This window comes from Gluconobacter sp. P1C6_b, from assembly GCF_018811945.1.
Lineage (GTDB): Bacteria > Pseudomonadota > Alphaproteobacteria > Acetobacterales > Acetobacteraceae > Gluconobacter.
Window position 1 is genome coordinate 1 of the sequence record NZ_JACRVU010000015.1, and the last position, 57,671, is coordinate 57,671.

The following is a 57,671-nucleotide window of genomic DNA, read 5'->3' on the forward strand; positions in this document are numbered from 1 at the left end:
GTCTGTTCGTCCGAACTGTCGGTATCACCCGGGCCACCATGAGGATCGGCCTTGCCAATATCGTCTATAATATGCGCCGCTTCCTTTTCCTCGAAAGATTGAACGCGAGCGCGTAGTCCTCCCACTGGCGATGGACCGTGATCTGCTCAAAACGCAGAGCGAAAGTCACCCCGGAAACCCTCAATCAAAGCGCTAAAAAACTAAAATCATCAGACAAGCGCATCAACAAACAGTTCTTCGATCCCTCCAGCTGCTCTATGTCGTTGCTTCGCGAGCCCGGAAAAACCTGCACCTGATTTCCGAGCGGGGCAGAACGAAGCGTTGGGGTGATGCGTATCTACCGACTGAAGTGCTCTCGGCCTTCAGCTTCGCCTATGACGCTACAGCTTGAGCCTTCCGACAGGCAGACCCTAGCCCCAACCGGCGCTACGGCTGCGCTGCCATTCCAGCGCCGGCGCTGGAGTTACAGACCGCCAACCCCATAGCGCCGTGAACGCAACGCATTCTGCCCCGCTTCCTTCGAGCTGACACGGGTAGGGGAGAACGCAAGCGGGTTCGTCAGTCCAAACCGGTTATGCACGCCTGACCCAACGACAGCTTGAGGCCCTAGTCTCCTAAAATTTGCCTTTCCGTAGTGTCCCGCAACCTCCGCGTTCGCGCGCCAATTCCCGCCGGATGAATGAATGGTGGTTCAGCCGAATCCTCACCCAAGAAGACATAATCCTGGTCCGGCGCAGTCCGCTTGATGAGATTCGAACTTCGACAGGGTAAAATGCATGTACAAGTCCGCTATCCGTCTTTGTTCGGCAGAGCGTCGGATGATTAATGTCGGCTTTCGGGAAACGCTCTCAACCGCCTGTATGTCCGACATATAGGCGTAAGCAGCAGGTCCGCTTCCGCCTACATTTCGGTCATAAACAGGGGCGTTTAAGTTTTTGGAAAGCAGACATGATCGATCAAGTGCGTACGAGTGTTTTGTAGTCAGATTCTGTAATGCCCATTGCCATGTAGGCGCGCTTGGTCTGGGCTTCCCTGATCGTATCCAGCGACAGTCCGTTTGCGAGCATGTCCTCAATTAGGTCGATATGCAGAGCTGCCAGAAGAGCGTGGGCGTTATAAAGGGCCGCACCCTCCGGCGGCGAGCCCGTCCCTTCCTCGATGAACCTCGCGGTCACCCCAAGCATCCAGCGATAATGCGGCGATTGCAGAATGCCCGGACCGAATTCGAGCGCCCGGATCAGGTGGCGGTTGTCGAGCTTGAACGTCAAGATCAGGTCAAGAAACGCTGCAAGACGCTGTTGCGGTAAGGTATCTTGCCGGAAAGGAGCCGCACCACTCTCCACGCTTGCCCGTAGAGCTTCGATCTTTGTGGCCCAGAGAGCGTCGAGCAATCCCGCGCGACTACCGAACGCGCGGAACAGTGTTCCCTTCCCGACACTGCATGCCGCCGCAATGGCATCCATGGTCACACGTTCAGGCCCATCAGCCTGTGCAAAGAGGATATCGGCGGCCTCAAGCATGCGGATCGTGGCGGTTGGCGGCCGTCCGCGACGAACTACTTGATTTTCGGACTTGTGGTCCGATATATAATGTAAATCTGGACTCATGGTCCGGAAATCATATCAAGGAAGCACCATGTCACCAACATCCGAACTGCCAGACTGGCTCGAAAATGCACTGGACGCACTTCGCGCAGGTGATATCGCGGGCTGGATGGCGATCTACGCAGCCGACGCATGCCATGAATTTCCGTTCGCGCCCGAGGGCGCCCCGCGTAAGCTGATCGGACGGGACGCCATTGCGGCCTATATGGCCCATCTGCCATCTATAATCCGGTTCGGCGCGCTGAGCGACATTCGCGTCCGTAGCGCTGGCAACGAACTGATTGTTGAGGCAACGGGCCATCATGAACGCGTTGTCGACGATAGCACAAAGAGCTTGTCCTACGTCTGGTTCATCGAAAGGCGTGACGCGAAGGTCACTCGGATACGCGACTATATGAACCCGCTTCAGCTTGCAGCGATTGTCTCAGACTGAATGACACAAGCTGGCATGGCGTCCCCAGAAGACTAACTGTCGGAACGGACGGCTTGAATGGGGCTGCTCTCGCCTACATCTCGGACAATCCGAAATACAAACAACTGATCTTAAAGCGGATGACGCTGCCCAATCTTGCCTGGGTCATTTTTATTTTCTCAGGCGAGTATCCATGCACGACGGGTTCAGTTCGATCCGAACTAACGTTTCCTCTCTGAAGACTTGATGAAACGCGTGGTGAGCAACAGAGCGCCATGGAATAACGCAAGCAATCCAAATGTTTCGGCGTAAGCCTCCGATGCGACATGGGATGGAGCGATTGTCGCAAGCCGCCACCCGAGGAATGTGGCGCACGCTGTGATCAATGTCGGTCCCCCAATCCTTTGCATGATGTTCAGCGCAGTCGTTGCCATCGGAATATCTGGGCGTGCGATCGAAGCATATCCCACGCTCATCGCCGGAATACCGACAGCGCCCCCACCTCCGCCACGCAGCAACAATGCTAAGGCGAGCAGGACGACGCTCAGACCGTTATAGGCGAGCAACGCTAAAATCAGTGTGCCAACAAAGGACAAAAGAGCCCCGCAACCGGTCAGATCGCGCGCGTCAAACCGGTCACTCAGACGGCCAATGAGCGGATAGACGCACATCATCCCCAGACCCAGGGGTGCCATGAACAGGCCCGTCCGCTCGGGCGAGACACCGCAGGCGTGAATCAGCCATACGGGTAGAAGCATCTGACCAGCGAACGACACCCCGTTCGTCAGAAACATGATGATCGCCGACACCGAAAAGGCAGGCGCACGCAGCAGGCGCAGGTCGATCAGCGCGTCATCGCCCTTGCGTCGCGCGGATCTGACATACAGGACGAACAGCACGAGGGACGCGCCTAAAGTCGCCTGTCCATAAAGCCGGGCGACATGATCCATGCCGTAAAGAAACGAGACGAGCGCGGGAGCGAGAAATCCTAGCCCTGTCAGGTCAAGTGGACGGGGGCGCTCGTCATGCCGATCGTGAGGGAGAAACAGAACGGCAAGAGCAAAAGCCGCAAGCCCGACCGGCACATTGAGAAGAAAGATCCATCGCCAGGACGCGATGGAGAGAATTGCACCGGCGACGACGGGTCCAAGAAGCGGCGCGAGCAGAACAGGTGCCGTCATTGCGCTCGCGACCCTCGGCATCTGTCGGCCCGCCACACGAGCTACCGTCATCTGCGCCATAGGGGCGAGCAGTCCGCCCGCCATGCCTTGCAGTAGCCGGAATACGATCAGGGACGGTGCAGACCACGCTAGTGCGCACAGGCCTGATGTCAGCGTGAAGGCACCGAAGCACCATAAATAGACTGCTCGCCCCCCGAGGCGACTTACAAGCCATCCATTCAGCGGCAACGTCAGGGCGAGTGCCAGCAGATAGCCGCTGACCACCCACTGTATGTGTGAAAACGGCGCGTGCAGGGTCGCGACAAGATCGGGGAGCGACACATTGACGATCGTGGCGTCCAGTTGCGCCATGAAAGATCCGACCGCCGCGACGCTCACGATTTTCCAGGTGCCCGGAGGCAGTTGATCCGAACCCTGGGATGGCAACGATGTTCTGGTGTTCATGAACGATCTCGCCGGGAACCGTGAGACGCGCAGACATCCACCATGCGCTTACGCGTCCAGTGCGATTGCGTCGCTTGTCGTCACGCGGCCAAGGCGGGGGAAAATCTCCTCGCAGGCAAAGCGCTGCATCTCTTCGGTGAATGTGGACATGACATCCGTGGCGAGCACGACGTTATATCCATGCTCATGAGCCGCCCTGGCGGTAGATTCCACGCCCAGATTGGTCGCGATTCCGCCCAGCACAATGGTCGAGATACCGCGTCGTCTTAACTGAAGATCGAGATCCGTGCCGTAGAAGGCACCCCATTGCCGCTTCGTGACACACAGATCGGTCGGTTCGGCAAGCCCGTCGACCAGTTCAGCCCAGTCTGGTGCGAAGCCGCCAGGCGGTGAAAAGGAGCGATCGACGACCGCATGAACGGCATCCGCGAAATCTGGAGAAAATGCTACATTTACCAGAATGACCGGAGCGCCAGCAGCCCGGAAACGCGCCGTGAGTTCTTTCGATCGCTCAACAATCAAAGCACCCGGTGTCGGAGCCAGGGGAAGCCCCGTAATGCCCTTCTGGAGATCGATCAGGACGAGAGCCGTCTTGGTGGCTTGAAGCGAAATCATGGAGAAACATCCCTGTCGGCGTTAGAACCGCCATCCCGAACCATTGTCCGGAACACGCGGAAACGTTAGTAAGTTGAGTAGGTACTCAAGGAGGAGCATTATTTGAGGATGGACTCAAATTCGTCAAGAGGTAAACGGACGTCCCTTCAGCCGATGCGCGCGGCTGGGCGTCAGCGCGTCGAGGAGTTACTGGAGGCCGCGTCTGACCTCATGGCGGAACGAGGGTATGAGGCGACAACCATGGCGGAGATCGCCGCGCGCGCCGGGGCGAAGATCGGTTCGCTCTATCGCTTCTTTCCAAACAAAGAGGCTGTGGCGGACGCTTTGGTGCAGCGGCATATCGCCGTTCTGGAAGACGAATACGCGGCACTCGCCAAACGTGCCGCCACACTATCCCCGGACGCTCTGGCAGACGTTCTGATCGAACTGCTTGTCACGCTTCATCCTCGCGTGAAATCCCTGTCTGCGCTGATGGAGGCACGGACTGACAAGATGGAGATCCGTGATCGTGCACGAGGACATGCCATAGCCGGAATTGCGGCAGCGTTGCGTGTCTGTGCGCCAGGGTTGGATGAAGCACTGGCGAGAGATATTGCTGCGGTCGTTCTAAACATTATGAAAGTGCTGCGCAGCATGCTGGCGAAGGACGCCCCCACGACATCTGGCGCGCCTGACGAATTGCGACAGATGCACCGTCTCTATCTAACGGACCGGCTGCGGCCGTTTCGGCGTACTCCAGACGGTATAACGGACGCAGAGCCATAATTTTGCGGATTGGTGCAGCCAGGGTTTCAAACGCCAATTTCATCGCCTCCCAAGTGAGGAGGCTAAATGGATGCGAGAAAATCGGGGAGAACTAACACAGTTTTGACGCGAAAATCTCGTGCCCGGCAATGGCCGATTGCTTAGCAGGTAGGCGGCAGTCGCCTCTTTTAAGACATTCATTGACCTTGAAAGTCTGCCCGTAGCCAGACACTGTTTACGGCGATAAAGTCACTCCACGCTACGAGCGTGCATCATGCTGACTATGCCTGCCGAGCACGGTTTTATGAGCCAGCCGATCTTTCTCTTCGCATCAGACTTTCACGAGTTTGATGGCGCGCTCGGGACAGGCCTTTACACAGAGACCGCAGGCACGGCACTGATCGGCATGAGGCGTATACGCGACCATTCCGCCATGAACATGGCTTTTGATCTTTCCGACGAATGAGAGCTTCCGATAGTCCGAATTGTCGATCTTTCGTACTTCGAAAACATTGTAAGGACACACGGCGACACAGGCGTCTTTTCCCTCACAGCGATTGAAATCCACAATCGGGACGACCAGCCTTGTTCGACTCTCTTCCAGGCATTTAGGTGTGCTCATTGCTTTTTCCCCGTTTCCGGTCGTTTCGATACCGTTCATTTGACGCTCTGCTGCAAATTCCGATTTTGGCGAAGTTCCCGCGCGAACATCTCAAGCGTAGTCGTCGGCCTCCCCAGTTTTTCCCACGTCTCCCCGGCGTAAAACGGATCTTCGTGATCTCCGAAATAGGCGAACAGATGCGCCACGAACTTCATTTTCGGGTTGAAAAGGCCAATCATCCGCATAACCCAGAGTGGCGCCACGCGAATTTTGAGAGAGGGATCGTAGTTTTTTACAAAACGCTTCAGCGCCTGTCTGACGGAGATCGCTTCCGGTCCCTGTACCGGGCAATGTTCTGGCATTGCCTGAGGATTCTGAAACGCCTCGACCACCCATCGTGCGTAATCCGCGGCACTGATCCACCAGATTTTGACGCGCGTATTCCCAATCCACTGAATCGCACGTCCGCTGATCATGAAAGGCAGCAACTCCATGAAATGGGTCGGCGCGAAGAAGGTATGCCGGATGCCGGTGTCCGCAATGCTCCTGTGCCCTTCCATACGGATAATATTGGGCACGACATTCTGTTTGATGTTTGTGAGCGCCGGTGGATAAGCACCAAGAGCACCGATCTTGGCAATATACCGGATATCCAGCCCCTGTATGGCCGTCATCAGGTTTTGCACACCTTCGCGCTCTTCATAAAAGAGAAGATTCGGGTCTGCCGTTTCGGTCGCGAGATTGATGTAGAGCGCGTCTACCCCGTTGAGCGCTGCGTGTAGGCTTGGAACATCCCGCAGATCGGCCTGAACGATCTCGACAGTATCCGGAAGCATCCTGCGTGCCTTATCTGGCGAGCGAACGATAGCACGAACTTCGAAATGTCTGGATAGTTCGGTTGTAACCGGTGCCCCAAGTCGGCCTGTCGCACCAATGACAGCTATTTTTCTGATCGGTTTCATGGTGTGTCCTGATCCATGGATGCAAAAGTTGTTCTGAGTTTCTCAGGGTCGTAATGCCGGTTTATGGCGGTGTTGCTGAGGCCGATCCCGCGCAGCAGGAAACGGACCGTGTTTTCGACCAGCTTGTCGCGTGTCACGCCATATTCGACGACCGTGATGTCGGGCAGGCTAATCAGATGCAGCGTGTTCGCCAGATGATGGACGAACCAGATTTCGGCACTGCCGGTCTGAACACCGTCCTCCATATCGCCAGCGTCCTGCGCAACCCGGAAAGATCGTTCGAAAACGCCGATCCAGGGCTTCACATGCCGATCGAGGAAAGCCTTTGCGAACTGTCCGTCGCCCAGCAGACTGGCCGTGACAAGCCGTTTGGTATCATCGTGAGACTGCGTATCCCCGATGCCCGGAAAGACCGCCTGCACGAGCAGGGCAACACCTTTGACCAGTGTTGCCGTCGAAGGCGCTGCTTCGGCAAGAAGACGGCTACCGACGGCGTTGGCTTCTACGCAATGAGATTCAAGTTCCGCGTAAAGCTCCTCCTTACTGGCAAAGTGCCGGTAAAGAAGGGCCTCGGAGACACCCGCCGCTCTCGCGATCTCTTTTGTGGTCGCCCCCTCCCGACCAAGCCGGGCGAAAACGGGGGCTGCTGCTGACAGGATCGCCTGCCTGCGATCCGTCGCGGAAAGTCTGGAAGGGCGTGAGGGCATGGTTTCTCCTTACAGAGAACTCCTAAGTGAGTATTCACTTACATGCAAGCGCCTTATGACACCTCGCTGTATATGACCAGGAGCGGACCGTCGGCCTTCCCCCCAGAGCAGCTCATCCCCAGACACGGACTTTGCCGTGACATCTAAAGGGAGGGATTCAGTAGCTACGGCAAGGCGATAGAGGCAGCAGTTATTTTATTCGATCTTCATCGTGGGAAGTGGAGCATCGATCTCTTGCCCAGAGAACGATACTGGATTTTGACAGGCGTTGTTAACCTGCAAGCTGAAGATATCAGGACGGGCATAATGCCCCGCCACGTCGAGGTCATATTTCCCCCGGATGACATCATCCAGATCAATGTCCGCCGTAATGATGGCTTCACGATCATAGATTGGGCCTGCGATGATTTCTCCGAGCGGATTGACGATCACGCTTCCGCCACGAATGAGCACGGTTTCCGGGTTGTTACCCTGATGACAGGTATAATTTTCCGGCGCATCCGAGCGTGTCATGTACTGACAGGCACTGAGCACAAACGTCCGTCCTTCATACGCAATATGCCGCATGGACGCCTGCCAGATATCGCGCTCATCCACCGTAGGCGCACACCAGAGACTGATGCCCCGAGCATACATGCTCTGGCGTAGGTCCGGCATGTAATTTTCCCAGCAGATCGCAGCCCCGATACGTCCGATCTCTGTTTCGAATACCGGAATGGTCGAACCGTCTCCCTTTCCCCAGACCAGTCGTTCGGTGCCGGTCGGCATCAGCTTGCGATGTTTGCCAAGAAGTGTCCCATCCGGCCCAAAGAAGAGCGCCGTACAATACAACGTCGCCCTATCTCGTTCGATAACCCCAACAACGAGATGGGCCTTCATCTTCGCTGCGAAAGAGCCAATCCGCGCTGTTTCTGCTCCCGGAACGTCAATGGCTGACTTCCAGTATCGAAGGTAATCCTCACGCCCTTCAGGGAAGCGGCTTCCAAGAACAGCGCCGAAACTCAGCCCTTTTGGATATCCACCAATATACGCCTCGGGAAAGACTGCGAGTTCAACCCCCTGCGCTGCAGCGGCTTCGCAATGGGCCTCCATCCGATCCAGTGTCCGGGGAGTGTCAAAAAGACTGGTTCCCGCCTGAATAACGGCAACGCGACGCTGGCTCATGCCCGGCTCTCTCATGCATGTAGTGGATTACAGTGACAGAAAGAGTGGACTTTCTACCATTATCGGGCAAATTGATTGTTTTGATAGTCAAAATCACTATGGTCGATATTTCACGTCTTGATTTCAATCTGATCACTACCTTTCTGGCACTCTGGGAAGAACGCAGCGTCTCCCGAGCAGCAAAACGATTATCACTGAGCCAGTCAGCCGTCAGTGCGTCTTTGGGCCGCCTGAGGGAAGCGGCGGATGACCCTTTGTTCGTCCGCACCCGTGGGGGTATGCAGCCAACACTTCGGGCAATCGCTATGGCGGAACCGCTTCAGGGCGGGGTCGCTCTGATCCAGAACGCATTCTCGACTGTTACTGCCTTTGATCCCGCAACCAGCCGACAACATTTTTCCATAGGGATGTCTGACGATTTCCAGATTGCAATTGGGCCGCTAATCACAAAGCGGCTGGCAGAAGAAGCGCCTCGTGTTTCAGTGACATTCAGGCAGGCTAACACACACCGCGTGGAGGCCCTTTTTGAAGCGGGAGAAATCGACTTTGCTGTTGTCGCACAGCCGAATGTACGCTCCGGATTACAGCAGCAGGAGATCGGGCGGTCTGGTTATGCCTGCCTGCTTGATCCGGTCGCCTGCGACCTTACACTGCCGCTAACACTGACAGATTATCTGTCTCTGCCACATCTTCTGGTCTCGTTTTCAGGCCGGGAGGGCATTGTAGATCAAGCCTTGAAAAATCTTGGTCACTCACGACGGGTGCAATCGGCGCTGACACATTTCTCTGCCCTTCCTCCCTTCCTGATCGGGACGCGTGCCGTTGCCACACTACCAATTCATGCGGCCCAGAGCCTTGCGGCCGTTTCGGGCCTTACTGTCTGTGCGGCACCCATTGATTTGGGAGACTATTCTGTATCGGTCCTCTGGCAGCGAGCAGCTGATAATCTCTGGATGCGCCAGGTTGTAAGCGATGCCTTCCTAGCAATATCACCGGATTTGGAGGCAATCTATTCGGATTAATCTCGCATCGTGAATGTCCGATATCGGACAACAATAAACTGATAACCGACATTCGGCTTCCCCCCCCAATCATGACCCTCTAAACGTAACGTTCGGAAGCGATGGCAGCACGTGCGCAAAGTAGCGCGAAAGCTGCTCCTCCAACTCGTCAGAAGGGATAATTCCGGCGATGTAACCGTCAGGACGTACGAGCACCCAGTGACCGGGTTCGATCCCGTAAGCTTCAGCGATATCGCCCTCTTCATCGATGAGTTCATGCCCCACGCCAATTGTGACGATCCGAACCCCTGCAATGGCCGGCGGCCAGTCGCGTGTTTCGTAACCGAGCAAGGTCCAGTGTGGCCCATGAAAAACCGTGAACAGCCGTGTCGGTTGCCCCGCCTGTCCGCGACAGGGCGCATCAGGGGCGCGACCGCCCGCCTGCACTTTGCCGCTCACCGAACCGGGCACGTTCAATGATGAACCGCGATAGCCGAGGTCGAGCTGACGCGCTTCGCGATCACGTCGCATGATGCCCTGCTTGACTTCCCCTAGTAGCCGCGTCGAGAGACGCAGCATGTTTAATGCAATCGGTCGACGCTCCGCCTCGTAGCTGTCGAGCAACGCTTCCGGCGCCCCCGAGAGCACGGACGCCAGCTTCCAGCCGAGATTATAGGCGTCCTGAACGCTGGTATTGAGGCCCTGACCGCCGGTTGGCGGGTGAACATGCGCGGCGTCCCCCGCAAGGAAGACGCGCCCGATCCGATAGCGATCGGCCAGACGCGCACTCATCGTATAAACCGACGACCAGGAGACCGAACGGACCGTAATGTCCTCTCTGCCGGTCCGGTCTTCGATAAGCGCGGTCAGTCCGGCCGGAGACAGATCGACCTCTCCGTCCAGAGCCACAGGAGCCTGAATCTGGAACAGGTCCGTCCCCGCTAGCGGGCAGATCATCACCTGTGTTTCGGGTGAACCGAACTGGAACCGATGCCAGGCGAATCGATCCAACCCCTCCAGCCGCACATCGGCAACGATCGCACGCACGCCCAGTGCTGCTCCCGGAAAATCGATCGCCAAAGCATGGCGCACGAAACTGCGGCCACCATCAGTCCCGACGAGGAGCCGGGCGCGGATAACCTGCTCGCCGCCTTGCTGTTCGATCCTCGCCGTAACGCCATCATTGTCCTGCTGGAAACCGACCAACTGTGTCCCAAAATGTGGATGATGACCCAGTTCGGCAAGCCGCTCCCGCATGACGGCTTCGGTGACGAATTGTGGCAGCATCAGTGGTGCCGCATAGGGCTCCGCTGGGGTCGGAAAAACGTCCGCTTCCGTCAGAAGCGACATTTTATGGGTTCCATCAGGACGATACTGACAGAGCGGCGGATAAGGGCCGCCTGCCGCAGCCATACGATCGACGATGCCGAGATCCTCGAAAATCTCCATCGTGCGGGGCTGGATGCCCTTCCCGCGCGACCCGCTGAACGGCTGCGCGTTCTGCTCGATCAGTCGGAACGAAATTCCACGTCGGGCGAGGTCGATGGCTAGTGTCAGGCCTGCAGCCCCCGCACCCGAGATCAGGACGTCTGTATCGAAAGACACTGGCAGCTCCGCGAATCAATGTGTAATATTCACATATATAGGCTCCGCATCGAAGGCAACAAAGAACGTGAATAATGCACATGATTCTGAGATCCTGCGGGGACTCCATGCCGCAATTATCGATCTGGTCGATGAAATCAACCGGCCGCGTCGGGATGATCGTCTGATCGAAGAAGCGGGTATTCCGCTGGATCGGGCCCTGTTTCCACTTCTGGCACGTGTATGGCGTTACGGTCCGATCGGTGTGGTCGAACTCGCGGATCGGACGGGCCGCGATCATACGACCATCAGCCGACAGATGAGCAAGCTGGAGGAACTGGGCCTCATTGAGCGCAAGCCGTCCGTAACGGACAGGCGTGTTCGCGAAGCAACAGTGACAGGGAAGGGACAGGAAATGGTCGACCTGCTCAATGCGGCGCGCGAGAGGCTGGCCAACCGCATTCTTGTCGACTGGACCGACGAAGATCTTGATCAGTTAAGGTTGCTTCTGCGCCGCTTCGCTGATGACCTGATGCGGTGATGTTCGCCCAGGCTTCTGCGCTCCGTTCGTTCGTCCGGGTGGTTTAGTCGTACGGGCCAGCAATAACCCTTTGGATTGCACCGAAACTGAACAGGCCTTGTCGCCGCGTCAGGCAAAGGCTGATTTAACGACACGATGTCCGTTCTGATTGACCTGAACCTCCAAACCGGACGTTCCGCTTCCCCCGCCAAAGCTGCCAGTTTTCTTAGACCTATTAAGCGAACAAGCTGCAGTCGTCTTCTAACCGCTTTTGACGTTTATTGGCTTTATGCGGCGTCTTGCGCGAGAGCAGCACCCATACTGCACTCACAACCACCCGCGATATCGTTGTCTGGCAGCGGGCTTCCTCCGCCGCATCATCAAGGTCTCAGACTGGAGAAACAGACATGACCAGAGTTTTTTTATGGTGACAGCCGCGCCCTCGCCCGTGCCGAAGACCAGGGTTTCGTTCACTGTGTTCGCGACGACGCGTCTCTGGAGACGTTCCTCAAGGGAGAACACGACACGATCCTGGTGCATGCAGAGAGTGCAGAGGGCGTGATCCGCCGCTACCCTCGCCTCGCGAGCGCGAACGTTACGATCGAAGCCGCTGCCTAATCTGACGCTCAGAACGCCGGATCACACGCCGATCAGGGTGTCTATAGCCTCAGGCGTGTGATACCGGGCCGATAAAGCCCTTCGAACAGATCCCCGAGCGCCAGACGCCGCCGCAGCGTCAGACGTCGTTGGGCCACATGATACATCCGGTCATGCAGCAGATGACAGCGCTGACAAAGCGCGCGCAGATTGCGCAGCCGGTTGCTGGTGGGATCATGATTCAGGTGAGCTGCAGCCAGGGACACTTTTGTCGGGCGCGCCTGCAGAAGCTCGATCAGATCCGGAGGTGAGACCCGTCTGCCCCGACCGTTGAACCAGTGTCCCGTGTCCGGATGCTTCCATCGGCCATCCGGCAGCACCTGAAGGTAATGCCCATGCGGCCGACCGCAGCGCTGACAGATGCCCCCTGCCCGCTCAAACCTCACCTGTCGGCTCAGTTCAGGCCAGTTTGACGGGTAAAGCGGCTTCAGTTCCGGTCGGATCGGCATTCAGTCTTCGTTAACACATTTCCAGACATCGTTGGACAGTGTTTGTTCTCCACTCTACCCTGCCCCGGCTTCGTGCTATCAGGAGCCGGGTTCAGGTTTCGCGGAGGCTTCCTTGCTCAGCCATATTCACATTGCAGGCTCGGCAGACGCAGCCCGTGAGGCCCTTCTGGACCGGCTGGACCAGAAGACCCGACAGCAGCTTCCTGCCGGCAGTCTGGAAAACTCTGTTGCACTCCTGTCGACCGGTCGCTTCTCCCCTCGCCTGTCTCTGGTCATTCGCGGTATCGAGTACCGGCATAACCAATTTGCCGAGGACACGGTCCTGTCCACCACTGTGGAAACGGCTGAAGATGCACTGGCGATCGCCAGTGCCCATGTGACCACCCAGCCCTCCGGGCACGATCTGGCGATCGCTCTGGATCTCGAGCCCGATCCTGTCTTCGTTGCCTGGTTCAAGCCGAAAGCGATCAAGCGGCGCAAGGCAGGATCGCAGGCCGTCACACTAGCCCCTCTGGCCTCTCCCCTTGGTCAGCAGTCTGCGGCGGTCCTGCAGTGGTTCGATGCTCTGACCGACGAGGCGCTGCCCGACTATGATGGAACGCTGGTCACGGCGGAGCGCGCCTCGAAAACCTATTCCCGGGCGGCGAAGGCAATGAACACACGCCGGACCTATCGCTCCGCCGTGCGCTCCTGGTGCGCATGGGCGGCACGGCACGGGATTCCTGCCCTGCCCGCCCGCAGCGAGGACGTCGCCGCCTATCTGGCCGACCTCGCCCTGCAGAAGAAGCGACCAGCAACGGTGGATCTGCACCGAGCCGCACTGCGCTATCTGCACCATATCGCTCAGGTCCCCGTGCCGACCTCCCATGCCCTGGTGTCCGAGACTGTTGCCGGAATTCGCAGGACGTCGACGGGAAGCGCGTCCCGTCAGGTCAAGGGGCTGACCTGGGATCTCTTGGGCGAGGTCATCGAGCAGATCGATACCACCGAGCTCGTGGGGATCCGCGACAAGGCCATTCTTCTGCTCGGCTTTGCCGGCGCCCTCCGACGGTCCGAAGTGGCGTCGCTGTGCCTCGAGAACGTGGCGCTGGATGATGACGGGATGCGGATCCGGCTGGACCGTTCCAAGGGGGACCGGACCAGTCAGGGTGTCGAAGTCGCCATCCCACGCGGGATTACTGCCCTGTGCCCGGTTCGGGCCTATGAAGGCTGGCTTCGGAGCGCGAAACTGGCCGACGCCAAGGGACCGGTCTTCCGGCGCGTGTGGCTTCCGCCTGCTGCCGAGGCCGGTCAGCCCCCTGCCCTGCCCGCCATGGGTTCAGAGGCGCTGTCTGACCGGTCTGTGGCCCGCATCATTCAGAAGCGCTGCCTGGATGCGGGACTGACAGGCGATTTCAGTGGGCACAGTCTTCGACGCGGAGCGATCACCACAGGAGCTCGTGACGGCGCGGATCTAGTCTCACTCAAGCGTTTCTCCAGGCACCAGACTTTCGGCGTGGTGGAGAAATATATCGAGGTCCAGGATGCTATGACCAAACATCCTGGACGAAGTCGGTTTTGACGTCATGCTACCTGAAGGCGACTATCTGTTTCACACTGTTAGATGTGTTCACTGCCTACCATCGAATCGTGCGCCGCTGTCGATGTGTTCGTTCCCGACCATGAAAAACCGCCAAAAGTTGTGTTTAATGCTTTCCGCTGGCGGCAGGGTTTTCCCTGTGTTTGTTGCCTACCGGCACGGTTTTCTTCAGGCGGTTCGCGTTAAAAGCCAAGATCGGTGAAGTGTTTTCTGCCTACGGCGCTAATTTAGGGAAAAAAAACAAGAAGTTTTTTCAGTGGTTTACGGAGTTATCAACGTGTTCTCTGCCGACGAAACAATATAATAACAATATAATTTTTTTATTGTTAAGTCGGCAAAAAACACAACCACGCTACGTGACGCAGGTAGGCACCGAACACATCTGGGAGGGAAAGCAACGAACACATCGACAAGGCCCTAATGATGTGTGTTTCTGAGCTTATTGAGGATCTGCTGGAAATCGCATTATGCACTCTAACGCTAAGTCACAGCACGATCTGTTCAGATCAATCCACGAGCTAGTGGAAGTACATGGCCCTCAAGACGCTATCAAAATCGCTCAGAGCCATTCGCTAGAAAAAGATAGCGAAGCGTCCGCTCTGACTGACCCGATACTTGAAGTCGTTGCAGGCAGATCCGGGCGTAAGATTGTAGACGCTGCCGCGTCATCTTTGGTTCGCGAAATCGAGGGTGGCAGTTCAATAGGTTATAGTTATAGCGCATGGTGTCTTGCCGGTCTTCCCCACCGAGAACGAAAACCAGGTGAAGACTGGCTAATAAAAACGGACTTTGCTCAGTTGCTAGTTCGACCAGGGGTTCGACTGCGAGATGACGATTCAACTGAAAAACTGTCAGTTCCGTGCGGGACAATCGCTAGGTTGCTCTTGATCGACTGGCAGTCCGAGGCTCTTGAAACGGGGTCACGGGAAATCTCGCTAGCAAAATCTCCTGCGTCGTTACTCAAAAGGATGGGACTTAGTCGCGGAGGTCCTATTAGCAAAAAACTGGTCGAGCAAATCGAAAGGCTGGCGACCTGCACCGTTGACTTTAAATTTGGAAACGACCGCGAAGGCGTTGTCGTCAATGAACGTCTCGTTGAGTCGTTTCGTTACGTTGGGGAGGTAGACCCCAGAACGAAAAGAAATACTCGCATGATTGAAACAGTCGTGTTGTCGGAGGCCTTCTATCGGGAGCTGCGAAGGCATCCCATTCTTATCGACCGCGCGGCAATTCGTGACATACAGAACTCGCCAAGAGCTATCGATGCGTATCTTTGGTTAGCTTTCCGATTACACGCCCTGCAAGGGGATACCCCTGTAGGCTGGGGTTCGCTGTGGAAGCAGTTCGGAACCGAATTTAAAACTCTCAAATCGTTTAAGGCTGAGTTCAAGGAACCTTTGGGGCTTGCCCTCGCCGCTTATCGTTCTGCAAAGGTCGCTGTGACCGAGCGAGGGCTCGTATTATCGCCCTCCCCGCCTCCCATTTCCTCCTAGTTCTTGGCTTTATCCTTTTCGGTCGTCTGTGCTTTAAACCGCTCATAAAGATCAGGAACTGCAGTCATAACAAAGCTTGCAAATTCTGATGCGTCAGCCGACTTGAATACAAGATTTGTGGCCCGCTTTTTTGCCTCCAGATCTATCGTGAGGACTTTGTCGGTCGACACCCAACTCGCTGTTGGAGCAGCTTTATTCACCGGCCTAATGCTCTGCTTTTCCAACTGGCGCGCTTGCCTTGCTCGATCCTGTACCTGATCAAGTAGCTCGGCGAATTTATCTACATCCTCCGTTTTGCCGGAAGCCCTAATAAACGTTTCCCACGATGTCTGATTTGGCGACGCCTTGAGACTTTCGGCCAGCTCTTGCCAGCGTGGGCGGCCAATAGTCGGACAAGGTCCAAGCCACTCAATTAAGATATGCGGGATAGCTTCGGACACCGAGAGCATGCGCGATAGCGTTGTTTTGTCGGTGCTAAGAGCAGCCATAATTGTAGAGCGTTCATATCCTCGTTTAAGGAGGCTGTGGGCAAATGTCGCTCTTTCAATGAAGGAGAGATCCGCCCTCGCGCTATTTTCCTGCCCCTGAGCGATAATGAGGTCGTGGTCCGATAATTCCTTCACAGCGGCTTTGACACTCAAGCCCAACTCACGGCAAGCGCGTAGACGACGGTGGCCATAAGCGGTTTGATAATGACCCGCTTTAGTGGGGTGCGGGCGGACCAGAATTGGAGAGAGCTGTCCTGTGCTCTTAATCGCGTCTCGTAGCTGAAGGTATGCCTCCTCATTGCCAGGCATACGATCTGAGACAAAGGACGTCTCGACGAGGTCTGGCGAGAGCTCGATGATGGTCGCTCCTGTCTTTAGGAGAATTTCTAGCTCAGCGGCTTCGTCTGCCTTTTGGCGAAGAGACCCAAGGCTCTTTGCTACTGACCCCAGTGCTCCGCTACTGCGATAGGACCCTGATAACGATGTCGGTGAGGGCGCTTGCGTTTTGCTCGGAGCCGACGATTGCGCGGAGACCAGACTACCCAAATTATGCTTTCTTGCCATTGTTCTCGTTCCCTATTTGCATTTTCGTGCAGAAGTTCTGCGAAATCCGAATTGGTGTGCAATTTGGTTGACAGCTGCCAACTTTTGACGCGACCAGCCATTAGTTGACAGCTGTCAACTTCGGCGTCCCCCTGCCACGGAGGTCAGCTTTTGCGACCCCACGCCCTAAAAATCAGGTCCCTAATCTCGCCATTAACGGCGTTTACAGATTCAAGCGCACGATCGTAGGTTGAGCCGGTAAATTGCTTGCGCTCGATCTCGAACAGCGTCTGCTTGGTGATTGCTGCGTCAGAGACAGCGGTGCTTTTCAACATCGGATTGGTGAGAACGTGATCCCCAAACACCGTCCGCATAAATCCGGACATCTGCGTTTGGGGGCCATCAGAAGGTTCGTAACGCGTAAGAAGATACCGGACCCAGTCATAAGACACGTTTGCACCAGCGTCGCGCAGATGTGTCATTACGTCGCCCATCATGAGCAGAAACTGACACATCGACATTACATCTAGCATTTGAGGGTGCACAGTTACGAGAAGCCCTGTTGCTGCGCACACAGCAGACATGGTGAGATAGCCAAGCTGAGGCGGGCAATCGATGACTATTACGTCGTAGTTCTCCTCGACGTCCTGAAGGGCTTCGTCGACACGTGAGAAAAAGATTGCGCCAGCTTGGTCAGAAGACGCCAACAGCCGAGGCGTCTCATACTCGAACTCCATGAGCTCAATGTTTCCTGGTACGATATCTAATCCCGGAAAGTTCGTATTGCGTACGAGATCCGACAGTGGACGCCGCTCGTCATCATAGCGAATGGCTCCATATAATGTCTCATTCGCATGGACATCGAACTCTGGCTGAAAGCCATGTAGCGCCGAAAGGCTAGGTCACGTTGACAAAAGACCTAATCCAGAGCCTTGCTGCGGCGATATTGAGGAAACTCATGAAGGACAGGGCGGTCTTGTCGTATCGGGTCGCGATACGGCGCATCTGCTTGAGTTTGTTGAACATCCGTTCGATGCGGTTGCGCTCCCTGTAACGGCGCCAGTCTGTTTTCTGTGGAGCACTGCGGCCTTTGCGTGATGGAATAACCGGCAGGATCCCATGGATCAGCAAGTCCAGGCGGAAGCTGTCACTGTCATAGCCCCGATCAGCCAGCATGGCTTTGGGGGACGGGACAGGCAGCTTCATCAGGGCGTCTGTGGCTTTGTAGTCCGAGACCTGACCTCCGGTAAGGACAAAGCCAAGAGGGCGTCCCTGATTGTCACATCGGGCATGGATCTTGCTCGTAAAGCCGCCGCGTGACCGACCAAAAGCTTCCGCATGAGTCCCCCTTTTGCCCCAGTAGCCTGTGAATGGGCACGAACCACGGTACTGTCGAGCATATGCTGCCAGTCATCGGTCAGGCCGAGGTCTACCAGGGTTTGCAGCAGGGCATCCCACACGCCCTGTTCAGCCCAACGGCGAAACCGGACATAAACGGAGTTCCATTTGCCGTAGCGTTCATGCATGTCCCGCCACGGACAACCGACGCGCAGGACATACAACATACCATTGAGAAACCGGCGGTTATCTCCGGACGGGCGCGCCCAACGTCCACGCTCAGAAGGCAGAAGCGGACCAATCATTGCCCATTCCTGATCCGTCAGATCGCCTCGTGCCATGCCCGCTCCACCGTACCGTCTGCGTTGAAGCAAGCAGTGAAGCAGAACTTAAGCTGATCATATAGACCTTTTGTCAACGTGACCTAGTCCCGTGGTTTGATGGTGTGATATTTTCACGAGCGTGGAAGGAAGCATTATGGGACAGATACGTCATGGCAGCGCCACGACCACGCACGCCGTGCGAGCAGCAATACAGCGATAGCAGGCTTCGCTCGCGGCGCTGAGCGAGGAGTTCGGGATCAACCCGAAAACAGTTGCAAAATGGCGCAAGCGCCAGACTGCTGAGGGTAAGCTGCACCTCTTCGTTGCTATCGACCGGACAAGCAAATTCGCTGTCACACAACTGGTTGGGAAAGCTGATCGGAAGACAGCATGGGAATTCCTCGAACATCGCTTAACGAAACCCAATCATCCCTGGACGAACGGTCAGGTTGAACGGATGAACCGGACTATCAAGGGAGCAACCGTCAAGCGCTTCCATTACGACAGCCATGAGCAGTTGAGGACACACCTCAACGACTTCATGGCAGCCTATAATTTCGGGCGAAGGCTCAAAACGCTGAGTGGCCTCACACCTGACGAATATGTCTGCAAAATATGGACTTCAGAGCCAGAAAGATTCATCATCAATCCAACCACGGGACTAAACACGTAGAGCCTGTTTGGAAAATCGGTCTGAGGTGATTCAAGTTCTGCATGTGGACGTCAGAGCAGAAGATCCGGATGGCCAGGGTCACTCGCAAGACGAAACGCTACCCGTCTGACATGACAGACGAGGAATGGGAGCGGATCGTGCGATTGATGCCAGGCCCTGGACGTCGTGGCCGCCCACGGGAGGTCGAATTTCGCGAGGTGATCAACGCAGTGCGCTATCTTGTTCGTTCAGGCTGCGGTTGGCGGATGCTGCCGATCCATTTCAGGCACTGGCGCACGATCTATGGCTGGTTCCGAGAACTGGCGTGACGATTCCTGTTCCAGACCATCCATGACGTTGATGATGCTCGAACGGGAGGGAGCAGACCGCGAAGCCAGTCCGACAGCAGCGGTGATCGACCGCCAGAGCATCAAGGCGCCTCATGCAAAGACAAGGGGTACGATGTCGGCTAGAAGGTCGTCGGACGCAAGCGCCCCGATGATCCGGGATGCGATCCCCAAGCGTTAGCCATGGGTGCGCCGATGGCGCCTATGATCGCCTGAAGTTGACGGACAAGGCGACTTATCTCGATTTCATCGTCGAGATTATCCGCTGCCGCGACGCTGGGTGGTCGAGAGGATTTTCGGCTGGTTGACCCGCTGGCAGCGGCTCGTGCGTGATTATGAGCGCCGTGTCGACGTGTCACAGGCCATGATCTCTTCGCCATGGGCACCAATCTCATGCGCAGCAATGCTCACTCGTGATTTTTCAAACAGGCTCCTATATTTTGGTCCTGATGATACAGCATCAACCAAGAATTTTTCCACTCATGCGACCTGATCATTAGTAATAATTACAAGAAGGAACGATAATTTATTGGAAAACTTATTTTTTGTTTGTGCTATAATTTTTCGTTGTTGGTGATCTGATTATGAAAAAGAAGATACTGGCTAGAAAAACGGTATAATAGACCCCTTCCACATTATCGCCGGTCATCACATCCGGGACTGCGTATCCCGCTGCGAGAATGACTGCGCATCCGGCAACGCAGCCTGTAGCCCATCCGGGTGTCAGCCGCGCCAGAAGGCGTGTTGACAGACTATCTTGAGAGAGACCTGCCGCTTTTTCCCGCCGCCGCCTTGCATTCACCCACAGGCGATTGCCGGTATAGAACATGACGGCCCCTGCAAGGCCGAGAACCACGTATCCCCAACGCGTAGCGGTTCCGCCGAAGCTGCCGAAATGCAGCGCGAAAAAGACCGTCAGAATGGCAAATCCCGCCTTCTGATGGCCGGGAAGATAGTCCGAGGACAGGATCCTGCCCGTAGCGGGATCCACGGTCGCAAAACCTGCAGTGGGACCACGCAGGCTGTAGCGGCTGTCCTGCCCACTGACGCGCAGCATCATGCCGCCATGACCGTTGCGGCTATAGGCCAGTGTCGTTGGAGTGAAGCCAGGCGCTGCCTTGTTGAGAGCCTCGACGAGTTCGTCCGGAGCAAGGAGCGCAGGCGCACCCTGCTGCTCAGAATCAAGTGAGCGAGACGCCGCATGTATCGGAGCATGGCTGGCCGGAGGCCCCCCGAAAAGACGTCCCTGTACGGCAAAAATCGGATCATGGAACGCGAAGACCACGGAGGTCAGGGCCATGACGATGTGAAACGGAAGGGAGAAGAACCCCAGAAGATTGTGCAGATCGAGCCAGAATTTGCGGCTTCCCTCCCCCAGCCGGAAAGCAAAGAGGTTCCGCACCAGGGTCGGCAGGAAGATGATCACACCGGAGAGCAGGGCAAGGCCGTAGAGCAAAGCCACGATCCCCATAACGGGACGGCTGATGGACTGCGGCAGCGGAAGCCCGAGTTTCTGGTGCAGCATGTCGATGAAATGCGCGACGGGAGCGACCGCCTGCTGACGAACGACCAGCGCACCATCGGGAGCGAGGGTCGCGACAAGCAGCGGGCCGAAATCGTGACCATGTGGGGGGCGCACAGGCCATGCAACGCGGCCGGGAAGGCTGCGATCGGGTGCGAGTACCACAGTATAATTCTGCCGTGCCTGTGGGTAGGCCCTGAAAATCTGATCGAGAAGTTCCGGCGTTCGGGACAGGGGAACGGCGGCTGGCATATCGAGCCTTGGCGTTGTCAGGCTCTGGAGAGGCTGCTCGAACATGCTGATCGCACCGGCGAAAAACGCCACGAACAGAAGCAGCCCGGCACAGATCCCGACCCAGCTGTGAACCTCACGATAAACGCGCAGGATATCGGAACGGATTTTCATGACAGGAACAGTCGCAGCAGCAGAAAGCAGCCCCAGAGTACTGCGCAGGCACCGCCAAGGACAGCCCAGGCCCGGCGGCCTGTGGGGAACAGGAAGCAGGTTCCGAGCACAAACACCCATAGAACGGCCGTCAGCCACATCAGGGCCTGAGCCGGGAGGCTTCTGGGATCTCCGGTCGTTCCCGCCAGTCGGCCCAGAATAGCCATGACGGCAAAAACCAGCCCGAGACCAGGCAAAATGGCAGCGAGAACTTTTGCGATCCACTGCCGGTTATCGAGGATCTGCGGGGTCTCAGTCATGACTGGGTCTGCCGGACAGAAATGATACCACAAGCGGCAGCAGGCACCACACGATCATCAGCAGGGTCACGGACATCAGGCAGGCTGTGCAAAAACTTGCGGCGGTCGTCAGGACGGTTATTCCGAGGAGCAGAAAACCGATCCCAAGCAGCACCGGAACCATGCCATGCAGGGCGCGGCGCAAAAGTTTCTGGTTTGGGGAGCACGTATAGAGCAGTGCCCCTCCCCCCACGATAAGCAGGGTTGCCAGTACGCTGGTGAAAGGCGCCGTCACCAGCGATATTCCAGTCGGGCCGTGAGATTTCTGCCCTGACCGTAATAGCAGGCTGCGACAGCCGTGCAGGTCGCGACGAAGCGCTTGTTGGCAACATTGCGCATGTTGAGCGAGAACATCAGCCCCTTATAGGCCGGATGGGCGTCGCCGACATCGTAGCGGATGAATGTGTCGAACAGGGTGTAGTCAGGAATGGCCAGCTTGTTGGCTGTGTCCCCGTAGCTCGTGCCCGTATAACGCACGCCACCACCGATCCCCAGGCCCCGGAGCGTCCCGTACCGGATGCGCTGGTCGATAAACAGCGAGGCCATCCATTTCGGAGCCTGCGGCAGATAGTTGCCGACCTGCGAGGCCGTATTGGACTGCCGGATGCGTGCGTCGCTCCGTGTTCCCGTGAAAATCACGGCCATATCCCATGGCAGGGTCGCGCGCCCTTCAAGTTCCAGACCCCGGACACGTCCTTTTCCTGTCTGGACGAGGCAGGTGGCCGTTCCGCAGGTTTCGCCGTCCGGATCGGGGGTTGTCATGTTTTTCTGGGTGATCTGATAACCACCAAACGTGACGTAAATGCTCTTGCCGTACTGATAGCGGATGCCGGCTTCGTACTGGTCACCCGTAGTCGGCTTGAAGGGCATGCCATCCTTGGCCGTTGAAGGGTCCGAAACAGTAGGCTGGAAAGACTGGGCGTAGCTGAAATAGGGTGCGAGCCCGTTATCGAACAGGTAAACGCCGCCCGCCCGCCAGGTGAAAGCCTGCGACGGGGTGAAATACCGTTTGTGCGTCAGGATATTATACGTGTTGTCATTGGCCCAGTCCTGTCGGCCGCCGATCGTTACGCGAAGACGCTCGATCTTGAGCTGATCCTGAAAATAGATGCCGTTCTGGCGGCTGATCGTGGACGTATAGACCTGCGGAGAAAGAGCATTCTCATAGCCCGCGCTTCCCGTACTGACGGGATTGAAAATGTTGAGAAGCGGCTTGACCAGAGCGGTGCTGACGCCGTCGCGGTCATGGTTCCAGTCGGTATAGAAATAGTCGGTGCCGGCAAGGAGCGTATGACGCACAGGGCCTGTGCGGACATGGCCTTCCAGCTGCGTATCCATGGCCACGCCCTGCGACCGTCCCCGCCCTTCAACAGCACGGCGATTCACCGTCTCACCCGCGACGCAGCCTGCAATGGTGCTGGTACATTTCGCAAGCGTGTCCCCGGACAGAACAGTCGAGCGGTAGAGGGTGTCGAGATACGTGTAGCGGACGTTATTGCGAACGGTCAGGAAACGGTTGAATCGATGCTCCAGAAATGAGCCGAGGAGAGCCTGATTGCGGTCGAACGTGTTCCAGTCAGGCTCGCCAATATTGGCGTCATTGGCGATATACCGCCCTTTGGAGGCGTAGAGCGTTCCCGTTGCGGGAAGGAACTGGAAGGTCGAGCCTCCGACATCGCGCTGATACTGTGCAAGGAGCGTCCAGGTGGAGTGCGGCGCAAACTTCCATGTCAGGCTGGGCGAGACGTAGTACCGACCAGCCGTGACGTCATTAACTTGCGTCCCGCCGTATTTCGCTAGCGCGACCATCCGGCCCATGACTGTGCCGCTGTGGTTCAGGCGCCCCGAAACGTCGCCAGAGGCCTGACCCTGCCAGTTTTCGAGATCAGTATAGCCACTGCTCTGGAGAAAGAATTCTCCTTCGCTTTTTTCGGTGGGACGTTTGGTGACAAGATTGACCACGCCTCCCGGGGCCGTCTGCCCGTACAATGCTCCTGAAGGCCCTTTCAGAACGTCAATCTGCTGAAGTGCGAACGGATCGAATGATGTCCGCGTCCACTGGCCGCCGGCAGGCAGGCGCAATCCGTCAACGAAATTGTTGTTCGAAGAAAACCCGCCAGCGCCAAATCCCCGGACAGCCACTTCGTCAACGCGATTGTCGATACCCTGCTGCTCGGCCTGTACGCCCGCAGTGTAGGACAGCGCATCTGCAATGGTCGGTGAAGAACGCAACTCGATTTCGTCACGGCTAACGATCGAGATTGTCTGGGGAGATTCAATGATGGGCGTGCGGGTCTTGGTTGATGCCCCCGCCTGCGACAGGCCCGTCGCAGTGACGGTGATGATTTCCGCAGGCGTGGGCTCGGCTTTTGTTTTTTCTGATCCAGCTGTCTGACTGGCCACAGCTTTCCCCGTGCGTTTTTCCTGCGGATCTGAGGGAGTTGCAGATGCGATCTGTACACTCAGGGCGAGACACGATGCCGTACCGCAGAGAAGCCGGGGAAAACTCATGAAGGTGCCTTGTTAAACTGAAATTTATTCTCCTATTTCGATAATGAGAATCATTGTCAACTGAACTTTCAAAACGAAATATAAATTATAATGATTTTTTAATGTTACTGAGCCCATAGGCCGTCTTTTTGCCCCTGGAGTGCCAACGGTGACGACACATCTCAACGTCTTCATGGCGGCTTATAACTTCGGGCGAAGGCTCAAGACGCTGAGTGGCCTCACGCCTTACGAATACATCTGCAAAATATGGACTTCAAAGCCAGAAAGATTCATCATCAAACCACGGGACCAAACACCTAGCCACGCCATTTCAGGCTGAAGCCATTGCACAGCCTTCACCTACTTTCTGGAAGCGTTCCTCAAGGCTGCGACGCGCGGCCCTGATAGCATCCGATGTAGATCTTCCATCGGCCAGTGCCGCAGCCACGCCGCTCGCCAGCTGACATCCTGTTCCCCTGAGATCGAACGGATAGCGCATGGAACGGAAAGACAAAGGAGAGCAGTTCGCCTGATAAAGAATATCGGTCGAATATGTTGAGTGGCCGTTATGTCCCCCCTTCAACAGAACGCTCTGGCAGCCTCGATCCAGCAGCGCTCCCGCAACGTCATCCTGCTCAGTAGCCGGATCCAGATTCAGTGCCGATTTCAATGCTGCCAGTTCCGGCAGGTTTGGCGTCAAAACAGTCGTCCGGGGCAAAAGCAGGTCCAGAAGAGCTTGAATCCCTTCTGACTCCAGCAGGGCATGTCCTGAACTGGAACAGAGAACCGGATCCAGAACGACTGGCACATCGGGAAGACGGGCTGCCACAGTCCGGACAAGCCCTGCATTGCATAGAGCACCAATCTTGACGGCCCCGACCCCATCCTCCAGCGCAGCCTCGATCTGGGCCGCAAGCAGATCTGGTGAGACAGGATTCACAGCCAGCACCCTGCGATCCGTCTGGGCAGTGACGGCCGTAGCGGCAATGCGTGTTGTCAGACCAGCGTCATGGACAGCGAGTAAGTCACGGGCAATGCCGGCCCCTCCGCTGGAATCCAGCCCGCCGATCAGCAGAACGGGACATGTCATCGCCCTGTTGTCGCAATAAACGCGACAGCGCCGCTCTGCCCGGAAAAGCGTTTTGCAGCCCGCCAGGCCCGCAACCCGCTGGCACAGATAAACACGGTTCGTCCCGCCTCCACATCCAGCATTTCCGGACGCTCGATCGGCCCACGGACAGCCCACTCCACGGAGGCCGTTCCCTTTTCATCCCTGCTCCGGAGATCAAAGACACGATCAGCCTCAGTGATCTCTTCAAGGCCGAGAATAAAGGGCCCCTCCTCTTCTGGCGCGGGCGCGCCATCAAAACGGAAGGAAGAACTCCGCCAGTGTTCCAGATCCAGACTGATCATCTGACCCAGTGGGGAAGGCTGCATTTCAAGCAGGATCGACAGCGTCATCTGCGCCTGTATGGCACCCAGCGCCGCCACGGCTGGCCCCAGCACTCCGGCCTCCGAGCAGGTTGGAAAACTGGCAGGGATATCGGGGAAAACAGCACGATAACCGGGTGCCCCACCACAGAATCCCCCCACATAACCGGACTGCCCCAGCACCGAGGCACTGACGAGAGGCACATCTGCCTCAAGGCAAAGATCTGACAGCATATAGGTCACAGCCACACTGTCCGCCGCATCAACCACAACGGAAATACCCGGCAGAAGACTGCGTGCCGAAGCAGGTTGCAGATGCCGGGCGACGGGTATGATCCGGCAATCCGGATTCAGGCCCTCCAATCGCTCTGCCACGCAGGAGACTTTCAGTCTGCCGATGTCTTCCATGCGGAACAGGGTCTGCCGATGAAGATTGCTTTCATCCACGCGGTCATGATCCACCACCGTGATCCTGCCGCACCCGGCTCCTGCGAGTGCTGGCAGCACGGTCGCCCCCAACCCACCAGCACCGACAACCAGAACATGAGCATCCAAAAGACGTTTCTGGTCAGCCTCACCCCGCGGGAAGAAGTCGAGCTGCCGCAAGTACCGGCTCATCGTACATAAGCCCGCGTCGCGGCGACCCATTCCCGGCAGCGGGCAACCGGGTCGTCCGCCATCTGGATATCCGTCACCACAGCGGCGCTGTCCGCACCTGCGGAAAAGACCCCCGGGAGGCGCTCGGGCGTCAGGCCCCCAATGGCGACAAGCGGTGTCTGACCGGCCCGTTTCTTCCAGTCAGCCACCCGCTCCAGCCCCTGAGGCCCCCATTTCATTTTTTTCAGAAGGGTCGGATAAACTGGACCGAGAGCAACGTAAGCTGGTTCGTAAGACAGGGCCCGTTCGAGTTCCGCCGGATCATGGGTGGACAGCCCGAACCGGATCCCAGCGTCTCGAAGCGCGGCAAAATCCGCCGTTTCAATGTCTTCCTGACCCAGATGGACGAAATCGCACCCCAGTTCCATCGCAAGGCGCCAGTAGTCGTTGACGACAAGCTGGGCGCCATGCCGCTCACACAGATCACGGGCATGACAGATCTGACGGCGGATTTCCGCTTCCGGTTTGTCCTTGAGGCGAAGCTGCACCAGCCGCACACCCCAGGGCAGCAGCGTTTCAAGAAGTCCGACTTCCCCGACCAGAAGATAGAACGGATCAAGCGTCATCATGCCAGCTCCGCCAGACCGAAAACGGGCGTCGAGGCACTGGCCATATCCCGCTCCGGCATCAGTCCGGCCTGATAGCCTTCCCGTCCCGCCTGTATGGCGCGCCCAAAGGCCCGCGCCATTCCCACAGGATCGACTGCCTTCGCCACCGCAGTATTGAGCAACACGGCATCAAACCCAAGTTCCATGGTCTGCGCGGCTTGGCTGGGGGCACCGATCCCCGCATCCACGACCAGCGGAACATCCCGGAAATGTGCCCTCATGCTGCGCAATCCCGCCAGATTTCGGAGACCCTGTCCTGAACCAATGGGCGCGCCCCAGGGCATCAGGACTTTGCAACCGGCCTCAAGCAGCTTTTCGCCCACGATCAGGTCCTCGGTCGTGTAGGGAAAGACATCAAACCCCTCCGCACACAGCACCCGCGCGGCCTCGACGAGCGCAAACGGGTCGGGTTGCAGCGTGTCGGCATGACCGATGACTTCCAGCTTGATCCATGAAGTTCCAAACACTTCACGCGCCATCCGGGCCGTGGTTACGGCTTCCCGAACGGTGTGGCAGCCTGCCGTGTTGGGCAGCAGGCGGCACCGGCTTTTCGCCAGAAGGTCACGAAACGCTCCCCCGGCCGCCCCTTCCCGCCTCAGCGAGACAGTAATGACCTCGGCGCCGGATGCTTCAATCGCCTCCAGCAAAACCTGCGGTGAGCGATATTGCGCAGTCCCGAGCATCAGACGGGATTTCAGATCGACACCATAGAACATGGTCAGCCTCCCTGCATTGGTGAGAGGACCTCAACCTTCACGCCATCATTCAGCAGCGTTCCGGGACGAAGGGGACGGGCAATGAAATCACCATCTACGGCGGTGGCCACACAGGGGGATTCAAAGCCCTGCTCCGTCAGCAGATCCGCCAGTGTCCGGGCCTGCGTTTCGATGGTCTGGCCGTTCAGATCAATCCGCATGGGCGTAAAGCTCCGCAAGTTCCGTGGCTAGTTGCTCCGCGCAGACAGGCGCCATCAGGAAACCGTGGCGATACATCCCGTTCACATGGATGCGGTCTGCAGCGTGCCGGATGGCCGGAATGTTGTCAGGAAAGGACGGACGCAGCCCTGCGCCCAGTTCAAGAATTTCCGCTTCGGCAAAACCGGGATGAAGCGTATAGGCCGCCGAAAGCAGCTCCATCGCAGCCCGCGCCGTCACACCTCCGCGATGCGCACTTTCCACCATGGTCGCACCGATCATGTAGCGCCCGTTTTCGCGTGGCACGATGTAGCAGGGGAAGCGCGGATGCAGCAGGCGAACAGGCCGCGTCAGCGTCACGTCCGGCGCGTGCACGATCAGCATTTCGCCCCGGACACCGCGCAGATCGGCCAGATCCTCCCGGGACGCCAGCCCCCGACAGTCCACGATCCGGCCCCGTGGCGCCTCGGTTCGGAACGACACACCTCTGCTTTCCAGACGGCTTCGCAGGATGGCCAGTGCCTGACGCGGATCCAGATGCGCTTCGCTCGAAAAGAACAGCCCCCGTGCAAAACGTCCTGCCAGATCCGGCTCCAGATCACCCGGCGCTACCCAGTCATGTTGCCGCGTCGCCCGTGCAAAGCGCTCCAGTTCGGAAACATCCCGCGGCGGTGCGACAACAAGCGTGCCACGTCGCACGACGTCGGGCACATGCGCAGCCCACCAGTTCACGGAAGTCTGCCCTTTTGCCACGATCAGTTCCGGCGCACTTTCCCCCTCGCAAAAAGGCGCCAGCATTCCTCCCGCAAACCGTGACGCCGGTTCCGGGGCGCCATCCGGGACGATGACTTCCACGTCAAGGCCCCGGTCGGAAAGGGCCATGGCACAACACAGTGCCGTAACCCCTCCCCCCAGGACGGAATGGATCATTCCGCCGGTTCCGTCACGGGAACATAGAGCTGCCCGCCTTCACGGAATTTCTCCGCCATCTGCTCCATACCGTCCTGCTTTTCCGCTGCAGCACGGATGTCATGCGAAATCTTCATCGAGCAGAACTTCGGCCCACACATCGAGCAGAAATGGGACACCTTGTGCGCCTGCTTGGGCAGTGTTTCATCATGCATGGCACGGGCCGTATCAGGATCGAGACCCAGATTGAACTGATCCTCCCACCGGAACTCGAACCGCGCCCGCGATAGCGCGTCATCCCGCATCTGCGCGCCCGGATGGCCCTTCGCCAGATCCGCAGCATGAGCTGCGAGCTTGTAGGTGATGACACCCGTCTTGACGTCGTTCCGGTCCGGCAGACCCAGATGCTCTTTGGGCGTGACATAGCAGAGCATCGCCGTGCCGAACCAGCCGATCATAGCAGCCCCAATGGCGGAGGTAATGTGGTCGTAACCGGGCGCGATATCCGTCGTCAGCGGTCCAAGCGTATAGAACGGCGCTTCGTGGCAGTGCTCAAGCTGCTTGTCCATGTTGGCCTTGATCTTATGCATCGGCACATGACCCGGCCCTTCGATCATGACCTGACAGTCCTTGGCCCAGGCAATTTTCGTCAGCTCGCCAAGCGTCTCAAGCTCTGCAAACTGCGCCGCATCGTTGGCATCGGCGATCGAGCCCGGACGCAACCCATCCCCAAGCGAGAACGACACGTCATAACGACGGCAGATGTCGCAGATCTCCTCGAAATGCTCGTACAGGAAGCTTTCGCGGTGATGATGCAGGCACCATTTCGCCATGATGGAACCGCCGCGCGACACGATACCCGTCACCCGTCGGGCCGTCAGCGGGATCATGTGCAGCCGGACACCAGCGTGGATGGTAAAGTAATCCACCCCCTGCTCCGCCTGCTCAATCAGCGTGTCGCGGAAAACTTCCCATGTCAGGTCTTCCGCAATCCCGCCCACCTTTTCCAGCGCCTGATAAAGCGGCACCGTTCCGATCGGCACAGGAGCATTCCGGATGATCCAGTCGCGGATGTTATGGATGTTGCGTCCCGTCGAAAGATCCATGACCGTATCCGCGCCCCAGCGGATGGACCACACCATCTTCTCGACCTCTTCTTCCATCGAAGATGTCACGGCCGAATTGCCGATATTGGCATTGATCTTCACCAGAAAGTTGCGCCCGATAATCATCGGCTCAAGCTCACGGTGATTGATATTGGCGGGAATGATTGCCCGTCCTAAAGCAATTTCCTGCCGCACGAATTCCGGCGTTACGAAATCCGGAATGCTGGCTCCGAAATCCTCGCCATCCCGCTCTTCCTTCAGGGCCTGCGTCCGGCCGATATTTTCCCGGATGGCGACGAATTCCATCTCGGGCGTAATGACGCCGGCACGGGCATAAGCCAGCTGGGTCACAGCACGATCCCCGACCGCCCGCAGGGGGCGGCGCTGGTTCGGAAATGCAGGTGTCAGCCGATCCCCTTCTGCAAAACCGTTATCGGCTGCCGTGATCGTGCGACCGTCATACTCCTCCACATCATCGCGACGACGCAGCCAGTCGCCGCGACTGTCCGCAAGACCTTTCGCAATGTCGATGCTGATGGCGGTGTCGGTATAGGGCCCAGAACTATCATAGACGTTCAGCGGGCATTCGTCCGAAACCTCAATCTGCCGCATGGGCACTTTGATGTCATGGAACGTGCCCTGAACATGGACCTTGCTGGAAGCCGGCAGAGGACCTGTCGTAATGGCCGGAATGGAAGCGTTCATATGGTGTCTCCTCAAGCGCACTCGAAAAGACCCAGGGAGAACGTGAAGCAGAAAGGGAGCCGCCGTCCCATGTGCACACAGACACAAGCGGGGCCGGATCGGCCCGATAGGCGCTTTCCCATACAGCGATGGAAATGAGAGCCCTTCGGTCTTCCTACGCCAGTATCAACTGGGTCAGGTTCAAAGGGTCGCTTCACCGTGCAGCCGGTTTCTCGACAACACCAATCAGCCTCTCAGTCCCTTAAGGCGGGACCCCCCTGACGAGCCGTGATGGTGAGGGAGAAATGCAAGAAAAGCAATAGTGAGAAATGAGGCATTTCCCCTTCCGAAACCCGATGATCGAAGTTTCTAGATATGGTTCTTTCTGCACCAGACGCGTCTTTCCCGCCCTTGGATCACATTAACAAAAGACCTGATCCACAGCCTTGCGGTGGTGAGGTTGAGGAAACGCATGAATGACAAAGGGGGCTGCTATGCAGCATATCTGCTTGAGCCTGTTGAACATCCGCTCGATGCGGTTGCGCTCCCTGTAACGCCGCCAGTCTGTTTTCTGTGGAATGCTGTGACCTTTTCGTGAGGAAATGACCAGCAGGCTTCCATGGATCAGCAGATCCTGGCGGAAGATGTCACTGTCATAGCCCTGATCAGTCAGCATGGCTGTGAGGTGTGGGACAGGCAGCTTCATCAAGGCGTATGTGGCTTCGTAGTCCGAGACTTGGCTCCGGTATGGACAAAGCCAAGAGGGTGTCCCTGATTGTCGCATCGGGCGTGGATTTTGCTCGTAAAGCCGCCGCGTGACCGGCCGAGAGCCTCCGAATGAGCCCCCTTTTGCGTCCCTAGTTGTTTAGTCCCGTGGTTTGATGGATTGGATTGATGATGAATCTTTCTGGCTCTGAAGTCCAGATTTTGCAGACATATTCGTCAGGTGTGAGGCCACTCACCGTTTTGAGCCTTCGCCCGAAATTATAGGCTGCCATGAAGTCGTTGAGGTGTGTCCTCAACTGCTCATGGCTGTCGTAATGGAAGCGCTTGACGGTTGCTCCCTTGATAGTCCGGTTCATCCGTTCAACCTGACCGTTCGTCCAGGGATGAGTGGGTTTCGTTAAGCGATGTTCGAGGAATTCCCATGCTGTCTTCCGATCAGCTTTCCCAACCAGTTGTGTGACAGCGAATTTGCTTGTCCGGTCGATAGCAACGAAGAGGTGCAGCTTACCCTAAGCAGTCTGGCGCTTGCGCCATTTTGCAACTGTTTTCGGGTTGATCCCGAACTCCTCGCTCAGCGCCGCGAGCGAAGCCTGCTATCGCTGTATTGCTGCTCGCACGGCGTGCGTGGTCGTGGCGCTGCCATGACGTATCTGTCCCATAATGCTTCCTTCCACTCTCATGAAAATATCACACCATCCTCCCCCCCCGGGACTAGGCCACGTTGACAAAAGATCTATACGATCTGCCTGAGATCTGATTCACTTCCTGGCTGTGGGATAACGGGCAGAGAGAACAGGCATGGCACGAGGCGATCTGACGGATCAGGAATGGGCGATGATTGGTCCGCTTCTGCCGCCTGAGCGTGGACGTTGGGCCCGTCCATCTGGAGACAATCGCCAGTTTCTCAATGGTATGCTGCATGTTCTACGCACAGGCTGTCCGTGGCGGGACATGCATGAGCGCTACGGCAAATGGAACTCGGTCTATGTTCGGTTCCGGCGTTGGGCTGAACAGGGTGTCTGGGATGCCCTGCTGCAAACCCTGGTAGACCTGGGACTGACTGATGACTGGCAGCATATGCTCGACAGCACCGTGGTGCGTGCCCATTCACAAGCCACTGGGGCAAAAGGGGGGCTTATTCGGAGGCTTTTGGTCGGGCACGCGGCGGCTTTACGAGCAAAATCCATGCCCGATGTGACAATCAGGGACGCCCTCTCGGCTTTGTCCTTACCGGAGGCCAGGTCTCGGATTACAAAGCCACAGACGCCCTGATGAAGCTACCTGTCCCGAACCCCAGAGCCATGCTGGCCGACCGAGGCTATGACAGTGACAGTTTCCGCCAGGAGCTGCTGGTCCACGGGATTCTGCCGGTCATTTCCTCACGCAAAGGCCGCAGCGCTCCACAGAAAACAGACTGGCGGCGTTACAGGGATCGCAACCACATCGAGCGGATGTTCAACAGGCTCAGGCAGATGTGCCGCATCGCGACCCGCTACGACAAGACCGCCTTATCCTTCAACAGTTTCCTCAATATCGCCGCCGCAAAACTCTGGATTGGCTCTTTTGTCAACGTGACCTAGGCTACAGGCGATGTAGTATAGATCTTTTGTAAATATGACAGAGGATATGTTAAAGTTTTTTACAAAACAAACTAGACGAGAATCATTCCGTGATACCGAAGATTATCCGCCGAGAACAGGCGAAAAACAGCCTCGTATTCAACGGGGAGAGGTACACATCGGATATTTCCGGTCAGATTGAAGTAGAGCATTATCATCGCTACCTCATGGCACAACAGTTCTGTGCTGACCGAGTAGTCCTCGATGTTGCTTCGGGCGAAGGCTATGGGGCAGCAATGATTGCCCAGGTTGCGCGGTTTGTGCAGGGCGTAGATATTGATGCCGAGACCGTCAACCATGCCAGTCGCGAGTTCCCTCGACCCAACCTGAGATTTACTCAGGGAGATGCCACAAAGCTCCCCGTTGAGGACCAGTCCTTTGATACGCTGCTCTCATTTGAGACCATTGAGCACATCGAAGACCATGACGGGTTTCTGAGAGAGATAAAACGGTCACTTCGTTCAGAGGGGCTTTTAATCATCAGTTCACCCGATACGGATGTCTATTCAGCAGCTGGAGAACCTAGAAATCCATTCCATGTTCATGAGTTGACCAAAAGTAATTTCGTTGATCTGTTACAGAAGCAGTTCCGTCATGTTGCGTTTCTCATCCAGAAACCCATGATTGGGTCGATTATCTTGGCAGAAGAACAATCAAGCTGTGAGCCCCTGGTTTTTGAAAAGCGCGATGCCAATTATTTTGAAGTCTCGTCTCAGCCATCGCATGCGCCTTATTTGATTGCATTCGCTTCTGACAATCCTCTGCCAGAGATCCCAAACTCCTTCTACATTCATCGGACAGATCTCGACACTGATATGACCGAGCGTCTGACACAGGCGCGTCGCGCTATCGAAGCAGAGCAAAAATTGAGTGAGGCTTTAGATCGTTTGCACGAGATAGAAGCAGCCCAAATAGAATACCAGAACAGTACCTCTTCCGCCTGCTCTGAGAGTGTGGAACACTATCAGGAAGAAGCTGTACAGCTACGAAACGAGGTTGCAAAGCTCCATCAGGAGATGAGCAGCCTTGAAGCAGCTTTCACGCAAAAGATGAGCCAAAATCAAAGCGATGTTGCATCATTGCGTGGACTGCAGATGCGCACCGAGGCAGAGCTTCTGGTTTCCCAAAAGCAATTACGGGAAACCAAAAAATTTCTTGAGAATATCGAAGCGCATCAGAATGCCGTGCGTGAGGCAGATGCCCGTGCCTGGCAGGCCGATATAGAATCTGGGCGTCTCCTTGTGCGTCGTCTCTCCGAGGAAGCTCAGCAGGCGAAGGGCCATATTAATGCGTTTCAGCCAAGTCGGAGCTGGCATGTCGGCTTCCCAATCAGGACCATGGCTGGCATCTCGCCCCGGTTAGTACGTTTGGCGCGGATTGTCGCAAAGGGAGCTTGGTGGACTGCAACAGGGCAAATTGCTCATCGTCTGAGGCTTCGCCGAGCATATTTCGCAACTCTTAAGCAGAAAACGGAAGCCGCTCATACATCCGGGTTGTCCCCTCGTGAGAGCCCTACCTCACCCGTTAAGCATCAAGCCGATGATGTGGTCTTTACGCCATTCGCTATCCCAACCAGTCACAGGCCTGTCGTTTCAGTTATTATCCCTGCCTATGGACAGGATGATGTAACTTACCGATGCCTCAGGTCTTTTGTTGATAATCTGCCAGATGTTCCCTTTGAAATCATCCTGGCTGATGACGCCTATCCTTACGATGTCCACGAGCCTCGCTTGTCCGAGATTGTATCTGGAATCCGTCATCTCAGACATGAGAGTAATCTTGGGTTTTTGGAATCTTGCAATGCCGCAGCGAAGCTGGCGGTTGGTGAATATCTCTTCTTCCTGAATAACGACACTGAAATCCTTGAAAATTCCCTTGATGCTTTGGTGAGCTTGCTTGAGCGTGATTCGAGTGTGGGAATGACTGGCTCCAAGCTCATCTACCCGGATGGTTCCTTACAGGAAGCGGGGGGGGTTATCTGGAGTGATGCTTCTGGCTGGAACTGGGGGCGTAACGGAGACCCTCTGCAGCCGGAGTTCAACTACCCCCGCGAGGTCGATTATATCTCTGGTGCAGCTATCATGATTAGAAGGTCGCTGTTCGAGATACTGGAGGGGTTCGATAGACATTTCGCGCCAGCCTATTACGAAGATACTGATCTCGCTTTTCGAGTGCGGAATGCTGGTTTCAAGGTTGTCTATGCGCCACGCTCAGTCGTTATCCATCATGAGGGCGTTTCGCACGGAACCGATTTGACGAGTGGTATTAAAGCCCGTCAAGTTATCAATCAAAAGCTCATGGCTGACCGTTGGCGAGATGTGCTGGAGAAGCAGCATTATCCAAATTCGGCAGATCTCTATCGTGCCGTTGACCGCGGGCGGAATAAGCGCGTCATTTTGATTATAGACCATTATGTCCCAGAGCCAGACAGGGATGCTGGATCTCGCACCATTACAAACGTCATCGAATGCCTTATTCAGTCTGGCTTTGTCGTGAAGTTCTGGCCACAGAACCGCGCCTACTCGCCGATTTACACGCCGACTCTTCAGGATATGGGCGTAGAAGTGGTGGATAACCGTTGGCAGGGAAGTTTTGATGAATGGCTCAATGAACGTGGTGATTCCATCGACATCGCTCTCGTTAGCCGCCCCAGTATTGCTTTCGAGTTCCTGCCTGCGCTTTGTTCTCGACCTCATTTGGAATTGTGCTTCTATGGCCATGATTTGCATTTTGATAGAATGCGGCGTGAAGCGCGTCTCAAAGGGGACAAGGGTCTTTCCCGCCAGTCCGACGAAATGGAGCAGTTGGAACGGCGCCTGTGGAGGCTCTTCGACCGAAGCCTTTATCTTTCGACGATAGAGCGGGACCACGCGCTTTCTTTAGAGCCAAACGCTGATGTCCGCTCTATTGTGCCGTACTGCTATCGCTATTCCCATCGTCGGGAAAAGATTGTCGAAGGCCGCACAATTCTGTTTGTCGCTGGCTTTGCTCATCCGCCGAATGAAGATGCAGCGCGTTTCTTGGTCGAAGACATTCTGCCGCTTGTTCAGCATCAATACCCTGATGCGCGTGTTCTGCTCGTAGGGTCTCATCCGACAGAAGCTGTGAAGGTGCTGGCTGGACCATCAGTTGAAGTCACAGGCTGGGTCAGTGACAACCATCTGCAAAACTACTACGAGACCAGCCGTGTTGCTGTTGTTCCGCTGAGGTTCGGGGCAGGCGTCAAGGGCAAGGTCGTTGAGGCTTTGCATTATGGCCTCCCACTGGTGACGACCTCCACAGGTGCTGAGGGCATTGAAGATCTGGAGACGGTTCTCTGTGTTTCAGACAGTGCGCAGGCCATTGCCAATGACATCATGAAACTTTTTGCTGACGACGAACGCTGGCTTTCCCAATCTTGGGCGCAGACAGAATTCTCAACAAAACATTTTTCTTTCGAAGCGATGCGTCACTCTCTCCAAGAAGCCCTATTCCCTGAGCAACTGCAGATAAGCCAGGTGGGGAGAACCGGAGAATGAGTGCTGTCATCTTGCAGCAAGACGACAAGATTGCGTGTTACGAATTGGTTGTCCGCGCTTACGACCTTATTTTGAGACGTGTGGCGGATCCCGCTGGAATTGACAGCAATGTCTCGTTTCTTGCTGGTGGCGGTAAACCTGGCGTATTTCTTAGTGGTCTGCTGGCATCTGAAGAATTTCACAATCTGGGCATCTCGTCTGATCCGCGCGAACTATGCGTCCATTACTGGGTCACGAATATCAAGAAGCATGGCATTCGTCCTGTGCCGCCTATACCCTCTCTTGATGGCTCAAGCGACACCATCGAAACACTTCTTCAATTTCTCACATGCCATGAGGTGCGCCGCTTGCCATTGGATCAGGGCGTACTCCGATGCAATGATCTGAGGGCCTACCATTATTGGCGCAGTCTCGTAGCGCAGAATGTCTGTAAGACTGAGCAGGAGGTAGCTTCACTACCGCCTCTCTCTTTTGTGGTCCGGGTAGAGCGGAGCCATTCTCGCTGGAAAAAAGAGCTGCGTGGGCTTCTTGCATCTTTCCAAATACAGACAGATTCGAACTGGCACCTGTGTATCCTGTCGTCAGACCGCTTCATACGCTCTTACTGCCTCTTCAGCTTGGCCCGTGACCATCATGTTTCCCTGGCGAGGACAGGGCGAGATATTAAAACGACAGGTTGGACTGCCGTTCTTGAGGTGGATGATCGTCTTGAACCAGACGCTTGTGCACTAATTGGGAAAGCCTTGACCTCTGCGTCCGATGCCGGACTTATCTATGCTGATGAGGATGTTCGAGACCGGACTGGATATCGTAACCCTTGGACTAAGGAAAAATGGATACGGTACAAAACGCATTCATCTTTTCTGACGGGGTTAATCCTCTTTCGACGCGATTTATCTGAACGGCTGTTTCAAGATTTTCTGGCAACAGGAAGAATTACAGTGGAGATGGTGTCGAGCTCCCTGAGAACAGAACAGATCCGCCATCTTCCTGCCATTTTGCTCCATCGAGCGCGGCAAGTTTCTGGTGACGTGCGACCTGCACTTCTGAGACTTCCTCCCCATCAACCTAGCGTGTCTATTATTATCCCCACCAAGGACAAGCCTGGCCTGATCCGTCGCGTCTTAGAGGCCATCTACTACCGCACGAATTACCCGCATGTTGAAATCGTCGTCGTCGATAATGGAACGACGGATGAAGATGCCAAATCAGTTCTGCTTAATGCTGGGCAGCGTGCGAATGTTACAGTGGTTAATGCTCCAGGTCCGTTCAACTGGTCGCATCTGAACAATGTTGGTGTTGCTCATTCTAAAGGAGACGTGGTTGTCCTTCTGAACAACGATGTGGACGTCATCAATGCGTTGTGGCTTGATTATCTCATTGCCCCTCTGATGCAACAGGACATTGGGATAACCGGGGCAGTCCTACTGTTTGCTGATGGGACCGTACAACATGCTGGGGTCGACCTGGAGGTCGGACCTAAGGCAACTCATGTCGGGATAGGCGAAACATTTTCTGAAAATGTTGATGTTGAGTATGACGTGCCCGCAGTGACCGGAGCCTGCCTTGCAATTCGCCGCACATTATTCAATCAGATCGGAGGGCTGGAGGAAGCTCTGCCTGTGACCTGGAACGATATTGATTTGTGTCTGCGGGCTCGGCGAGCGGGGAAACGCGTTGTTATTGTGCCATCTGCCCGTTTACGTCACGATGAATCCTCCACTCGCCTGCCTGACACGGATGTTTCTCAGCGTAGGACAGTCAAAAAAGCACAACAATTCATCCAGCAACGTTACGGTCAGGAACTTGGCGCATGGAAAGCGCGCAATTCTCAGGTTAAGGGCTTTGGACCGTATGAACGCTGGTCGTTGGATTATGCTAGGTATTTAGTCCCAAAATTTGATGGGTTGGATTGATGTAGAATATGTCTGGCTCGGAAGTGCAGATTTTGCAGACATATTCATAAAGAGGTGGCCCCTGTTTTTCGGACAGGGCGATAAGCTATAACCCGACCTGAGAGAGGACGGGTTTTATGGGCTCCTGGAAGAGCGTCAGATCCGCATCAGCATGGACGGGCGCGGGCGATGGCTGGACAACGTGTTCATCGAACGTTTGTAGCGATCGCTGAAATACGAATGCGTCTACCTGCACGCGTTCGAGACCGGATCTGAGGGGCGGGCTTGGCAGATGGATCGCCCATTATAACGAAAGGCGTCCGCATACGGCGCTGGTTGGACGTAGGTCTGATGAGGTGTATCGTAACGGGCAGATGTTCCCAGATCCGGGAACCAGCAACAGTGCCGTCAGAATGGCGGCATAACAACAACCGGCTATAGCTTATTTAACCCAAAAAACTGTCCGAACAGACGGGACCACCTCACTGTTCGTCCGAACTGTCGGTATCACCCGGGCCACCATGAGGATCGGCCTTGCCAACATTGTCTATAATATGCGCCGCTTCCTCTTCCTCGAGAGGTTGAACGCAAGCGCGTAGCCATCCCACTGGCGATGGGCCGGGATCTGCTCAAAACGCAGAGCGAAAGTCACCCCGGAAACCCTCAATCAAATCGCCAAAAGCCTGAAATCGCTAGCCAAGCGCATCAACCAACGGTTCTTCGATCCCTCCATCTTCCATTCCATCAATCAATGCAAGAGAAATGGAATCACAGAGACAGACTCAAAACCAGAGGGTTTTTCGAACCCTCCAGGTGCTCGCTCCTTTTTTAAGAGTGTAGAGCACGGTCGCCGGCTTTTCCGGATTAATTGACCCGTTTGAAACGGATAATACTGCGGGACATTTTTCCGTTATCCCAATTAGGCATAATCCGCCAAGGCGTCAGAACATCAGCTTCATTCCCTTTCACGACGATATTACGACGCTGCTCTGTTCCAACCCATTCTGGCGCCCATGCTGTCTGTACACTTGTAACCCACTGGTTACCTTCCACACGATAGCGGCCAATATAGGCAACGAGTGTCTTCATGAGATGCGCGCGATCTGCGTCATTTTTTGCAGGCTGACGATCACTCCCTTCAAGATTAAACGCAACCCAACCGTCAGGGGTGAAGATGACGCGGCCACGCGGATGGGCGCCCATAGCGTCAATCAACTTCCCGGTTTCTTTATCCTGAACCTTATAAGAAACCAGCTCCCAAACCCCGACTATGTTCTTTTTCAAGTCTGGATCAACCTGCTTTGGAAGTTCCGGAATTGATACTTCCTGAGCATGGACAGATGACAATGAAGACATAGACACAGATCCCGCAAAAAACATAATCAGCATAACTTTTGTGTACTTACGTACTTTTTCAAACATACTCATATCCTTTCTATTTTTAAACAACATTTATTGTTTTGTGACGTCTTATGACGAACACTACGGCACACAGTATCAGAACCAGTATTGCTCCCGCCGCCATGCCAACTCGGGACAACAGCAATAATGGAGAGGCAGGCCCACCCTTTCTGATAAGCGCAACATCCTGTGGTGTGACCTGAACGTCTGGTCGACCATATGTTTTGAAAACAAAATTGCTCAACCTGGCGATCTGACTATCGTCCAGTTGTACAGCATCTCCCGATTTTCCGCCGAAACCTGGCATGAAGGCTTGGCGCCCCTCTACCGATCGAGAGACACCATACAGAATTGTTGAAATGAGGTTGTCGCCACGAGACGCCCCTGTCACCGAATTATGCCAGAGGGATGGATAATAACCATCTTTACTTCCCTGAGCACTGGCCCCATGACACGAGGCGCAGTTCCCCATAAAGAGAGCCGCTCCACTGGCGGTGTTGTCGTTATGATCTAGAATCGGGGTTACCCCCCGCAGCTCGACTGACGGATTTAGGTCATGGCCTTGCTGAAATCTGGACGAAGCGTGATCATTCGGATCACTGACCGGCTTTAAACTGCGCAAATAAACGCTAATGGCATTCAGGTCACCAGAAGACATATGAGAGAAACTGTGTTCAACAGCCTCACCCATTCCGCCTCCGGCCTGTGCTTTGCCATGCAGGCGTCCCGTGCGGAGATATTCCGTAAGATCCTGATCACTCCAACTCCCAATACCACTGACTGTGTCAGGGGTAATGTTTGGTGCGTACCATGTTCCAAGACTGGCTCCCGACAGCGGGTGCGCCAGATCTTCCTGCATCAGGAACCCACGATGTGTATGGCAGGTTCCACAATGCGTCGCCCCCTGTACCAGGTAAGCTCCCCTGTTCCACTCTGCCGACTTTGTCGCATCACCCTGATAGGGTTTTCCATTCAGGAACAACATGTTCCAAAAAGACATGGAGAACCGGATATTCATCGGAAATGGCAGCGCTGTAACCGGTCCTTTTTTATCTACCGGAGCAACCTCCTTCTGGAAGTAAGCATATAAATCAGCAATGTCCTGATCCGTCAGATAGGAATAAGCTGTGTACGGCATTGCTGGGTACAGGTTGGCACCATCTTTTCTGACGCCACGCCGAACAGCTTTGTCGAAATCTTCTAACGAATAGTGACCAATACCTGCTGAAAGAGACGGAGTGATGTTTGTCGAATACATAACTCCCAAGGGGGTATGCATGGCCAACCCACCCGCGAAAGGCTGTCCATGGGGCGCCGTATGACAGGCTACGCAGTCTGAAGCAACTGCCAGATACTGACCACGCTGTGGGTTTCCAAGTGGATCAGCCTTTGCTGGATGTGTCGCAGAAAGAGCAATGGCAGCAAAATAACAGACTGTAACTGTGTAGAAAAAGGATCGCTGTATCATGAGATCAAGCCGTCTTGAATTGTGCCACAATTGCATCGGCAGCCTTCAAAGCAAGCGCTGCCATTGTAATCGTGCTATTTCCACTCCCGCCGGTTGTCATTGCTGCCCCGCCAGGAAGAAAGAGATTCTCATGATCGTGAGAACGGCAATCAACATCGACAACTGAGTCTGATGGGTCTTTTCCCATAATGCAGCCTCCCATGATGTGATCACTATGCAAGAACTCAGGATTCAGATCGAACTTTGTCGCCCCTAAAGCCGCTGCCATCTTTTTAAGTGTCGGAATAGTATATTGTTCCGCACTACGCCGCACATAATCGCCAACATCATAATAAATCCGCGGGCGATTAAGGCCTAACCAGTCTTTTTTATCCGACAGCGTCAGACGATTAATGGAAGACGGAAGAGGCTCATGCTCCACAACCAACAGCCCGGTACAAGCAGACAGGCGGCGAATTTCCTGATCGAGGGCACGTCCGTACAGACCTTTTTTTAACGCTTCTGCTGCACCAATCGAGCCTCGGGCCATATTTTCCATACGGAACATGGCTCCAGCATATTCGCTACGGAAGTCGCCCTGACTGGTGTTCAGAATGCTACTGCCCTGTACAGGTCCAACCCCAGTCCAAAGCGGCTCGCTCATTTCAACAGTCGCTTTCAACTTCGGCTGATCCATCATGTTACGCCCTACCTGATCGGAACTGTTGGCAATTCCATTTGGATGGCGATCATCTTTGGACAAGAGCAGAAGTTTGGGGGTCTCAATGCCATTACAGGCAATGACGAAAGCACGCCCTGTTACGCGATGTGATGTGCGATGAGGGTCATAATAATGGACAGCCTGTATTTTATGACGGTCATCCGCTTCAATGCGATAGGCAACAGCATTGGTTAAAAGCTTTCCGCCTTTGGCCTCAATGCGTGGCAGTGCCGTGGCTGCGTCATATTTTGCAGCAATAGGGCAGACCGGAAAACAGTTATTATTGCCACAGCACGCAGGACGTCCATCATAACTAACACCACTATTGCGCGCCTGCGGTGCAGGCAAATTTTGCAGGCCGAGTGGTGCCATAACATCGGTGAAGCGCCGCTCTCCTGGCCCCAAAGGTAACGGACCCATGGGATAAGGCCGGGAACGAGGCGTTTTGGGAGGCCATTGCAATGCGGCATCCGTTGGACCGCAAACGCCTAGAGCATATTCTGCACGAGCATAATACGGCTCTAAAGTCTCATAATCAAAAGCCCAATCGCGCCCAACTCCATAGAGGCTTTTTAATTTCATATCGTCAGGGGTCATTCGCCAACAAATGCCAGCCCAGTGCCACGTCGCTCCGCCAGCATACCGAACATAACCTTGCTGGTAAGCCGTGGCATTAGGCCCTGTCAGATCCAGATAAGCATTTTCTTCGCCAGGCGTGCGTGTTTCGAGAACTGGTGCCCATGGTGGCGGAGGAAATGGCGCATCCCAGTGATGTCGCAACGACGGAGGAAGGTTTCGAAAATTTTCTACGATGGTCTGTCGATCAACCCTGGGCCCAGCCTCCAACATAAGCACTGACAAACCAGCATCTAGAGCTTGTTCGGCGATCAAACACCCAACAACGCCTGTTCCGACGACAACGACGTCATATTTTGTCTCATTTACCATTTCAGCGCGCTCCTATATCAGCTTCAAAAAATCGGAAGTTGAGAAAGAGGCGGAGCGTCCGCCGTCCAGCCATTGGGCCCAGAAATAGCATAAGAGGGTATCGTCATCACATCAGACGTGACTTTGAACATCAAAGCCTCTTCATAAGAAATGACGGAAATAGTGGATACCCCCTGAACTGCACCAGTATACCAAGATTCAATGATGCTTTGAGCGGCATTTTTCAAAGAAACATCTGCTAAAGCTTCCATAAGCTCTTCAACATCAGCGGGCTTTTTAGCCTCAATGAACGATGCTAGCTGCTCTAAATGTTCAGGAAAATCAGGAACAGTCGCGATCATTGCATCTGCTGTTCTCATTCCGATAGTTTCATTGAGCTTATGCGGCACCAAAAGAGATGAGACCGACATGAACTTCTGATGCAGCATTCCGGAACGCAACATTCCACCACGCAATGGCGCAGCGCGAGATGTTTGAACACAAAAGAGGGCACTGAGAGACGACATACCCAAAAGCAACCCGCGCCTTCCGATCCGAGGGCTGGTAGAGCGTGATATGTGCATAAGAAACACTCACTTCACAAAATAGAATTTCTTAACTAAATATAATATATACTCCCATTCTTGTATTTTTCGTCATAAATTTTTATTTTAAAACGATCTGTTATTTATTCTCCTAGACATGTTTGTGCATGTACCTTCCTGTTTTTAAAAGAAGGCACATGCACGAATAAAATTACTTATTTTCAGGCAGGCTTACGGGAATTGGCTGCTGCAACAAATTTGCCCCACTGCACGAGCGTTTCGGTGCAATCTGTCTGATCAAGCTTACATTCGATCAATGTTGGTCCACGAGTATTTTTCTTTGCCTTTTCAATGGCATCAGCCAGTTCTTCACCTGTCGTAGCGTGCAGGCCCAGTCCGTATTTACCACTTTCTACGCCCGGAACACCCTGGTTGAAGACCTGCATCAGAGCGGCATAGTCCCAGTTCTGGATATAATTATAGGGGCCATCATGAATTTTGATCTCAATGACGTAACCAAAATTATTGATGAGGAAGATGATAACCGGCAGTTCATAGCGAACCATTTGCGCCACTTCCTGTGCCGTCAGCTGGAACGAGCCATCACCAACCATCAGAACATGCTGACGCTCAGGAGCAGCCAGGGCATTACCGAAAATGGACGGCACAGACCAACCGATATGTCCCCACTGCATTTCCGACTCAACTTTGGCACCCTCAGGCAGATGCATACGCGTTGCATTGAACCAGGAATCACCAGTCTCGGCGTATAACGTCGTGTTTCCATCGACCAACGCATTGATCTGACGGGTCATCTCATCATTAGTGAGCGGCTTGGCAGCGTCAGCAACTGGCAACGCAACGGGAGTATACGGCTTCACCAGAGAGGCAGGCTTACTGGACACCCGCTCTGTCAGAGCAGCCACAAATTCCTTCAAACGGAAACCTTCAAAAGTCTTACCGCTCACCGTGACACGACCCGGGTCCACTTCAAGCACATGCTCTCCACGCACGGAATCCCGCCAACCGACAGTCGAATAATCATTCCAGACCGGGGCCAGAGTGATAACAGCGTCAGCGCTCTTGATGACATCTTCAACGCCAGGGCTGCTGACCTCCCCCCAATAAACTCCGCGGAAACCCGGATGCGCCTCAGAGAAGAAGCTCTTGGCCGCAGCCATAACAGTCACGGCACAACCGAGCTTGTCTGCAAGAGCCACTGTTTCAGTCAGCGCCTCACAAGAGCGCAGCTTGCTCCCGACAAGAATGACAACATTCTGGGCTTTTTCAAGAAACGCGAGACTTTCTTCGAGCGCAGCTTTGAGGCTGACTTCGTCTGCCTTCAGGTGAGACAGAAGCGACGAAACCGGACCTGGGCGCACACAAGGCTGGCTCGCAACGTTACAAGCAATTTCTAAATAAGCGGGCTTTTTTTCGCGCAGTGCGGTCCGAATGACGTGATCGATTTTTGCAGGTGCAGTGTCTGCCGAGGTGATGCTCTCAGCCGCACACGTAACGTGCTTCACCATCTCCATTTGATAATTATAATCTGTCGTGCCGATCGTGTGGTGCAGGGCATGGCCCGACCCATGATCATTAGAGTTCGGCGCACCAGAAATCAGAATGACGGGAAGATTTTCAGCATAAGCCCCACCCAGGCCATTCATTGCTGAAATTGCACCGACACTAAACGTCACCACAGCAGCAGCAGCACCATTTTCGCGCGCATAACCTTCCGCCGCGAAGCTGCAATTCAACTCATTGCAGTCATAGATCTGCTTCATACCGCCATGCTCAATCAGTTGATCAAGCAGAATCAGATTATAGTCACCAGCAACAGCAAAATGATGCTTCAGACCGATTTGTGTCAGCCGTTCAGCGAGATAATGCCCAACAGTGAAAGCCATAACTCAGTATCTCCAATAAAAATTCTTCCCCCAAGATGGATGCCCCTCTTTTAAACGTCCAATATATATTTTGACTGATTGTCATATGTATATCATATGGATACATGGATCTTCGCCATCTACGCTATTTCGTGGCCATCGCAGAGCATGGCAGCTTCACAAAAGCCGCAGAGGTGCTCCATATCGAGCAGCCCCCTCTCAGCCAGCAGATTAAATCCCTAGAAACAGAGCTAGGAGTGCAACTCTTTATCCGGTCTAGACGTGGAGCTGTCTTGACGGATTTTGGGGAGCAGCTTTTTGAAAAAGCCCAGACAATTCTGCGCCTTGAACATCAATTTCACCTTCTGGCCAAAGGATTATCTCTTGGCGAACAAGGGCGTCTTAGAATAGGGATGGCTGGAGCCGTCGCGCTGTTACCTCTAATACCTAAAGCCATACGAGCATTTCGAGAGCAGTGGCCCGATATTGTAATCACACTCGAAGAGAGTAACACTCCCGCTCTCTGTGAGGCTTTACGAGAGCGCCGGGTCGATCTCGCCATTGTACGCCCGCCAGCGCCAGATCCGGAAATCGTACTCCATCCTCTCTTTGATGAACCAACCCTGATCGCCATTCCAAAAGGCCATCCACTTTCCAAGCGCCACACGCTCAAATTAATCGACGTCGCCAAAGAACCATTTCTTATTTTTGATCGCTCACTCGGCCCCGGTTTCTACGATGCTATTATCTCAGCCTGTCAACAAGGCGGCTTTACTCCGCGTTTCGGACAAGCAGCCCCTCAGATCACCGCAACAATTCCAATGGTTGCGGCGGGACTGGGTGTAGCAGTCGTTCCGGCTTACCTACGACAAATTCATGCTGATGGCGCAACATTCCATCCCATCTCCGGCCCCTCACCTCGAGCCAGCATCTCGCTTGCCACCCTTGAAACGGAATTGACTGGACCAAGCGCCAATTTCCATCAAATTCTTCTGGCTATAGGAAGCAATAATTAGAATATAATATTGAGTATATTATCCGTAATTTCTATTAATAATTACAAAAATCCGATCATACATATTAATTATTTTCACTAATGCCATGACGGTCGATGCGCCAGAAAATCTCTTAAATTGTCGAGAAAAGTTCGAACGCGCAGAGGCACGTTACGTCGACTTGGCATCGTTGCAAACAATCCGATCGTCTCCCCTTGGTACTCCGGTAAAAGACGGACCAACCTGCCGCATTGCAGGTCGTCGCCGACGTCCCACAAGACTTTGAACACGATGCCTTTACCCTTGAGTGCCCAATCATGCACCACTTCGCCGCTCGTCGTCGATAGATGCGGCGTTACCTCAACGACCTGATCTTCTCCTTCACGAGACAGCCGCCATCGGTCGAGCATTCCCAGCTCATGCCCACGCATCAGGCAAATACAGCGATGCCGATTTAATTCGGCAGGAGTGGCAGGCATGCCAAATTTCTTAAGATAGGCTGGAGCAGCGCAGATGACTCGTTCACTGCTCATGATTTTTGTCGCAACAACCCCCGTTTCATTCGGCATGCCAATCCGAATGGCCAGGTCAAGGCGACTATTAACAACATCCAGCCCTTCATCCGACAGAAGAAGATGGACGCGCAGCTTCGGGAAACGATCGGCGAATTCGCTGACAAAATCAGCCAAACGGCGACGTCCCAGTTCAAGTGGTGCTCCAATCCTCAGAACACCACGAAGCTCTTTTTGATTGGCGGAGATCTCGGCTTCGGCTGCTTCAATATCAGTCATGATCTCTGCAGCACGCTCATAAAACGTCTGTCCCTCGTCCGTCAGGTCGAAGCGTCTTGATGTCCTTGTGACCAGCCGTACGCCAAGCCGCTCCTCCATCCGAGCCAGTCTTCGACTGGAAGCTCCTGCCGAAACGTTGAGATGACGTGCGACGGCAGTCAGATTTCCCGCTTCAACGAGGAGTACGAAAAATCTCAGGTCACCGGCGTCATCGTGCATTGAGGGGCCATCTTTGCATTTTATACACAGATACAATGCCTTTTATGCGACTACCAGCACCATCAACGCACATCCATTGTCTGTTCATCAATGAATGGAGACAGACATGACGTCCGATCGCACTGCATCTTCACTCCCTCCCCTTCTGGATGCGGTTCACAACCGCGAAACCGCCTTCACGAATGAGGAGCGGCACAAGAATGGTACGCTCGGCCTCCTACCTGACGCCGTCGAAACTCTTGATCGGCAGATGGAGCGCGTCCTGTGGCAGCTGGACAGCAAGAGCAACGATCTCGAGCGCTTCTTGCATCTGAACGGCTTGTCACAGCGTAACGAAACACTGTTCTTCAAGGTTGTGATGTCCGATCCGAAACGCTTTCTTCCGATTGTTTACGATCCGACGATCGCTGATGCCTGCCTTCAGTACAATCGTCTCTTTGAGAGACCACAAGGCCTGTATCTTTCGTTGCGTCACAAAGGGCATGTGAAAGAGATTCTCGCCAACTGGCCCGAAAAAGATGTGCGCTTCATTTGCGTCAGTTCCGGCGGTCGTATTCTCGGGCTCGGAGATATTGGCGCCAACGGCATGGGCATTCCGGTGGGCAAGCTGCAACTCTATACAGCCTGCGCCGCCATCCCACCTCAGGGCCTGATGCCGATGTTGCTGGATATCGGTACGACCAATCAGAAATTGATTGACGATCCACTCTATCTCGGTTTGCGGCAGGCACCCCCATCGTCAGACGAACTCGACGCATTCGTTGATGAACTCGTCGCAGCCATTCAAGAGCTTTATCCTCATTGCTGCCTGCATTTTGAAGACTGGAAAGGAGACGATGCTATCCGCCTACTGGCGCGATACCGTGACAAGATCCTTTGCTATAATGACGACATTCAGGGGACTGCGGCCATTACGATCGCGGGCCTCGACACAGCCTTATCGATCAAGGGTGAGGCGCTGAAAGAACAACGTATCCTGTTCTACGGCGCAGGTTCTGCTGGGATCGGCATCGCGAATATGATCGTGAGTGCGCTACAGGACGAAGGCCTTTCTGAAACTGATGCCCGCGCCCGCATTTCCATGATGGATATCAACGGACTGATCGAACCTTCGCGGCAGGATCTTAATCCTTCGCAAAAAGTGTTCGCTCACTCCCATGCAGCGACAAAAGATCTTGCAGAAGCCGTCAAATCTATTAAGCCCACTGTCCTGATCGGCGTCAGTACCAACGCGGGTGGCTTCACCGAAGAAGTCGTCCGCACCATGGCAAGCATCAACGACAAGCCCGTTATTTTCGCGCTTTCCAATCCCACCGACAAGGCGGAATGCACTGCCGAACAGGCCTATCGCTGGACCGACGGCCGAGCGCTCTTCGCTGCTGGTGTCCAGTTCGATGATGTTACTTTGAATGGCAAGACGCTAACCCCCGGCCAGGCCAATAATTTTTACATCTTCCCCGCCGTGGCACTGGCTGTCTGGGCAACACAGGCACGACGCATCACCGACGAGGTCTTTCTCGAGGCGGCCAAGGCAACCGCCGAACAAGTCACAGCAGAACAACGTGCCCACGGTCTGCTTTTTCCGCCGCAAAAAGATGTCTTACGTGTGGAGATCAACACGGCCATCAAAATCGCGCGTCAAATCTTCAAGTCGGGCCTGGCTCAGGTCCCTGAACCCGAAGACATCGTGGACTGGATTGAGTCCAAGCTCTACCGTCCGGAATACACATCGGCGAATGGGCAGTAGAGTCTACCTCTAGCAACTGTGTTTAAGCGGCGGAGCGAATGCGCCATGGCAGGCCGGTTTTGAGGACGGCATTGGCGATTGGAGGGATCGAAGAACCGTTGGTTGATGCGCTTGGCTAGCGATTTCAGGCTTTTGGCGATTTGATTGAGGGTTTCCGGGGTGACTTTCGCTCTGCGTTTTGAGCAGATCCCGGCCCATCGCCAGTGGGATGGCTACGCGCTTGCGTTCAACCTCTCGAGGAAGAGGAAGCGGCGCATATTATAGACAATGTTGGCAAGGCCGATCCTCATGGTGGCCCGGGTGATACCGACAGTTCGGACGAACAGTCCCGTCTGCGATTTCTGATCGGCAAAGACATGCTCGACGCGGGATCGGATCACGGACTTTCCTGCATTGGACCGCTGGATATGGAGTGGCATAGGTTTGAGATGCGGCTTCGTCCTGTGAACCTTCGAGACAAAGCCCTGCTTTGCCATGAAGTCTTCGTTGGCTTTGGAGCGATAGGCCGTGTCTGCCCAGACGCTTGAGGCCGTATTGGTTTTATCCAGCAGCCCCTCTCTTAATCGCGCACCATCACTGGCGGCGGCGTCCGTCGTCTTCCATTTCCGGATGAACCGAAACTTCCGGTCGATGGAGACATGGGACTTGTAGCCAAAGAATGGGATAGCCAGATCGCTGGATGGCATGGTTCCATCATCCTGCCGCTTCGGCTTCGTGAACTTCAGCGTCCATCGTGCATGCCTGTCCTTGTGGGACAGCTTTGCCGGTTTATCCTGCCAATCCTGTGGGATCCGTCCTTCCCGCAGATCAGTCTTTTCATCGTTGGTATTGCGCTGCTTCGGAGCCGCTACCAGCGTGGCATCCAGGATCTGGCCTGACATCGGCAGATAACCAGCATTACGCAGGGTCGTATCAAAGCGGTTAAACAAAACATCAATTGCTCCCGCCTGGGTCAGACGCTCCCTGAACAGCCAGATGGTTTTGGCATCAGGCACACGCTCCGACAGCCCCAGGCCTAAAAAGCGCATGAAGGAGAGACGGTCATTGATCAGGTATTCCGTCCGTTCATCGGACAGATTGTTCAGCGTCTGGATGACCAGGATTTTGAACATCAGCACCGGATCAAACGGCGGACGACCGCCTTTACTGCCGTCTGCATAGGCCAGCGCTGTATCCAGATCAGGACGAAATTGACGTGCCCCCTTTTTTGTATCCACTCAAAAGGAGAGTTCCCGTTTTTTATGGCTTTGGGTTGATGGGATGACAAGTGTCTCGGGGGCATGCCCCCGAAACACTTGTCTGGCGACCTGATCCGGTGTCCTGCCACCCAGCTGGGAATGGGGGCGCACCGTATTGTAGTCTTCCCGCCAGTCAGCCAGAACCTGTCGGGCATGGCTGAGAGACGTGAACAGCGTCTCGTTGAGGCATTCATCCCTCAACCGGCCGTTGAAACTTTCGACAAAGCCGTTCTGTTGCGGTTTCCCGGGGGCGATATAGTGCCATTCAATCTTCATCTCATCCGCCCATTTCAGGATGGCATGGGATGTGAACTCCGTACCGTTGTCGCTGACAATCATGAGGGGTTTGCCATATCGTTCTACCAGGGCCGTCAGTTCCCGCGCCACCCGTCCACCTGATAATGACGTGTCGGCAACCAATGCCAGGTTCTTGCGACTGAAATCGTCGATAACAGCTAGAATGCGGAACCGGCGGCCACAGATCAGGGCATCCGAGACAAAATCCAGGCTCCAGCGCTGCCCGGGTTCCTGAGGGATGGTCATGGGAGAACGCCTCCCCAGTGCCCTCTTGCGGCCACCCCGATGGCGGACTTTCAGCCCTTCCTCCTGATAAAGGCGGAACAGCTTCTTGTGATTGGGGCTGAATCCTTCCCGCGCCAGAAGATAACCCAGGCGGCGATAGCCAAAGCGGCGTCGTTGGTCCGCCGGTTCCCGTAGGCGCTGGCGCAGGGCAGCATCGTCCGCTCCGGTAGAAACATACCGCGCGACACGCCTGGCAACACCAACAAGCGCACAGGCTCGGCGTTCACTCAGGGCCAGAGCTTCCTGAATGTGTCGGACCGCCTGCCGTTTCGCGACAGGCGTTACCACTTTTTTCCAACGATCTCCTTCAGCGCCGCATTATCCAGCATGGCATCCGCCAGAAGACGTTTCAGGCGGCTGTTTTCATCTTCCAGCGCCTTCAGCCGTTTGGCCTCGGATACCTCAAGGCCACCATAACGGGTCTTCCATTTGTAGAAGGTCGCGTCACTGATCCCGTGCTTACGGCAAAGATCAGAGACCTTCAGCCCGGATTCCTGTTCCTTCAGGATCCCTATGATCTGCTCTTCCGTAAAACGACTGCGCTTCATCCGTCCGTATCCTTCTCGATCGGACTCTACTTTTAAATGGTTATATTTCCGGGGGGCACGTCAGCGGATTTGAGCATGCAGACGGATATCCTGAAGGAAGCCCTTGGAAAAAAATGAAGCGGCCAGCCCAGTGCCGGGAACTGGCCGCACAAGCTGTGGCGCATCATGGGGTCAGCATTGCGCTGACCTGTCGGATTTTTGGGATATCCGAGACCTGCTTTCGCTATCGTCCGCGACTGGCAGCGGAGAACGACAGGATTGCCGCTCTTCTGGTGGGACTGACCCAGGCTCACAGGAGATGGGGATTTGGTCTGTGTTTCCTGTATCTGCGCAATGTGCAGGGACAGCTCTGGAATCATAAGCGGGTTTATCGGATCTATCGGGAACTGGAACTCAACCTGCGGATTAAACCCCGCAGGCGTCTGGTTCGCGAAAAGCCTGAAAAGCTGTCGGTTCCGACCCTTCCCAACAGGGTCTGGTCCATGGATTTTATGGCGGACAGGCTGATGGATGGACGTGCTTTTCGGCTCCTGAACATTCTGGATGACTTCAATCGTGAAGGACTGGCGATCGAGGTTGATTTTTCCCTGCCAGCCTGTCGGGTTGTCCGCTGTCTGGAACAGGTTATGGAGTGGCGTGGCAGGCCAGAAGCCATCCGAATGGATAATGGCCCTGAATATGTCAGTCATACGTTGGTTTCATGGGCCGAAAAACAGGGGATTACCCTGATCTATACGCAACCGGGTAATCCGCAGCAGAACGCCTATATTGAACGCTACAACAGAACTGTCCGGCAGGAATGGCTGGAGCAGTATTTGTTTGAAAGCATTCAGGACGTGCAGGAGGTCGCAACACAATGGCTCTGGACATATAACCATGACAGACCCAACATGGGGAACAGCGGGCTAACCCCCGCCCAGAAACTAAAAACAGCTGCCTGAATTCTCATTCAATGCCCCACTAAAAATGGGGGGATTACCCTGTGGGATCCGCCCTTCACGCAGATCCGCTTTCTCAGCATTTGTGTTGCGCTGCCTGGGAGCCGCGACCAGCGTTGCATCCAGGATCTGCCCTGACATCGGGAGATAACCAGCGTTCCGCAGGGTTGCATCAAAGCGATTGAACAGACCATCGACCGCACCCGCCTGTGTCAGACGCTCGCGAAACAGCCAGACCGTTTTGGCATCGGGCACGCGATCTGACAGCCCCAGACCAAGAAAACGCATGAAGGACAGGCGGTCATTGATCAGATATTCCGTCCGTTCATCGGACAGATTATTCAGCGTCTGGATCACCAGGATTTTGAACATCAGCACCGGATCAAACGGCGGACGGCCGCCTTTGCTCCCGTCCGCATAGGCCAGAGCCTTCTCCAGGTCAGGACGGAATACTTCAAAATCCACAGTCCGGGAAAACGCTTCGAGCTGGTCACCAAGCCCACTCAGACGAGCCAGGCGATCTTCAACATCAAAAAAACCGGGCTGCATCATCATCCATCCCTCATCGTAAGATGAACGATGGAATCACACACAGGGCCTCATAACCAGAGAGTTTTTCGAACCCTCCAGGTGCGGAAAGCTGCCAGCTGATTTCACAGTTTGAAAGATGCCCCTAACAGATTTTATCTCCACTCAAAGCCAGAAAATTCCAGATCCAAAAAACTGACAATCTATTCATCGTAGTTTACTCACGAAATATCTGAGATGATCTGCAATAAAACTGGCTACAAAATAATAGCTGTGATCGTAATCAGGACGAAGATTCAGGATGAGTTCCTGCCCTGCATTCTGTGCGGCTTCCTGGAACAGTTCTGGCCTGAGCTGTTCTTTCAGAAACTGGTCCGCCAGACCCTGATCTATCAGAACAGGCAGTCTTTCCTTCGCTGTCCGCACAAGTTCAAGCGGGTCATAGGCTGCCCAACTGGCACGATCCGGCCCCAGATAAGCACTGAATGCTTTTTCACCCCATGGTACCTGCGTTGGCGCCACAATGGGTGAAAAGGCTGACACAGAACGATAGCGGCCAGGATTACGCAGCGCGATCATGATGGCGCCAAATCCACCCATCGAATGTCCCGCAATGCCTCGCTGCTGCGTAACCGGAAAGCTCGCCTCAATCAGCGCAGGAAGTTCCGTGACGACGTAATCATACATCCGATAATGCGCAGCCCACGGCTCCTGCGTCGCATTGAGGTAAAATCCGGCACCCTGTCCAAGATCGTACGCATCGTCATCAGCCACACCCACGCCCCGTGGACTGGCATCCGACGCGACAATGGCGATGCCCAGTTCTGCGGCCACGCGTTGCGCGCCAGCCTTGCCAATGAAATTCTGCTCCGTACATGTCAGACCGGAGAGCCAGTAAAGAACGGGAACCTTTTCAGTTTTTGCCTGCGGGGGCAGGTAGATCGCGAAGTTTGCTTCCACACCCAACGACACGGACTTGTGTCGCCAGACTTCCTGCACGCCCCCAAAAGAGGCGTGTGTTTCCTTGCGTTCCATGGCTCTCACTGCCTTTTGCGCATGTCAGTTACCGTCCGTGAAGGTATAACTGCAGATCTTGTTCCCTGCCGGATCCCGGAGATAGGCAGCGTAAGCGCCCGGTAAGTGGCTTCGCGGGCCGGGTGCGCCTTCATCGGTTCCCCCATTGGCAAGACCTGCAGCATGAAAAGCCTCCACTTCGGCGGGTGTCGCTGCTGCAAAACCGATGGTGACACCGTTGCTTGAGGGCGCTTCACCGTTGCCTGGACGTGCAATGATGAAGGCTGGCTTTTCGCGGCCATACAGAATCCACCCATGCCCGAACGGCCCCAGGTTTTTTATGCCCAGAGCCGCAAGCGCGGCGTCATAGAATTTCGCGGATACCGCAGTATCCACTGCCCCAAGAAAAACGTGAGAGAAAACACCGTCACCGGAAATAACTGCCATGATCGTTCTCCTGTAATTTCCAACCATTGGAAATGATGTTGCGCGGTGAGACGCAGACCTTAGAAATGAATGACGGAACGAATGGATTTTCCTTCATGCATCAGATCGAAGGCCGTATTGATGTCTTCGAGCGGCATGGTGTGGGTTACGAAAGGCGCAAGTTCGATATCGCCACGCATGGCATCTTCGACCATGCCGGGAAGCTGGCTGCGTCCCTTGACCCCACCGAAAGCCGAGCCGCGCCACGAACGCCCCGTCACAAGCTGGAAGGGACGGGTTGATATCTCCTGACCGGCCCCTGCCACTCCGATGACGATCGACTGCCCCCATCCACGATGCGCGGCTTCCAGCGCCGCGCGCATGACATTGACGTTGCCGATACATTCAAAGGTGTGATCAATACCCCAGCCGGTCATTTCCACCAGAACCTGCTGGATCGGTCTGTCGTAGTCCTTCGGATTGAGGAACTCCGTAGCACCGAAGGCCTTGGCAAGTTCAAACTTTTCCGGGTTGGTATCAATAGCGAAAATCCGGCCAGCCTTTGCCTGTCGCGCTCCCTGAATGACCGCCAGACCGATCCCGCCCAGACCGAAGACGGCAACCGTATCTCCCGGCTGCACCTTGGCCGTGTTGTGTACCGCACCAATCCCTGTGGTGACGCCACATCCCAACAGACAGACATGCCCTGGATTGGATGCGGGATTGATTTTTGCCAGAGAAACCTCGGCGACAACCGTGTATTCGCTGAACGTCGAACACCCCATGTAATGATGGATCGGCTGACCTTTGTAGGAGAAGCGTGTCGTGCCATCCGGCATCACACCTTTACCCTGTGTGGCGCGCACTGAAATGCAGAGATTGGTTTTTCCCGACTTACAGAACAGACATTCACCGCATTCCGCCGTGTAAAGCGGAATGACATGGTCGCCGGGGGCAACGCTGGTGACCCCTTCTCCGACCTCGATGACAATTCCCGCGCCTTCGTGACCCAAAACGGCTGGGAACAGTCCCTCGGGATCATCCCCTGACAGGGTAAACGCATCAGTGTGGCACACACCCGTATGCGTGATCTGCACGAGCACCTCACCAGCACGAGGAGGTGCTACATCGATCTCGACAATCTCAAGGGGCTTACCCGCCTCGAAAGCAACTGCGGCCCGTGATTTCATGATTTTTTCTCCAAATAACCTATCAGCCAGCATCGAGGGCATTACCGGAGATAGGATCGAACGAGTGACACCACATTCTCGATCGAACCACTGGCAGCATCGCGATCACCGGCACACTCAACAAATTCTTCCCGCAGGTGGCTTTCGAGAACACCGGCCATTAATCCGTTGATCGCTCCCCGGATAGCCGCCACCTGTTGCAGCACCGGACCGCAATCAGTTCCCTTCTCCAAAGCCTGTTCCAGCGCATCAAGTTGCCCGCGAATACGGCGCACGCGAGTCAGAACGCGCTTTTTCTCAGCTGGTGTGTGCGGCACGAACGCTTACTCCCGAATATACTACCCTTGAGTATCCTTGTCATACTATAGGGCAGTATGACGAGGATCCAAGGGCGTGCTTGTCATATGATCCGATCACAATTCCGTATCGCTGAAATTTTCATCACAACGTCCATGGGTTGCCCGTCTGTGTCTTGGGATCATTCAAGAGGTACAATTAGTGAGATCCAGACAATCTCTGCAACGAGGCTTTGAAGCGCTGATGTCCGCTATTTGGCAAACAACCTTGTGGTCCAAACGACCGACATGAGGCGTAAGCGGACCTGCTGCTTACGCCTACAAGCCGGACATAAACCGCGTTAAACGGTCGTCCGAAAATCGGGCGTTAATAGAAACATTATGACAAGGTAGCGCATCTCTACAGGCTTGTGTGGAAGCCTGTCTCATTCAACAAAGAGAAATGAGCAAATTTTCTGTTGCGCCCACAGTGCATATCCGACGTTTTCTGGCCGCTCCCGCAGGTGGGGCGTCTGTCCTCATGCTTGCATCCCTGTTGGGTCTTGTCCTGGCGAATTCGTCATGGGCGTCGGGTTACGGCACCCTGATAACAGCGCCCATGAAATTGCCCATCTTGGGAAAGCGGGGGCCAGAAAACATTGACGCCTGGGTCTCTGACGGGCTCATGACCCTGTTTTTTCTGGTGGTCATTCTCGAAATCAAAAAGGAAATTGTATCTGGGCACCTCTCATCACTACGCCGCATCGCCCTTCCGCTTATCGGAGCATTGGGTGGAATGATCGTGCCTGCCCTGACGTATCTGCTGGTGACATGCGGGCATCCAGAAGCGACACGCGGCTGGGCCGTTCCTGTTGCAACGGATGCTGCGTTCACGTTGCCAATCATCCTTGCTCTTGGAAGGCATGTCTCGCCGGGAGCCAGGGCCTGGCTGATGGCGCTTGCCATTTTCGATGATATGCTGGGGATTGTGGTGATCGCCCTGTTTTATGGGAGCGCTCTGTATTGGCCGGCGCTGATCGCGGTCGTGATCGTGACTGCAGCGTTGGTCGGCGCGAACAGGGTTGGGATCAGAACCCTCTGGAGCTACGGCACCGGTTGCGTTCTGTTGTGGGTGGCGCTTCTGGATTCCGGTCTGCACCCGACGCTTGCTGGGGTCATCACCGGCCTATGCCTTCCGGCAGTCACCTCAGGAATGGATGCCAGACAGGCTACGCCACTCGATCGGACATCTTCTGCATTGACCCCGTTCGTTACCTGGGTCGTTCTACCGCTGTTCGGTTTCATGAACGTGGGTGTTTCACTAGCTGGCGTTCATCCGGACATGATGCTGGAGGCTGCTCCGCTCGGGATTATGTTAGGACTGATCGTTGGCAAACCGGTCGGCGTCTTTGGTGTAACAATACTCTCGACCCATCTGAAGATCGCCACGCTTCCGGCTGAAACGCCAACGGGGATGTTGTTTGGTCTTTCGCTGCTGTGTGGCATTGGATTCACGATCAGTCTATTTATCGCAAATCTGGCATTTTCCGGATCAGATCTTGTGACCCCAGCCAAGATGGGCATCTTTGCCGGCTCTGTTTTGTCTGCCCTGATGGGGTGGCTCTGGTTACGCTTCTTACCCCAACACGACCGGCTACCTTCTCAATAGAGGATGTCCGGTACGAGAGAGATACCACTCGGAGCCAACATTCTGCTGTCCCCCCTAAACCGCTTGTCCGCTCAACAGGAGCCGTGCGGACAAGCGGCGGTCGCCCTCATCTCGGTCGTAAGGTGGGTCGCTTAGGGTTTTGATAAGCCGACGTCGTATGCCAGAAATGCGCGCCAGCCCGGCTCATAGCTTTTCAGGCAAGCGGTGTTCCGAGTTACGTTCACTATAGCGGTCCACTAGATAGTCGGCCCGGTCGCGCAGCAGCCATGTGAATTTCATCAGTTCCTCCATGACATCTACCATCCGGTCATAAAGGGGGGACGGCTTCATGCGGTCATCGTCACCGAACTGCGT

Annotated in this window: 45 protein-coding genes, 13 pseudogenes and 1 riboswitch (1 of these 59 running past the window's edge); of the genes and pseudogenes, 19 read left to right on the top strand and 39 right to left on the bottom strand. The window is 55.1% G+C overall.

Features of this window, described 5'->3' with window-relative positions:
* A pseudogene (locus KP701_RS10860) lies at positions 1 to 116 on the top strand (IS5/IS1182 family transposase); the annotation flags it as partial.
* 840 nt (positions 117 to 956) lie between these two features.
* Here KP701_RS10860 and KP701_RS10865 read toward each other — a convergent pair.
* On the bottom strand, positions 957 to 1,607 hold the full coding sequence (locus tag KP701_RS10865) for a TetR/AcrR family transcriptional regulator (protein ID WP_249211509.1): 651 nt from the start codon (positions 1,605 to 1,607) through the stop codon (positions 957 to 959).
* Positions 1,608 to 1,635: 28 nt separating this feature from the next.
* Here KP701_RS10865 and KP701_RS10870 point away from each other — a divergent pair, with 28 nt between their 5' ends.
* On the top strand, positions 1,636 to 2,037 hold the full coding sequence (locus tag KP701_RS10870) for a nuclear transport factor 2 family protein (protein ID WP_062454540.1): 402 nt from the start codon (positions 1,636 to 1,638) through the stop codon (positions 2,035 to 2,037).
* Between the two features lie 200 nt (positions 2,038 to 2,237).
* Here KP701_RS10870 and KP701_RS10875 read toward each other — a convergent pair whose 3' ends face one another.
* A complete protein-coding gene (locus KP701_RS10875; protein ID WP_215747222.1) occupies positions 2,238 to 3,641 on the bottom strand; it encodes a DHA2 family efflux MFS transporter permease subunit in 1,404 nt (467 codons plus the stop codon).
* A gap of 48 nt (positions 3,642 to 3,689) precedes the next feature.
* The gene (locus tag KP701_RS10880) at positions 3,690 to 4,256 is read right to left on the bottom strand and encodes a hydrolase (RefSeq protein WP_011251459.1); all 567 of its coding nucleotides are present in this window, start codon (positions 4,254 to 4,256) and stop codon (positions 3,690 to 3,692) included.
* A 108-nt stretch (positions 4,257 to 4,364) separates the two neighbouring features.
* On the opposite strand from KP701_RS10880, the gene KP701_RS10885 reads away from it, so the two are divergent.
* Complete coding sequence (locus KP701_RS10885; RefSeq protein WP_215747223.1) at positions 4,365 to 5,021, top strand: TetR/AcrR family transcriptional regulator; 657 nt, start codon at positions 4,365 to 4,367, stop codon at positions 5,019 to 5,021.
* Between the two features lie 310 nt (positions 5,022 to 5,331).
* On the opposite strand, the gene KP701_RS10890 is transcribed toward KP701_RS10885, so the two are convergent.
* From KP701_RS10890 to KP701_RS10905, 4 genes are all read right to left on the bottom strand, one after another.
* On the bottom strand, positions 5,332 to 5,661 hold the full coding sequence (locus KP701_RS10890) for a ferredoxin family protein (RefSeq protein WP_207855217.1): 330 nt from the start codon (positions 5,659 to 5,661) through the stop codon (positions 5,332 to 5,334).
* The gene (locus KP701_RS10895; RefSeq protein ID WP_215747224.1) at positions 5,658 to 6,563 is read right to left on the bottom strand and encodes an SDR family oxidoreductase; all 906 of its coding nucleotides are present in this window, start codon (positions 6,561 to 6,563) and stop codon (positions 5,658 to 5,660) included. Before KP701_RS10895 ends, KP701_RS10890 begins: the two co-directional genes overlap by 4 nt.
* A complete protein-coding gene (locus KP701_RS10900) occupies positions 6,560 to 7,270 on the bottom strand; it encodes a TetR/AcrR family transcriptional regulator (protein ID WP_211566915.1) in 711 nt (236 codons plus the stop codon). The genes KP701_RS10895 and KP701_RS10900 overlap by 4 nt, the downstream gene beginning before the upstream one ends.
* A gap of 195 nt (positions 7,271 to 7,465) precedes the next feature.
* Complete coding sequence (locus tag KP701_RS10905; RefSeq protein WP_211566914.1) at positions 7,466 to 8,434, bottom strand: carbon-nitrogen hydrolase family protein; 969 nt, start codon at positions 8,432 to 8,434, stop codon at positions 7,466 to 7,468.
* Between the two features lie 32 nt (positions 8,435 to 8,466).
* On the opposite strand from KP701_RS10905, the gene KP701_RS10910 reads away from it, so the two are divergent.
* Positions 8,467 to 9,456, top strand: coding sequence for a LysR family transcriptional regulator (locus KP701_RS10910; protein WP_371818954.1), 990 nt, complete (start codon positions 8,467 to 8,469; stop codon positions 9,454 to 9,456).
* Positions 9,457 to 9,525: 69 nt separating this feature from the next.
* On the opposite strand, the gene KP701_RS10915 is transcribed toward KP701_RS10910, so the two are convergent.
* The gene (locus KP701_RS10915; RefSeq protein ID WP_215747225.1) at positions 9,526 to 11,040 is read right to left on the bottom strand and encodes an FAD-dependent oxidoreductase; all 1,515 of its coding nucleotides are present in this window, start codon (positions 11,038 to 11,040) and stop codon (positions 9,526 to 9,528) included.
* Positions 11,041 to 11,107: 67 nt separating this feature from the next.
* Here KP701_RS10915 and KP701_RS10920 point away from each other — a divergent pair, with 67 nt between their 5' ends.
* Positions 11,108 to 11,560, top strand: coding sequence for a MarR family transcriptional regulator (locus KP701_RS10920; protein ID WP_215747226.1), 453 nt, complete (start codon positions 11,108 to 11,110; stop codon positions 11,558 to 11,560).
* A 638-nt stretch (positions 11,561 to 12,198) separates the two neighbouring features.
* Here KP701_RS10920 and KP701_RS10925 read toward each other — a convergent pair.
* Positions 12,199 to 12,645 (bottom strand): hypothetical protein, encoded by a 447-nt coding sequence (locus KP701_RS10925; RefSeq protein ID WP_215747227.1) that lies wholly within the window; start codon positions 12,643 to 12,645, stop codon positions 12,199 to 12,201.
* A gap of 112 nt (positions 12,646 to 12,757) precedes the next feature.
* On the opposite strand from KP701_RS10925, the gene KP701_RS10930 reads away from it, so the two are divergent.
* Both KP701_RS10930 and KP701_RS10935 read left to right on the top strand, forming a co-directional pair.
* Positions 12,758 to 14,206: a site-specific integrase gene (locus KP701_RS10930; RefSeq protein ID WP_215747228.1), complete on the top strand. Its 1,449-nt coding sequence runs from the start codon at positions 12,758 to 12,760 to the stop codon at positions 14,204 to 14,206.
* A gap of 485 nt (positions 14,207 to 14,691) precedes the next feature.
* Positions 14,692 to 15,717: a replication protein RepA gene (locus tag KP701_RS10935; RefSeq protein WP_215747229.1), complete on the top strand. Its 1,026-nt coding sequence runs from the start codon at positions 14,692 to 14,694 to the stop codon at positions 15,715 to 15,717.
* Here the strand turns inward: KP701_RS10935 and repB are convergent.
* From repB to KP701_RS16300, 3 genes and pseudogenes are all read right to left on the bottom strand, one after another.
* On the bottom strand, positions 15,714 to 16,769 hold the full coding sequence (gene repB / locus KP701_RS10940; protein ID WP_215747230.1) for a plasmid partitioning protein RepB: 1,056 nt from the start codon (positions 16,767 to 16,769) through the stop codon (positions 15,714 to 15,716). The genes KP701_RS10935 and repB overlap by 4 nt on opposite strands.
* Before the next feature lie 143 nt (positions 16,770 to 16,912).
* Positions 16,913 to 17,635 (bottom strand): annotated as a pseudogene (gene repA, locus KP701_RS10945) (plasmid partitioning protein RepA); the annotation flags it as partial.
* A 10-nt stretch (positions 17,636 to 17,645) separates the two neighbouring features.
* Positions 17,646 to 18,400: pseudogene (locus KP701_RS16300) on the bottom strand (IS5 family transposase); the annotation flags it as partial.
* Positions 18,401 to 18,563: 163 nt separating this feature from the next.
* Here KP701_RS16300 and KP701_RS10960 point away from each other — a divergent pair.
* A pseudogene (locus tag KP701_RS10960) lies at positions 18,564 to 19,082 on the top strand (integrase core domain-containing protein).
* 41 nt (positions 19,083 to 19,123) lie between these two features.
* Positions 19,124 to 19,825 (top strand): annotated as a pseudogene (locus KP701_RS10965) (transposase).
* 121 nt (positions 19,826 to 19,946) lie between these two features.
* Here KP701_RS10965 and KP701_RS10970 read toward each other — a convergent pair.
* The 4 genes from KP701_RS10970 to KP701_RS10985 are packed head-to-tail and all read right to left on the bottom strand — an operon-like array spanning position 19,947 to position 24,184.
* Positions 19,947 to 21,335 carry a PepSY domain-containing protein gene (locus KP701_RS10970; RefSeq protein WP_172492734.1) on the bottom strand — a complete coding sequence of 463 codons (1,389 nt, stop codon included), beginning with the start codon at positions 21,333 to 21,335 and terminating at the stop codon, positions 19,947 to 19,949.
* A complete protein-coding gene (locus tag KP701_RS10975; protein ID WP_172492733.1) occupies positions 21,332 to 21,634 on the bottom strand; it encodes a hypothetical protein in 303 nt (100 codons plus the stop codon). Before KP701_RS10975 ends, KP701_RS10970 begins: the two co-directional genes overlap by 4 nt.
* A complete protein-coding gene (locus tag KP701_RS10980) occupies positions 21,627 to 21,908 on the bottom strand; it encodes a hypothetical protein (protein ID WP_215747233.1) in 282 nt (93 codons plus the stop codon). The genes KP701_RS10975 and KP701_RS10980 overlap by 8 nt, the downstream gene beginning before the upstream one ends.
* A complete protein-coding gene (locus KP701_RS10985) occupies positions 21,905 to 24,184 on the bottom strand; it encodes a TonB-dependent siderophore receptor (protein WP_215747234.1) in 2,280 nt (759 codons plus the stop codon). The genes KP701_RS10980 and KP701_RS10985 overlap by 4 nt, the downstream gene beginning before the upstream one ends.
* 157 nt (positions 24,185 to 24,341) lie before the next feature.
* Here KP701_RS10985 and KP701_RS10990 point away from each other — a divergent pair.
* Positions 24,342 to 24,503 (top strand): annotated as a pseudogene (locus KP701_RS10990) (IS481 family transposase); the annotation flags it as partial.
* Here KP701_RS10990 and thiD read toward each other — a convergent pair.
* From thiD to KP701_RS11035, 9 genes and pseudogenes are all read right to left on the bottom strand, one after another.
* The gene (gene thiD, locus KP701_RS10995) at positions 24,495 to 25,253 is read right to left on the bottom strand and encodes a bifunctional hydroxymethylpyrimidine kinase/phosphomethylpyrimidine kinase (protein WP_215747235.1); all 759 of its coding nucleotides are present in this window, start codon (positions 25,251 to 25,253) and stop codon (positions 24,495 to 24,497) included. The pseudogene KP701_RS10990 and the gene thiD sit on opposite strands and share 9 nt — an antisense overlap.
* Complete coding sequence (locus KP701_RS11000; protein ID WP_252345567.1) at positions 25,250 to 26,212, bottom strand: HesA/MoeB/ThiF family protein; 963 nt, start codon at positions 26,210 to 26,212, stop codon at positions 25,250 to 25,252. Before KP701_RS11000 ends, thiD begins: the two co-directional genes overlap by 4 nt.
* On the bottom strand, positions 26,209 to 26,820 hold the full coding sequence (locus KP701_RS11005) for a thiamine phosphate synthase (protein WP_172492728.1): 612 nt from the start codon (positions 26,818 to 26,820) through the stop codon (positions 26,209 to 26,211). The genes KP701_RS11000 and KP701_RS11005 overlap by 4 nt, the downstream gene beginning before the upstream one ends.
* Positions 26,817 to 27,575 carry a thiazole synthase gene (locus KP701_RS11010; protein ID WP_215747237.1) on the bottom strand — a complete coding sequence of 253 codons (759 nt, stop codon included), beginning with the start codon at positions 27,573 to 27,575 and terminating at the stop codon, positions 26,817 to 26,819. Before KP701_RS11010 ends, KP701_RS11005 begins: the two co-directional genes overlap by 4 nt.
* Positions 27,576 to 27,577: 2 nt before the next feature.
* Positions 27,578 to 27,775: a sulfur carrier protein ThiS gene (gene thiS / locus KP701_RS11015; protein WP_172492726.1), complete on the bottom strand. Its 198-nt coding sequence runs from the start codon at positions 27,773 to 27,775 to the stop codon at positions 27,578 to 27,580.
* Positions 27,765 to 28,703, bottom strand: a complete 939-nt coding sequence (locus tag KP701_RS11020) for an FAD-dependent oxidoreductase (RefSeq protein ID WP_172492725.1) — start codon at positions 28,701 to 28,703, stop codon at positions 27,765 to 27,767. The genes thiS and KP701_RS11020 overlap by 11 nt, the downstream gene beginning before the upstream one ends.
* Complete coding sequence (gene thiC, locus KP701_RS11025) at positions 28,700 to 30,493, bottom strand: phosphomethylpyrimidine synthase ThiC (protein WP_215747238.1); 1,794 nt, start codon at positions 30,491 to 30,493, stop codon at positions 28,700 to 28,702. The genes KP701_RS11020 and thiC overlap by 4 nt, the downstream gene beginning before the upstream one ends.
* A 134-nt stretch (positions 30,494 to 30,627) precedes the next feature.
* A riboswitch (TPP riboswitch) is annotated at positions 30,628 to 30,762 on the bottom strand.
* 131 nt (positions 30,763 to 30,893) lie between these two features.
* Positions 30,894 to 31,178: a hypothetical protein gene (locus KP701_RS11030; RefSeq protein WP_215747239.1), complete on the bottom strand. Its 285-nt coding sequence runs from the start codon at positions 31,176 to 31,178 to the stop codon at positions 30,894 to 30,896.
* 151 nt (positions 31,179 to 31,329) lie between these two features.
* Positions 31,330 to 31,857: pseudogene (locus KP701_RS11035) on the bottom strand (integrase core domain-containing protein).
* A 139-nt stretch (positions 31,858 to 31,996) separates the two neighbouring features.
* Between KP701_RS11035 and KP701_RS16310 the strand changes: the two are divergent.
* The 5 genes and pseudogenes from KP701_RS16310 to KP701_RS11065 all read left to right on the top strand — a co-directional run.
* Positions 31,997 to 32,778 (top strand): annotated as a pseudogene (locus KP701_RS16310) (IS5 family transposase).
* An 89-nt stretch (positions 32,779 to 32,867) separates the two neighbouring features.
* On the top strand, positions 32,868 to 36,335 hold the full coding sequence (locus KP701_RS11050) for a glycosyltransferase (RefSeq protein WP_215747242.1): 3,468 nt from the start codon (positions 32,868 to 32,870) through the stop codon (positions 36,333 to 36,335).
* Positions 36,332 to 38,251 (top strand): glycosyltransferase, encoded by a 1,920-nt coding sequence (locus KP701_RS11055; protein WP_215747243.1) that lies wholly within the window; start codon positions 36,332 to 36,334, stop codon positions 38,249 to 38,251. The genes KP701_RS11050 and KP701_RS11055 overlap by 4 nt, the downstream gene beginning before the upstream one ends.
* A 112-nt stretch (positions 38,252 to 38,363) precedes the next feature.
* Positions 38,364 to 38,655: pseudogene (locus KP701_RS11060) on the top strand (integrase core domain-containing protein); the annotation flags it as partial.
* A gap of 54 nt (positions 38,656 to 38,709) precedes the next feature.
* Positions 38,710 to 38,829 (top strand): annotated as a pseudogene (locus KP701_RS11065) (IS5/IS1182 family transposase); the annotation flags it as partial.
* Between the two features lie 265 nt (positions 38,830 to 39,094).
* Here the strand turns inward: KP701_RS11065 and KP701_RS11070 are convergent.
* From KP701_RS11070 to KP701_RS11090, 5 genes are all read right to left on the bottom strand, one after another.
* Entirely contained in the window at positions 39,095 to 39,652 is a 558-nt protein-coding gene (locus tag KP701_RS11070; RefSeq protein WP_228120854.1) for a lipocalin-like domain-containing protein, read from the bottom strand.
* 19 nt (positions 39,653 to 39,671) lie between these two features.
* Positions 39,672 to 41,099, bottom strand: a complete 1,428-nt coding sequence (locus KP701_RS11075) for a cytochrome c (protein WP_194265669.1) — start codon at positions 41,097 to 41,099, stop codon at positions 39,672 to 39,674.
* A gap of 4 nt (positions 41,100 to 41,103) precedes the next feature.
* On the bottom strand, positions 41,104 to 42,747 hold the full coding sequence (locus tag KP701_RS11080) for a GMC family oxidoreductase (RefSeq protein WP_215747244.1): 1,644 nt from the start codon (positions 42,745 to 42,747) through the stop codon (positions 41,104 to 41,106).
* 23 nt (positions 42,748 to 42,770) lie between these two features.
* Complete coding sequence (locus tag KP701_RS11085) at positions 42,771 to 43,310, bottom strand: sorbitol dehydrogenase family protein (RefSeq protein ID WP_228120856.1); 540 nt, start codon at positions 43,308 to 43,310, stop codon at positions 42,771 to 42,773.
* 182 nt (positions 43,311 to 43,492) lie between these two features.
* Positions 43,493 to 45,178 (bottom strand): alpha-keto acid decarboxylase family protein, encoded by a 1,686-nt coding sequence (locus tag KP701_RS11090; protein WP_215747245.1) that lies wholly within the window; start codon positions 45,176 to 45,178, stop codon positions 43,493 to 43,495.
* Positions 45,179 to 45,282: 104 nt separating this feature from the next.
* Here KP701_RS11090 and KP701_RS11095 point away from each other — a divergent pair, with 104 nt between their 5' ends.
* Positions 45,283 to 46,173 (top strand): LysR family transcriptional regulator, encoded by an 891-nt coding sequence (locus KP701_RS11095; RefSeq protein WP_194265665.1) that lies wholly within the window; start codon positions 45,283 to 45,285, stop codon positions 46,171 to 46,173.
* Between the two features lie 77 nt (positions 46,174 to 46,250).
* Here the strand turns inward: KP701_RS11095 and KP701_RS11100 are convergent, their stop codons facing one another.
* Positions 46,251 to 47,162 carry a LysR family transcriptional regulator gene (locus tag KP701_RS11100; RefSeq protein WP_194265664.1) on the bottom strand — a complete coding sequence of 304 codons (912 nt, stop codon included), beginning with the start codon at positions 47,160 to 47,162 and terminating at the stop codon, positions 46,251 to 46,253.
* A 106-nt stretch (positions 47,163 to 47,268) separates the two neighbouring features.
* Between KP701_RS11100 and KP701_RS11105 the strand changes: the two genes are divergently transcribed.
* Positions 47,269 to 48,909 carry an NAD-dependent malic enzyme gene (locus tag KP701_RS11105; RefSeq protein ID WP_194265663.1) on the top strand — a complete coding sequence of 547 codons (1,641 nt, stop codon included), beginning with the start codon at positions 47,269 to 47,271 and terminating at the stop codon, positions 48,907 to 48,909.
* Positions 48,910 to 49,121: 212 nt separating this feature from the next.
* On the opposite strand, the pseudogene KP701_RS11110 reads toward KP701_RS11105, so the two are convergent.
* A pseudogene (locus KP701_RS11110) lies at positions 49,122 to 50,099 on the bottom strand (IS5 family transposase); the annotation flags it as partial.
* A gap of 27 nt (positions 50,100 to 50,126) precedes the next feature.
* Positions 50,127 to 51,277 (bottom strand): IS3 family transposase gene (locus KP701_RS11115; protein ID WP_211562425.1). Its coding sequence is split into 2 segments (ribosomal slippage): positions 50,127 to 51,019 and positions 51,019 to 51,277, totalling 1,152 coding nucleotides; the frame shifts between segments, so codons are not numbered across the junction.
* 63 nt (positions 51,278 to 51,340) lie between these two features.
* On the opposite strand from KP701_RS11115, the pseudogene KP701_RS11120 reads away from it, so the two are divergent.
* A pseudogene (locus KP701_RS11120) lies at positions 51,341 to 52,218 on the top strand (IS3 family transposase); the annotation flags it as partial.
* Between the two features lie 42 nt (positions 52,219 to 52,260).
* On the opposite strand, the pseudogene KP701_RS11125 reads toward KP701_RS11120, so the two are convergent.
* From KP701_RS11125 to frmR, 5 genes and pseudogenes are all read right to left on the bottom strand, one after another.
* A pseudogene (locus KP701_RS11125) lies at positions 52,261 to 52,770 on the bottom strand (transposase); the annotation flags it as partial.
* 180 nt (positions 52,771 to 52,950) lie between these two features.
* On the bottom strand, positions 52,951 to 53,778 hold the full coding sequence (gene fghA / locus KP701_RS11130) for an S-formylglutathione hydrolase (RefSeq protein ID WP_211562493.1): 828 nt from the start codon (positions 53,776 to 53,778) through the stop codon (positions 52,951 to 52,953).
* Between the two features lie 24 nt (positions 53,779 to 53,802).
* Positions 53,803 to 54,204, bottom strand: a complete 402-nt coding sequence (locus KP701_RS11135; protein ID WP_003618982.1) for a VOC family protein — start codon at positions 54,202 to 54,204, stop codon at positions 53,803 to 53,805.
* Positions 54,205 to 54,263: 59 nt separating this feature from the next.
* Entirely contained in the window at positions 54,264 to 55,373 is a 1,110-nt protein-coding gene (locus KP701_RS11140; protein WP_016738644.1) for an S-(hydroxymethyl)glutathione dehydrogenase/class III alcohol dehydrogenase, read from the bottom strand.
* Positions 55,374 to 55,414: 41 nt separating this feature from the next.
* Positions 55,415 to 55,690 (bottom strand): formaldehyde-responsive transcriptional repressor FrmR, encoded by a 276-nt coding sequence (gene frmR / locus KP701_RS11145; protein WP_025829448.1) that lies wholly within the window; start codon positions 55,688 to 55,690, stop codon positions 55,415 to 55,417.
* Positions 55,691 to 56,111: 421 nt separating this feature from the next.
* Here frmR and nhaA point away from each other — a divergent pair, with 421 nt between their 5' ends.
* The gene (nhaA, locus tag KP701_RS11150) at positions 56,112 to 57,317 is read left to right on the top strand and encodes a Na+/H+ antiporter NhaA (RefSeq protein WP_062499618.1); all 1,206 of its coding nucleotides are present in this window, start codon (positions 56,112 to 56,114) and stop codon (positions 57,315 to 57,317) included.
* A 183-nt stretch (positions 57,318 to 57,500) separates the two neighbouring features.
* On the opposite strand, the gene arsH is transcribed toward nhaA, so the two are convergent.
* Positions 57,501 to 57,671, bottom strand: partial view of an arsenical resistance protein ArsH gene (gene arsH / locus KP701_RS11155; protein ID WP_010505757.1) — the 3' end only. 528 nt of this gene lie beyond the right edge of the window; only the last 171 of its 699 coding nucleotides appear in the window; its start codon lies off the right edge, out of view — the gene reads right to left on this strand; its stop codon occupies positions 57,501 to 57,503.

Excerpts from the sequence above, each read along its gene's own strand:
- KP701_RS11140 (WP_016738644.1), bottom strand. The coding sequence starts at position 55,373 with ATGAAATCACGGGCCGCAGTTGCTTTCGAGGCGGGTAAGCCCCTTGAG.
- KP701_RS10865 (WP_249211509.1), bottom strand. The coding sequence starts at position 1,607 with ATGAGTCCAGATTTACATTATATATCGGACCACAAGTCCGAAAATCAA.
- KP701_RS10885 (WP_215747223.1), top strand. The coding sequence starts at position 4,365 with ATGGACTCAAATTCGTCAAGAGGTAAACGGACGTCCCTTCAGCCGATG.
- thiS (WP_172492726.1), bottom strand. The coding sequence starts at position 27,775 with ATGCGGATTGATCTGAACGGCCAGACCATCGAAACGCAGGCCCGGACA.
- KP701_RS11095 (WP_194265665.1), top strand. The coding sequence starts at position 45,283 with ATGGATCTTCGCCATCTACGCTATTTCGTGGCCATCGCAGAGCATGGC.
- KP701_RS10925 (WP_215747227.1), bottom strand. The coding sequence starts at position 12,645 with ATGCCGATCCGACCGGAACTGAAGCCGCTTTACCCGTCAAACTGGCCT.
- KP701_RS11105 (WP_194265663.1), top strand. The coding sequence starts at position 47,269 with ATGACGTCCGATCGCACTGCATCTTCACTCCCTCCCCTTCTGGATGCG.
- KP701_RS10935 (WP_215747229.1), top strand. The coding sequence starts at position 14,692 with ATGCACTCTAACGCTAAGTCACAGCACGATCTGTTCAGATCAATCCAC.
- KP701_RS11070 (WP_228120854.1), bottom strand. The coding sequence starts at position 39,652 with ATGTTTGAAAAAGTACGTAAGTACACAAAAGTTATGCTGATTATGTTT.
- KP701_RS10905 (WP_211566914.1), bottom strand. The coding sequence starts at position 8,434 with ATGAGCCAGCGTCGCGTTGCCGTTATTCAGGCGGGAACCAGTCTTTTT.
- thiD (WP_215747235.1), bottom strand. The coding sequence starts at position 25,253 with ATGACATGTCCCGTTCTGCTGATCGGCGGGCTGGATTCCAGCGGAGGG.
- KP701_RS10890 (WP_207855217.1), bottom strand. The coding sequence starts at position 5,661 with ATGAACGGTATCGAAACGACCGGAAACGGGGAAAAAGCAATGAGCACA.
- KP701_RS10985 (WP_215747234.1), bottom strand. The coding sequence starts at position 24,184 with ATGAGTTTTCCCCGGCTTCTCTGCGGTACGGCATCGTGTCTCGCCCTG.
- KP701_RS10880 (WP_011251459.1), bottom strand. The coding sequence starts at position 4,256 with ATGATTTCGCTTCAAGCCACCAAGACGGCTCTCGTCCTGATCGATCTC.
- KP701_RS11100 (WP_194265664.1), bottom strand. The coding sequence starts at position 47,162 with ATGCACGATGACGCCGGTGACCTGAGATTTTTCGTACTCCTCGTTGAA.
- KP701_RS11090 (WP_215747245.1), bottom strand. The coding sequence starts at position 45,178 with ATGGCTTTCACTGTTGGGCATTATCTCGCTGAACGGCTGACACAAATC.
- KP701_RS10900 (WP_211566915.1), bottom strand. The coding sequence starts at position 7,270 with ATGCCCTCACGCCCTTCCAGACTTTCCGCGACGGATCGCAGGCAGGCG.
- KP701_RS11020 (WP_172492725.1), bottom strand. The coding sequence starts at position 28,703 with ATGATCCATTCCGTCCTGGGGGGAGGGGTTACGGCACTGTGTTGTGCC.
- fghA (WP_211562493.1), bottom strand. The coding sequence starts at position 53,778 with ATGGAACGCAAGGAAACACACGCCTCTTTTGGGGGCGTGCAGGAAGTC.
- KP701_RS10970 (WP_172492734.1), bottom strand. The coding sequence starts at position 21,335 with ATGAAAATCCGTTCCGATATCCTGCGCGTTTATCGTGAGGTTCACAGC.
- nhaA (WP_062499618.1), top strand. The coding sequence starts at position 56,112 with ATGAGCAAATTTTCTGTTGCGCCCACAGTGCATATCCGACGTTTTCTG.
- KP701_RS11135 (WP_003618982.1), bottom strand. The coding sequence starts at position 54,204 with ATGGCAGTTATTTCCGGTGACGGTGTTTTCTCTCACGTTTTTCTTGGG.
- KP701_RS10875 (WP_215747222.1), bottom strand. The coding sequence starts at position 3,641 with ATGAACACCAGAACATCGTTGCCATCCCAGGGTTCGGATCAACTGCCT.
- KP701_RS11010 (WP_215747237.1), bottom strand. The coding sequence starts at position 27,575 with ATGTTCTATGGTGTCGATCTGAAATCCCGTCTGATGCTCGGGACTGCG.
- thiC (WP_215747238.1), bottom strand. The coding sequence starts at position 30,493 with ATGAACGCTTCCATTCCGGCCATTACGACAGGTCCTCTGCCGGCTTCC.
- KP701_RS11080 (WP_215747244.1), bottom strand. The coding sequence starts at position 42,747 with ATGGTAAATGAGACAAAATATGACGTCGTTGTCGTCGGAACAGGCGTT.
- repB (WP_215747230.1), bottom strand. The coding sequence starts at position 16,769 with ATGGCAAGAAAGCATAATTTGGGTAGTCTGGTCTCCGCGCAATCGTCG.
- KP701_RS11005 (WP_172492728.1), bottom strand. The coding sequence starts at position 26,820 with ATGATGACGCTTGATCCGTTCTATCTTCTGGTCGGGGAAGTCGGACTT.
- KP701_RS10870 (WP_062454540.1), top strand. The coding sequence starts at position 1,636 with ATGTCACCAACATCCGAACTGCCAGACTGGCTCGAAAATGCACTGGAC.
- KP701_RS11000 (WP_252345567.1), bottom strand. The coding sequence starts at position 26,212 with ATGAGCCGGTACTTGCGGCAGCTCGACTTCTTCCCGCGGGGTGAGGCT.
- KP701_RS11030 (WP_215747239.1), bottom strand. The coding sequence starts at position 31,178 with ATGAAGCTGCCTGTCCCACACCTCACAGCCATGCTGACTGATCAGGGC.
- KP701_RS11075 (WP_194265669.1), bottom strand. The coding sequence starts at position 41,099 with ATGATACAGCGATCCTTTTTCTACACAGTTACAGTCTGTTATTTTGCT.
- KP701_RS11085 (WP_228120856.1), bottom strand. The coding sequence starts at position 43,310 with ATGCACATATCACGCTCTACCAGCCCTCGGATCGGAAGGCGCGGGTTG.
- KP701_RS10895 (WP_215747224.1), bottom strand. The coding sequence starts at position 6,563 with ATGAAACCGATCAGAAAAATAGCTGTCATTGGTGCGACAGGCCGACTT.
- KP701_RS11055 (WP_215747243.1), top strand. The coding sequence starts at position 36,332 with ATGAGTGCTGTCATCTTGCAGCAAGACGACAAGATTGCGTGTTACGAA.
- KP701_RS10975 (WP_172492733.1), bottom strand. The coding sequence starts at position 21,634 with ATGACTGAGACCCCGCAGATCCTCGATAACCGGCAGTGGATCGCAAAA.